The following is a 57,149-nucleotide window of genomic DNA, read 5'->3' as shown; positions in this document are numbered from 1 at the left end:
GCAGCGTCGTGACGCCGGCCGCCTTCGAGCCGAGCAGCCGCACGCAGCCGCCGTGCGAGCTGCCGATGATCTTCACGTCGAAACCGGCTTCGAGCGGCTTCAGCCAGCGATGGATCATCCCGACCGCCGCATCGGCCTTGCCGGTCGCGATCGATTCGAGCAACTGGTCGGTCGAGCCGCTGTAGTTGATCAGTTCGACCTTGAGGCCGTTCTTCTCGAAGAAGCCGCGCTCCTGCGCGACGACGATCGGCGTCAGGCAGAACGCGTTCTGGTTCCACGCGAACGTGAGCTTCTTCAGCGGCGGCGCTGACCAGGCCTTGCGGCCAAGCGTGATCGCGGGCGCGGCGAGCGCGGCGGCGCCGGCCGCGCGCAGCAGCTTGCGGCGTTTGTCGTCGTGCGTGTCGTGTGCATTGGCGGGCGCGGGTGCGGCGGTTCGGGTCATGTGGTCTGGTCTCCGGTCGTGCGGGAAGGCGCTCAGTCGAGCAGGTCGGGTTCGTCGGCGACGACGCGCGCGAACAGGCTGTCGAACGCATGCAGCGCGCCCTCGGGGCCGCCGATCTGGCCATGCGTGTGGCGCGCGGTGGCGTGATCGATCGGTTGCGGCGTGCCGGCCGCCTCGGCCAGCAACTGCGTGTGCGCGGCGTTGTCGAGCGCGATGTACCACCATGCGGCAGCCTCGACCGTCGGGCCGGCGGTCAGGATTCCGTGGTTCTTCAGGATCGCGCCCTTGTGCGTGGTGCCGTCCGGTTTCGCAAGCGCATCGGCGATCCGTGCGCCTTCGCTCGTGTCGACGACCATCCCCGTGAAGTCGTCGAACAGCGCGTGGTCTTCATAGAACACGCACGCGTCCTGCGTGAGCGGATCGAGCGGGCGGCCGAGCGTCGACCACGCCTTGCCGTACGTCGAATGCGTATGCGCGGCGGCGACGATGTGCGGATGCGCGTCGTGGATGGCCGCATGGATCGCGAACGCGGCCTTGTTCAGCGGCCGGGAACCGATCGCGGTTTCGCCGCGCGCGTTGACGAGCAGCAGGTCGGACACCCTGATCTGCGAGAAATGCACGCCGAGCGGATTCACCCAGAAGTGGTCGGGCAGTTCGGGGTCGCGTGCGGTGATGTGGCCGGCGAGCCCCTGTGCGAAGCCGAAGCGAGCGAACAGGCGGAACGCGGCCGCGAGCCGCTCCTGACGGTGACGGCGCTCGGCGGCGACGTCGATGCGCGGCGCGGGCGGATCGAACCAGAAATGCTGGCTCGGCGACGCGGCGAGCGCGAGGCCCGACGCAGTGCGTTCGAGTGTGGACGGAACGGCGGACATCGTAAGGGTCTCCCGGGTTGCGTCAGGCCGCGCGGCGCGCCGCGTCGCGTGCGGCGACGGCGCCGCGCACGCGCGGAATCAGTTCGCGGCCGTAGTCGATCGCGTCTTCCAGCGGATCGAAGCCGCGGATCAGGAACGTCGTGACGCCGAGGTCGTAGTAGTCGAGCAGCGCATCGGCGACCTGTTCGGGCGTGCCGACCAGCGCCGTCGAATTCGAACGCGCGCCGGTGAGGCTGGCGATCTCGGTCCACAGCCGCTTGTCGACGCGCGAGCCGCGTTCGGCCGCGGCCAGCAGGCGGCGCGCGCCTTCGCTTTGCTGCGGGCCGCCGGCGCCGAGCCCGGCCGCTTCGCGCAGCCGGCGTGTTTCGTCGAGGATGCGATGCGCACGCGCCCACGCTTCGTCCTCGGTCGCGGCGAGGATCGGGCGGAACGACACGGAGAAACGCACCTGCCGGCCGTGCTTCGCGGCTTCGGCGCGCACCCGGGTCGTCAGGTCGCGCACCTGGTCGAGCGATTCGCCCCACAGCGCGTAGACGTCCGCGTGCTTGCCGGCCACGGCGAGCGCGGCTTCCGATGCGCCGCCGAAATAGATCGGCACATGCGGCTGCTGGAACGGCTTCACTTCCGAGAATCCCTGTTTGAACCGGTAATGCGCGCCGTCGTGATCGAACGGCTGCGCTTCGGTCCAGATCCGCCGCAGGATGCCGAGGTACTCGTCGGTGCGCGCATAACGCGCGTCATGGTCGAGGAAATCGCCGTCGCGCTGCTGCTCGCTGTCCGAGCCGCCGGAGATGAAGTGCACGGCGAGCCGGCCGCGGCTGAACTGGTCGAGTGTCGCGATCTGCCGCGCGGCGAGCGTCGGCGCGGTGAAGCCGGGGCGATGCGCGAGCATGAAGTGGATGCGCTCGGTCGCGGTCGCCGCGAACGCGATCGTCAGCGTCGCCGACGGGCCGGTCGAGTGATGCGGCACGAGGATCCGGTCGAAGCCGGCCGTCTCGTGGGCGCGGGCAAAGTCGCGCACGTAGCCGGGATCGACCACGGGGCCGGACGGCGGGTGGATTTCCGACTGCTTCTGGCTCTGGATCATGCCGATGAATTCGACGCTCATCTGGGTCTCCGGTGCGGGGATGTCCCGGCGCGCGGCCGGGCAGGAATGGAGCGCAGGTTAACGCCGCGATCATGCGGAATGGAAATAATCAATCCCGATTTGAATATCAGATTTGCATGGTTTGGGCGCGTGTGCGCTGCGCATACGCTGTGGGCTCACGAACGATCGGGCGCGCGGGCGCCGGCGAATCCGGGGGCACGCGTTGCGGATCGCCCGGTTCACGGGATACCGCGCCGCGTGGCGATCGATTGCCGCGGTTGCCGATCTCCGTCGCGCTTGCCGCCTGTCCGTATTACCCAGGGAATCCGTTTCGATGTCCGCCAGCCTTGCCGCTTCCTCGCCGTCGCCGCAGCCGCCCGCGCTGCGCCTCCTGCCCACCGACGATGCCGACGACGCACGCGTCGCCGCGCTGCTCGAGCGCCTCGCGCCGGAACTTGCCGCCGATGCGGCGCGCAACGACGTCGATGGCCGCTTTCCGCACGAGAACTTCGCACGGCTGCATCGCGCGGGGCTGATCGCGCAGGTCGTGCCGCGCGAGCATGGCGGCGCCGGTGCGACGCTCGCGCAGGCGAGCCGGATCGTCGCCGCCGTCGCGCGGGCCGATCCGGCCACCGCGCTGGTGCTGACGATGACGTATCTGCAACATCGCGCGCTCGGCCGGGCCGACAACCGCTGGCCCGCACAGGTGCGGCGCGCGGTGTTCGACAGCGCGGTCACGCACGGTGCGCTGATCAACGCGCTGCGGGTCGAGCCCGCGCTCGGTTCGCCGTCGCGCGGCGGCCTGCCGGAAACCGTTGCCCGGCGCGACGGCGACGGCTGGCGGCTGTCCGGCCACAAGCTGTACAGCACCGGGATTCCGGCGCTGCGCTGGCTGGCCGTGTGGGCGCGCACCGACGAACCGGCGCCGCGCGTCGGCGTGTTTCTCGTGCCGCGCGACCGCGATGCGGATGGCGATCGCATCCGCGTGATCGAAAGCTGGAATCACCTCGGCCTGCGTGCGTCGGGCAGCCACGAGGTCGTGTTCGACGACGTCCGGCTGCCGGCCGATCACGCGGTCGACGTGCGCGCACCGGACGCATGGGCCGTGTCGGCCGCGACCCACGCGGATGCCGACGCGCAGGCCGACCAGCAGGCGTGGATGGTCGCGCTGCTCGGCAGCCTGTACGACGCGGTGGCGCGCGCGTCGCGCGACTGGGTGGTCGAATTCGCGACGACGCGTGCGCCGAGCGGGCTGGGCGCGCGGCTCGCGACGCTGCCGCGCGTGCAGGAAGCGGTCGGCGAAATCGAGGGCTGGCTGCACGCGAACCGCGTGCTGCTCGACGATCACGTCGCGCGCACCGACGCGGGTCATGCGCCGCCGGTCACGACGAGCGGACTGGTCAAGCGCACCGTGACCGAGCACGCGATCCGTGCGGTCGAGCAGGCGCTGAAGCTGTCGGGCAATCACGGGCTGAGCCGCGCCAATCCGCTCGAACGCCACTATCGCGACGTGCTGTGCAGCCGCGTGCATACGCCGCAGGACGACGCGATCGCGGTGGCGGCGGGGCGTGCGGTGCTCGACGCAGCGAGCCGGGTCGAAGCGAAGGGCGAGACGAAGGGCGCAGCGAAGGGCAAAGCGAGCGGCGAGACGGAAACGGGCGGGGCGTCGGTCAACGGGACCGAGCGCGGCCGCAGCGATGCGTGAGCGGAGCAGGGCTGGCGCGAGCATCGACCGGGCGGCGCGATGCTGCCGCCGCCCGATACGGTCATGCAGCCTGGTCGTGCGCCTGCTCGGGCAGCGAGAATGCCACACGCGCATGCGCGGCGACGGCCGCGAGCGGCGCGCCGAAGCGGGCCGCATCGTGCCGGCGCAGCAACCACAGATCGATGTGCGGCTTGAAATCGGCGAGCGGCACGATGTCGAGCGCGTCGCGCAGCGGGCTGCCTTCGACGAGCGGCAGCGGCATCAGCCCGATGCCGAAGCCGTTCGCGACGCTCTGCAGTTGCAGGTCGCGGCCGTAGGCGTCGAGCGTGACCGGCATCGGCAGGCCCTGCGCGTCGAGCGCGCGCCGCAGGCCCGCACGAAAGCCGCAGCCGTCGGGATTGAGCACCCAGCCATGTGCGTGGCAGTCGGCGAGCCGGTAGCTGCGGCGCGGCCAGTCACCCTTGCGGCCGACCGCGACGAGCCGCGTGGCCAGCAGCCGTTCGCCGTCGACCTGTGCCGGCAGCACCATCTCGCGCGCGAGGAACACGAGCGCCGCATCGAGTTCGCGGCGGGCGACGCGCTCGACGAGCATTCCGCCCCACGCGGTCGTGACCTGCGTCGCGAGCGCGGGCCACTGCGCGGCGAGTTCGGCGATCAGCGCGGGGAGCATCAGTTCGCCGAGGCCCTGCGTGAGCCCGATCCGGAACTCGCCGGCGGGCGGCTGCTCGCCGGTCGTCAGCTCGCGCAGCGCATCGACTTCGCGCAGGATCGCGCGACACTGCTCGAAGACCTGCCGGCCGATGTCGGTCGGGCGCGGCGGCTTCGTGTTGCGATCGAGCAGGGTCACGCCGAGCGCTTCCTCGAGATTCTGGACGCGCCGCGTGATCGCGGGCTGCGTCATCCCGAGCTCGGCCGCGGCCTGGCTCAGGGTCTGGCAGCGGACCACCGCTGCAAAAGCGTCGATATCGCTAATTTTCATGTTTGTTCTGCATGGTCTTTCAGGTGCATCATGACGATCCATCATATTCGGCATCATATTCGAGGAGCCAGCCGATGAGTACGCTTTCGTTGCATCAGACGCCGCTGCGTCCGTTCGTCGACGGTCTGGGCGCGCTGCTCGCGTCCGGCGCGGACGAGGCGCGCATCCTCGACGAGGGCGGTGCGCTGCTCGCCGCGCTCGTCGAACACGACGACTGGTTGCCCGACGCGTTCGCGCAGCCCGACCCCGCGCGCTATCGGCAATACCTGCTGCATCTCGACCCGGACGAGCGGTTCTCGGTCGTCAGCTTCGTGTGGGGCCCCGGCCAGACGACGCCGATCCACAATCACACGGTGTGGGGGCTGATCGGGATGCTGCGCGGCGGCGAATTCTCGCAGCCGTACCGGTTCGACGCAGCGGGCCGGCCCGTGCCGTCCGGCGAAGCCGTGCGGCTCGCGCCGGGCGAGATCGAGGCCGTGTCGCCGCGCATCGGCGACGTCCATCGCGTGACCAACGCGTTCGCCGATCAGGTATCGATCAGCATCCACGTGTACGGCGCGAACATCGGCAAGGTCGAGCGCGCGGTGTACCTGGACGACGGCACCGTGAAACCCTTCGTGTCGGGCTATTCGAACGCCTGATGCAACGCCCGCCGATGCGGCCGGCCGCAAGCGACCGGCCGGAAGGCCAGTTGCCCGCACGCGCCGGCGGGCCCAAGATTGATCCGTTCCGCTTTCTTCACCGACTTCAACGCATTCAACACAGAGACATCGTGACGCACTCCGCCGATTCCACTTCCCGTTTTCCCGTCGCGTCGTACCAGGATGTGCGCGCGCGCCTGCTTGCCCGCGACGAGATCGCACTGATCGACGTACGCGAGGAAGATCCGTACGCGCAGGGCCACCCGCTGTGGGCCGCCAACTTTCCGCTGTCGAAACTCGAACTCGACGCGTGGACGCGGATTCCGCGCCGCGACACGCCGATCGTCGTGTTCGGCGAAGCCGGCGGCGAGGATCTCGCGCCGCGCGCGGCCGAGAAGCTCGCGCTACTCGGCTACACCGACGTGCGGCTGCTCGACGGCGGCCTCGCGGGCTGGCTCGCGGCGGGCGGCGAACTGTTCATCGACGTGAACGTGCCGAGCAAGTCGTTCGGCGAATGGGTCGAGGCCGAGCGGCATACGCCGTCGCTGTCCGCGCAGGAGGTGCAGGCGCTGATCGACGCGCAGGCCGATGTCGTGATCGTCGACGCGCGCCGTTTCGACGAATACCAGACGATGAACATCCCGACCTCGACGAGCGTACCCGGCGCGGAACTCGTGCTGCGCGTGCGCGCGCTTGCGCCGAACCCGGCGACGCAGGTCGTCGTCAACTGCGCGGGACGCACGCGCAGCATCATCGGCACGCAGTCGCTCGTCAACGCGGGGCTGCCGAATCCGGTCGCGGCGCTGCGCAACGGCACGATCGGCTGGACGCTCGCGGGCCAGACGCTCGAGCGGGGGGCCGCGCGGCGCTTTCCGGACGACATCGACGCGACGCAGCGCGACGAAGCGCGCCGCGCTGCGCGCGCGGTGGCCGAACGCGCGGGCGTGCCGCGCATCGCGCTCGCCGACGTCGCCGCGCTCGACGAACCGGGCCGCACGCTGTACCGCTTCGACGTGCGCACGCCGGAGGAATACGAAGCCGGCCATCTGCCCGGTTTCCTGAGCACGCCGGGCGGCCAGCTCGTGCAGGAGACCGACCATCACGCAGCCGTGCGCGGCGCGCGGATCGTGCTCGCCGACGACGACGGCGTGCGTGCCGACATGACCGCGTCGTGGCTCGCGCAGATGGGCTGGGACGTGCGTGTCGTCGAGCCGGCCGGCGCGGCCGCTTTCGGCGAGCGCGGCCAGCCGCCGCGCGACGTGCCGGCGACGCCGGCCGTGACGGAGGTATCGCCCGCGACGCTCGCGGGCTGGCTGAAGGAGGCGGCGCCCGGCGAGCTGGCGATCGTCGACGTGACGGCCAGTGCGAACTACGTGAAGCGCCATATCCCGGGCGCGTGGTTCGCCGTGCGTGCGCAGCTGCGCGACGCGCTCGCGGCGATTCCGGCCGCGAAGCGTTATGTGTTCACGTGCGGGTCGAGCCTGCTCGCGCGGTTTGCGGCGGACGACGCGCGTGCGCTGCTGCCGGCTTCGGCCGAGATCCGGGTGCTCACCGGCGGCACGGCCGCGTGGATCGACGCCGGGCTGCCGCTGGAAAGCGGCGAGACGCATCTCGCTTCGCCGCGCGTCGACCGCTACCGGCGCCCGTACGAAGGCACCGACAACGCGGCGGCCGCGATGCAGGCGTATCTCGACTGGGAATACGGGCTGGTCGACCAGTTGAAGCGGGACGGCACGCACCACTTCAACGTGATCTGACCGATGCGATGCAACCGGGCGCAACGCGCGCGTCGCGCGCCGCGCCCGGTCGACGCGCGTGTCAGCGCTTGAACGTATCGACGGCCGTGCGGCCGACGGCAGGATCGTCGGTGAAGAAGCCGTCGATGCCCGCGCGCAGGTACGCCTGGATCTCGCGCACCGAGCCTGCCGTGTTGCGCGCGGCCGGCGTGCCGCCGTCCTTCAGCGACGCGGGCAGGAAGTTGTTCTCCGGGCGGAACGTGTACGGATGCACGACGAGGCCGGCCTCGTGCGCGTAGCGCACGTACTGCGTCGGCTGCTGCAGCGTGCCGTCCGCGGCGACCGCGATGATCGACGTCTTGTACGGGCCGACGCCGTTCGCATAGGTCGCGACCTCGCGCATGCCGTCGCGCGTCGACAGGTCGCCGTAGGTGCGCTTGTCGTTCGCCTTCACGAAGTCGTACGGGCGCTGGCCGGCTTCGTCCATCAGCTGCACGAGCTTCCAGTTCGGCTGGCTCGACTTGATCCGGTTGCGGATCGCCTTCAGGTTCGCGACCTCGAACGACTGGATGTAGACGGTCGCGGTGCGGGCCGTGTACGCATCCTTCAGCAGTGCATCGACGAGGCGGTCCTCGAGCGGCAGGCCGATCGACTGGAAGTAGGTCGGGTGCTTGGTTTCCGGATACAGGTGGATCGTGCGGCCGGTCTGTGCGGACATCTGCTTCGCGAGCGCGACGATTTCGTCGAACGTCGGAATCTCGAACTGATCGTTGTACGCGGTGTTCGCGGGGCGGACCTGCGGAATGCGCTCGCGGGCGCGCAGCGTCTTCAGCTCGGCGAGCGTGAAATCCTCGGTGAACCAGCCCGTCAGCTGCGCGCCGTCGATCGTCTTGGTCGCCTTGCGGCTCGCGAACTGCGGCAGCGCGGACACGTTCGTCGTGCCCGAGATCTCGTTCTCGTGCCGCGCGACGAGCACGCCGTCGCGGGTCGACACGAGATCGGGCTCGATCACGTCCGCGCCGTCCTCGATTGCCTTGCGGTACGACGCCAGCGTGTGTTCGGGGCGCAGCGCGCTCGCGCCGCGATGGCCGACCACCTGGATCTTCGCGGAAATCGGCTGGGTGGGATCGGACGCGACGTCGTCGTCGCCGCCGCACGCGGCGAGCAGGAATGCGGCGGCACAGGCGAACGGGACGTAGCGCAGGGAGGTCGGGCGCTTGAAGAGCATGTCGGTGAACCTTCGAAACGAGAGTCGGAAAGGGGCGGTCGCTCCGGCGGTGCGGCTGTCGCGCCGTGTCGCACGGAGTCGGATGGGACGCGATCGTCGCACCGAATAATTACATATGTATTACTTCGGCCTTTCCGTTTCTTGTTTTCGGGGCGCGATATGCGCGACGGGGCGGTTGACGGCGGCCCGACGGGCGACGCATTCCGGCCGTCCCGGGCAGGCCGTGCGCCGGATGCACTAAACTTGCGGGAATTTTGCATCGCCGTGCCGGGCCGGACGCCCGCCTGGCGCGACGATGCGGCGACTCGCGGGCCGGCGCGGGCGCCCGGCGCCCGTGTGCGTCCGGGGCCCGCGCCGGCCGATTTTTCCCGACCCATGACGACTCGAACCGATTCCGCCTACCTGCTCGGCGACCTGCTGAAGAACGTTTCCCGCTCCTTCTACCTGACGCTGCGCGTGCTGCCCGACGGCATGCGCGACCCGGTCGGCCTCGCGTACCTGCTCGCGCGCGCGGCCGACACGATCGCCGATACGGCGCTCGTCGCGCCCGATCGCCGGGCGGCATTGCTGACCGAGCTGCGCGACGAGGTCGAGCAGCTCGGCGACGGCGTCGCGCTGTCGCGTGCGCTCGAGGACGTGACGCGGATGCAGACCGATTCGCACGAGCACGTGCTGCTCGGCTCGATGGAGCCGATGCTCGCGCTGCTGCGCGCGCAGCCGGACGCCGATCGCGCATCGATCCGCAAGGTCGTCGCGACGCTGACGGCGGGGATGGTATTCGACCTGCGCACGTTCCCCGACGAGCAATCGGGGCGGGTCGCGTCGCTGCGGACGCGCGACGAACTCGACCGCTACACGTATCTCGTCGCCGGCTGCGTGGGCGAGTTCTGGACCGACATGACGGGCATGCACACGCCGGCCGCGCGCGGCTGGAACCTGCCGGACATGGTCGAGAAGGGCATCCGCTTCGGCAAGGCGCTGCAGATGACCAACATCCTGCGCGACTGCGCGAAGGACCTGCGCATCGGCCGCTGCTACCTGCCCGACGATGTGCTGGGCGCGCACGGGCTGAGCGTCGCCGACCTGACGTTGCCCGATGCGTCGGCGCGCGCGCGCGGCGTGCTGGTCGACCTGCTGCGCGTGACGCTGGACCAGTATCGCGACGCGTGCCTGTATACCGTTGCGATCCCGCGCCGATTCGTGCGGCTGCGGCTGGCATGCCTGTGGCCGATCATGATCGGCCTCGAAACGCTCGAACTGCTGGCCGGCCATGACGCGTGGCTCGATCCGGCGAAGCCGGCCAAGGTGCCGAGAAAGCGCGTCTACCGGATCATGGCGTCGTCGCTCGCGCTGGTCGGCTCGAACACGGCGATTCGCGCGCGCATGACCGCGCTCTCCGATGCCGTGAGCGCGCATCTCGCGCAGCCGGTCACACGCTGACACCCACCGAACGATGCCGGCGCGACAGGTGCCGGTATCGCCCCTCGGCCCGCGTTCGCCGGGCCGGTTCTCCCGCATCGTCTAAAAACGTTTTCATCATTTCGTTTCGCGAAACGTGGGTGTCATGAACGTCAGCGATCCTTCGCGGCGGCGTGAATCGCGGCGTCAGCCGCGGTCGCGCATTTGTAAGATGTATTTCGCCGAAGGCATCTGACAACATCCGACGGTCGTGTTGCACCCGTAAAAATGTAAAGCTAGGGTTTTCACCGGGAAATGCCGGAAAAGCCCGCCGCGTAAGCGTTTTCAGGTGTTATGTAACTGCTTGGTGAACCCGTGCGTTGCGTCGATCATACGATGACCGACTGCACATGTTGGGAAATGATTGGTAATCCGTCAGAATCGCGTCGGCATGTACTCGCACATGTGTCAGTCATAAAACCACACCAGAAAAGAAATCATTCTTTGAGGACGGAGAATCAATGAAAAAGCGCGTCGCTTTCGCCATGACGGCAGCGGGCCTTGCAGCCGCTACCGCCGCCCACGCACAGAGCAGCGTGACCCTGTACGGTATCGTCGATAACGGTATCGCATACCAAAACAACTCGTCGGCAGTCGGCGCGACCACGGGTGGTCACTCGAAGGTGCAGATGTCCACCGGCGTGTGGGCAGGCAGCCGCTTCGGCCTGAAGGGCAGCGAAGATCTCGGCGGCGGCACGAAGGCGATTTTCCAGTTGGAAGCCGGCGTCAACACGGCTAACGGTTCGTCGCAATGGACCAACGGCATCTTCACGCGTCAGGCGTGGGTTGGCCTGACCAACAATACGTACGGTACGCTGACGGCCGGCCGCCAGTACACCGCGTACTACACGCTGCTGTCGCCGTACAGCCCGACGACCTGGCTGACCGGTTACTACGGCGCGCACCCGGGCGATATCGATTCGCTGGATACCAGCTACCGCGCGAACAACTCGCTCGTCTACATGTCGCCGAAGTTCTACGGCTTCACGGTCGGCGGTTCGTACTCGTTCGGCGGCGTCGCAGGCGCGACGAACCGCGGCTCGACGTGGAGCGCGGCGATCCAGTACCTGAACGGCCCGGCAGGCATCGCGGTCGGCTACCAGCGAGTCAACAACTCGACGCTCGGCGGCGGCGCGTGGGGCGCGAACTCGACGGTGCAGAACGGCCTGAACGCAGCCGGCACCAACGGTGTCGAGCCGGCAGTTTCGTCGATCAACAATGGCTACCAGTTCGCGCAGTCGCAACAGCGACTGGCCGTCACGGCTGGCTACCAGTTCTCGCCGGCGTGGGACATTTCGGCGTCGTACTCGAATGTTCAATACATTCCGGGCACGGGTTCGGGTTTCAAGAACACGGCGATCTTCAACACGGCTGGCGCCGTGCTGCACTGGAAGCCGGTCGCTCAGTGGGACTTCGCGGCAGGCTACTCGTACACGGCGGCAACGCAGTCGAACGGCATCACGAGCTCGGCCAAGTACCACCAGGTCACGGTGTCGCAGTATTACAGCCTGTCGAAGCGCACGGGCCTGTACGCGGTTGAGGCGTACCAGCACGCGAGCGGCAACACGCTGAACGGCGGCAAGATCATCGCTGCAACGACGTCGATCGGCGACGGCGTGGGCGCAGGTTCGAAGCAGAACCAGATCGGCGTCGGCGTCGGCATGATCCACCGCTTCTGATGTCGCGCGGCGCGCGAGCGCCGCTTGCGGCATGCGGTATGAAAACCGGCCTTCGGGCCGGTTTTTTCATGCCCGCGCGATTCGTGCGAATGTCGCGCCGCGGTCGTTGCGTCGAGCACGCATCCGGTCGCTCCGTTTCTATCGCTGGGTCAAACCCGCGTCGCGCGATCGCTCCGCTTCGATCACCGCATTGAACCTGCACCGCGCACTCACTCCGCCGCGTCGTTCGTCCAGCTTCCCGCGAGCGCCTGAAACAGCGCCGCCGTATCGGCAAGCCGGTCGGCCTGTGCGCGCGTACGGTCGAGCGCCGTCTGCAGTGCCTGCCGCTGTGCATCGAGCAGGTCGAACGTGCTGATCCCGCCCGTCGCGTAACGGTCGCCGGCAATCGTATTGCTGGCCGCCGCTTCTCGTGCCGCGGTGTCCCGAGCCTGCCATGCGGCAGCGTCGTGTTCGACCGCGCGCATCGCGTCGGCCACCTGCTGCAGCGCCTCGAGCACGGTTTCCCGGTAACTCGCGAACGCGGCGTCGTACGCCGCTTCGGCCGCCCGTTTCTTCGCGCGCAGTTCGCCGCCGTGAAAGAGCGGTTGCGTCAGGCCGAGGCCGACGTTCCACACGTTGAGCCCGCTCACGATGTCCGCGATACGTGTGCGCTCCGAGCCGATCCCCGCCGAAACCGAAAAGCGCGGATACAGGTTCGCGGTGGCCACGCCGACGTTCGCGCTCGCCTGGTGCAGCATGGCTTCGGCGGCGCGGATGTCGGGCCGTTCGCGTGCGAGCGTCGACGGCAGCGCGACGGGCAGCGTGCGAGGCAGCGCGAGCGCATCCAGCGTGAGGTCGGGCAGCATCGCGTCGGCGGGCGGCGAGCCGAGCAGGATCGCGAGCCGGTGGCCGGACTGCGCGAGGCGGGTCGCGAGCGGCGGCAGCGACGCCTGCGTCTGCGCGAGCAACGCGCGCTGCGCATGCACATCGGCCTGCGATACGCCACCGGCAGTGAAACGCGCTTCGACGATGCGCAACTGCCGCGTCTGCGCGTCGATCAGCTGCCGCGTGAGCGCGACCTGCTGCGCGAGCGACGCGCGCAGGATCGCGGTGGCGACGACGTTACCCGCGAGCGTCAGGCGCGCGGCGTCGAGCGTATAGGCCTGGTAGTCGACCTGCGCGCGCAGCGCCTCGAGCGCGCGCCGGTTGCCGCCGAACACGTCGAGCACGTACGACACGCTCACCGACGCGTCATAAAGCGTGAACGGCCCCGGGCTCGGCACGCTGGCCGGCAGGCCGAACGCGGTCGTGTCGACCTGCTCGCGCGTCGCGGACAGGCTCGCATCGACTTTCGGCAGCATCGTCGCGCCGGCTTCGGCCGCATGGTTCTGGCGCGCTTCGTCGAGCCGCGCACGGGCTTCGGCAAGCGTCGGGCTGTTGCGCCACGCGGTATCGACGAGCCGGTTCAGCGGTTCGGAGCCGAACTGCGTCCACCAGTGCTGCGGGGTGTGTTCGGCCGATGCGAACGTCTGGCCATCGCCTGCCGGGCCGGCGGCGGCCGTCGTCGCCGGCGGTTCGCCGCGCGTGTAGCGCTGCGTGGCGGGCGCATCCGGCGCGTGGAAATCCGGCCCGACCGCGCATCCGGCGACGAGCAGCGCGGCAGCGGCCAGCGTGCAGCAGCGGGTGGCGTGGAGGGGGCGACGCGAAGCCGGTTTCATCGTGCGGTGCCTAGTCGAGCGTGCGCCGGTAGAAGCGCAACGCGATGCCCATCACAACGACCGTGAACAGCGCGACCGGCCACACGGACGGCCACAGGTCGTTCCAGCCGTTCCCTTTCAGCAGGATGCCGCGCACGAGGCGGTTGAAGTAGGTGAGCGGCAGCAGGTTGCCGATGAACTGCGCCCACTTCGGCATCCCGGCGAACGGGAACATGAAGCCCGACAGCAGGATGTTCGGCAGGAAGTAGAACACCGCGAGCTGCATCGCCTGCAGCTGGTTCTGCGCGAGCGACGACAGCGTGATGCCGACGGTCAGGTTCGCGGCAATGAACAGCAGCGCGGACAGGTAGATCGCGAACGCGCCGCCGACGAACGGCACCTCGAACACGAAGCGGGCGGCCGCGAGAATGATCGACACCTGGATCAGCCCGATCAGCACGTACGGGACGATCTTGCCCGTCATCACCTCGAGCGGCCGCACGGGCGTCGCGAGCAGGTTCTCCATCGTGCCGCGCTCGCGTTCGCGCGTGATCGCGAGGCCCGTCATCATCACCATCGTCATCGTCAGGATCACGCCCATCAGGCCCGGCACGACGTTGTACTGCGTGATGCCCTCGGGGTTGTAGAGCCGGTGCAGCACGACGTCGAAGGCGGCCGGCCGGCCGTTCAGGTGCGCGAGCGGGCCGGTCAGGTCCTTGTCCGCGACCGGCTGCACGAGGCCGGCGAGCGCGCCGATCGCCGACGCGGTCGCGACGGGATCGGTCGCGTCCGCCTCGACGAGCAGCGACGGACGTTCGCCGCGCAGCAGCCGGCGCGAGAAATCGGCCGGCACGTTCAAAACGAACAGCACGTCGCCGCGCGCCAGCGCACGCCGGCCGGCCGCTTCGTCGGGCAGCGTCCCGACGATGTCGAAGTACGCGGAGTTGCGCATCGCGGCGACGAAGCTCCGCGCGAACGGGCTCGCATCGGCGACGATCACCGCGGTCGGCAGATGCTTCGGATCGGTGTTGATCGCGAAGCCGAACAGCGAGAGCTGGATGATCGGCACGCCGACGATCATCGCGAACGTCACGCGGTCGCGGCGCAGCTGCAGGAATTCCTTCAGCACGATGCTCCACCAGCGCGCGACCGAGAACGCATCGCGCAAGCGCGCCCACGCGTTCATGACGACGCTCCGCCGGGCGGCGCGGATGCTCGGCCCATCATGTAGATGAACACGTCCTCGAGGCCGGTGTCGATCGGCGCGACCTGCAGCGCGGCGGGCCCGCCGGCCTGCGCCGCGACCTGCGCGAGCGTCGCGTCGAGCCGCGCGCGATCGCGGCCGCTCACGTGCAGCGCCGAACCGAACACGACCGTCTGGTCGACGCCCGGCATCGTACGCAGTCGCGCGGACAGTTCGGCCAGGTGGCCGCCGGTGATCGCGCGGGTCGCGAGCCCCTGCGACGCGACGATCTCCGCCGACGTGCCCTGCGCGAGCAGCTCGCCGTACGCGATGTACGCGAGCTTGTGGCAGCGTTCGGCTTCGTCCATGTAGTGCGTGCTGACGAGCACCGAAATTCCCTGGGCGGCCAGCCGGTGCAGTTCTTCCCAGAAGTCGCGGCGCGCGGCCGGGTCGACGCCGGCCGTGGGCTCGTCGAGCAGCAGCAGGGCCGGCTCGTGCAGCATGCAGGCGGCCAGCGCGAGGCGCTGCTTCCAGCCGCCCGACAGCGCGCCCGTGAGCTGATCGGCGCGGCTCGCGAGGCCGAGCCCGTCGAGGGCGCGCGCGACGGCCGCCTTGCGGTCGGGCATCCCGTACACGCGCGCGACGAAATCGAGGTTCTCGCGGATCGACAGGTCTTCCCAGTACGAGAAGCGCTGCGTCATGTAGCCGACGCGCCGCTTGATCTGCGCGCTGTCGCGCACGATGTCGTAGCCGAGGCAGGTGCCGCTGCCCGAGTCGGGCGTGAGCAACCCGCACATCATCCGGATCGACGTGGTCTTGCCGCTGCCGTTCGGACCGAGAAAGCCGAAGATCTCGCCGCGCGCGACGCGCAGCGACACGTCCTTCACGACGTGTTTGTCGCCGAAATGCTTGTTCAGGCGAACGACGTCGATCGCGTACGGGGCGGAGGACGCGTTCACGGCACCCTCACGGCGACGGGCTGGCCCGGATGCAGCTTCGGCGCGTCGGCCACGGCCGGGCGCGCCTCGATCATGAACACGAGCTTGGTTCGGCTCTCGTTGCTGTAGATCACGGGCGGCGTGTATTCGGCCTCGCTCGACACGTAGGTGATGTGCGCGGGCACGTCGGCCGCACAGCCGTCGCAGTGGATCGCGACGGTGCGCCCCGGTGCGAGCGATGCGATGGCGGCCTCGGGCACGAAGAAGCGCACCTTCAGGTTTTGCGGCGGCAGCATCTGCACGACCGGATTGCCGGCCTGCACCCATTCGCCGACACGGTACAGCGTGTCGTACACGCGCCCGGCGGCGGGGGCGGCGACGCGCTTCTGGTCGAGCTTCCACTGCGCTTCGGCCACGGCCGCCTGCGCGGCGTCGACCTGCGCAGCTTGCGCGGCGACCTGCTGCGCGCGGCCCGGCAGGCGCGCGACGTCGACCTGTTTCTGCAGTTCGCGCATCTGCGCGGCGGTGGTTTGCGCGGACGTGCGCGAATCGTCGAGCTGCTGCTTCGACAGGCCGCCGGCCGCGTACTGGCGTTCGTCGCGCGCCAGTTGCGCGGCGGCCCGCGCGGCCTGCACGGTGGCCTGGGCGAGCTGCGCCTGCGTGACCGCGATTTCCGGTGGGCGCTTGCCCGTCTGAAGGTCGGCAAGCTGCGCGCGGGCGGCCGCGAGCTGGTGCTGTGCCTGCAACAGCGCAGCGGTTTCGCTGACGGCCTCGAGCGAGAAGGCCGGCGCGCCGGCGGCGAGAGTCTGGCCGCGCGCGACCGGCAGCTGCGTCAGCGTGCCCGATTGCGACGACGACAGGTACACGAATTCGCCTTCGACGTAGCCCTGGTAGGTCGTGCCGTTGTCGGCCGGGCGTCCGCAGCCGGCGAGCACGGCGATTGCGGCGATTGCGGCAACCGTCGCGAGCGGCAGTGCGCGGCGCGGGTTCATGACGGCCACCGTGGCGAGCGGGCCCGTGTGCGACGCGCGGGGGCGGGCGGCTGCATGCCGGAACCGAGCAGCGCGCGGACGTGCCGGTGCAGCACCTCGCGGTCGATCGGCGGCATGCCGCGCGCGCTTTGCCACAGTTTCGCGGTCGCGAGCGGCAGCATCACCAGCGCGACGATCGAATGGAACAGGAACGCGGGTTCGAGCGCGGGGTTCAGCGTGCCGGCCTGCTGCGCGCCGCGGATGCGTTCGGCGAAGCGCCCGACATGATCGAGCGGAATGCGCCGGACCATCCGTTCGCGCAGCAGCCCGCCTTCGTGGACGATCTCGCGCAGCCAGATCGACGGCAGCCACGGCATGCGGTGCGTGACGTCGAAGAAGCGGTCGACGAGTTCGCCGACGAGCGCGAACGGATCGTCGTCGATCCGCGGCTCGGTCGGTCGCCACACGAACGCGATCGCCTGTGCGAGCCGTTCCTCGACGATCGCGTCGAGCAACCGCTCGCGATTCGTGAAGTAGTAGTGGACCATCGCCGACGTGACGCCTGCGGCGGCGGCGATCTGCGCGACGGTCGTCGCGGCGATGCCGCGCTCGGCGAACAGCTGCATCGCGACGTCGAGCATGTGGTCGCGCAGGTCGAAATCGTCGACCGACGGGCGGCGCCCGCGCGGCCTGGCGACGGTGGATTTCGCGTTCATGAAATCGACGCTAATTGATGAGTTAGTTAATTTCAAGGAAGGGTTTTCGACCGGGTTGATCGAGATCAGGCGAGCGTCGAACGGGGGCGCGGGCGGGCCGGGATGTGGCGCGGCGCGGTGCGGCAAGCGGGTAGCGGAGTGTAGGGAGCGGCTAATGCGGAAACGGCGAGGGAGAACCGGCGAGGGAGAACCGGCGGGGAGTGGCGGGGAGCGGCGGGGCCCCGGAAGGGAAACGGCGGCGAACCCGGTCGTGCAGCGGGGGGCACGTGCGTCGACAACGGCACGCGCCCCGGCAAGCGCTTACTGATCGATCGGCGACGTCAGCGGCACGTGTTCGCCGGTCAGCCCGAACACGACGATCTGCGCGGGTTCGGTCGCGCTCGCGTTGCGCGACACCTGGTGGCGCGAGCCGGGCGCCTCGTACCAGCCTTCGCCGGCGCGGTAGCGGTGCAGCGGGCCGCCGTTCACCTGCGACAGCACTTCGCCTTTCGACACGACCGCGAACACCGAGCCGAGGTGCCGGTGGGCTTCCGACGCCTGGCCGGGCGCATAGTCGACGGTCGCGACGACCGCGAGCTTGCCGGGCGCTTCCGGCACGGCCTGCTGCATGATCGTGTGCACGTTGTCGCCGGTGTCGTGCGCATGGGCGGCGGCCGGCAGCAGCGCGGCCGCGGCCGCGAGCCATGCGCCGAGGGCGGCGCGACGGAGCGTGGCGTACGTCATCGTCGTCTCCTTACTCGGGCATCTTGCGGAACGCGATCGCGAAGCGGTTCCACGTGTTGATCGTCGCGATCAGCATCGACAGGTCGAACAGCTCCTCGTCGGTGAAATGCGGCTTCACGGCCTCCCAGACGGCGTCGGGCACGTGGTTGTCGGCCACCAGCGTCAGCGCCTCGGTCCATTCCAGCGCCGCGCGTTCGCGCTCGGTGAAGAACGGCGTTTCGCGCCACACGACGACGGTCGCGAGACGGCGGTCGGTTTCGCCGTCCTTGCGTGCGTCGGTCGTGTGCATGTCGACGCAGAACGCGCAGCCGTTGATCTGCGACGCGCGCAGGCGGACGAGTTCGGCGAGCGGCTTCTCGATCGAGCTTTTCGCGATGAAGTCCTCGGCGTTGCGCATCACCTTGATGGCATTCGGGCTGGCGGTATAGAAGTTCAGGCGCGGTTGCATGGCAGGTCCTTTTTCGGTTGGAGCGCACGGTGGCGCGACAGGACCCACTTTAGGGCGCAAGCTGGCCCGCTTGAATGGCCAATTTCTGGAAAATTCAGGTAACCAGTGCCGGGCCGCCGATGCTGCCCGAACCCAGCAGGCCGGCGAGCTTCGCAAGCGCCGTGTCGATGCGCAGCGCGTCGATCCCGCCATAGCCGAACAGCAGCCCCGCACTGACCGGCACGCCGACGTGGAATGCCGAGATGCCGTACAGGCCGATGTCCTGCGCGCGGGCGGCGCGGACGAGTGCCGCCTCGTCGAGCCCCGGCTTCAGGCGGGCGGCGAGGTGGATGCCGGCGGTCGGCACGATCGCGTCGAACCACGGCGCGAGTTCGCCGCGCAGATGCGCGATCAGCATCTTGCGACGCGCGTCGTAGTGCTTCTGCACGCGCTTCAGGTGCCGTGCGAAGTCGCCTTCGAGCATGAAGCGGGCGAGCGCCGCCTGCGTCAGCGTGCAGGTGTGCCAGTCGACGATCTGCTTCGCCTTGGCCAGCGCGCCGCGCAGCGCGCGCGGCGGAATCGCGTAGCCGATCCGCAGCTCCGGAAAGATCGTCTTCGAGAAGGTGCCGACATACGCGACGAGGCCCGTGCGGTCGAGGCTCTTCAGCGACTCCACCGGGCGGCCCTCGAAGCGGAACTCGCCGTCGTAATCGTCCTCGATGATGACGGCGCGGCGGCGCTGCGCCCATTCGAGCAGCGCGACGCGCCGGTCCAGCGTCATCGGCATCCCGAGCGGGAACTGATGCGACGGCGTCACGTAGACGAGGCGCGCGTCGTCGGGCAACCGTTCCGTGACCAGGCCGTGCGCGTCGACCGGCACGCCGATCACCGTCGCACCGAGCGACGCGAACGCGGCACGCGCGGGCGGATAGCCGGGATCCTCGACCGCGACCACATCGCCGGGCCGCACGACGACGCGGGCGATCAGGTCGAGCGCCTGTTGCGCGCCTTGCGTGACGAGCACGTCGTCCCAGCCGCACGCGACCGCGCGGCTGAACGCGACGTAACGCGCGATCGCCCCGCGCAGCTGCGGATCGCCGGCCGGGTCGTGATACTGGGCGGGGCCGCGCATCTGCTGGCGCAGCGCGTGATGCAGGCAGCGCCGCCACGCGTCGAACGGGAACAGCGTCTTGTCGGTCACGCCGCCGCGGAAGTCGAAGCCGGGCGCATCGTGCTGTATGGGCATCGCGAGCGCGTCGGGCAGGTCGTTCCACAGCGCGCGGGCATCGACCGCGTCGACGCGCGGCGTGCCGTCGACGAGCGACGGCGCCGACATGGACGCGGCGTGCGGCACGCGGGCGAGGCCGTCGGCGACGAACGTGCCGTCGCCCGCGCGGGTATTCAGGTAGCCCTCGGCCACCAGGCGCTCGAACGCGTCGAGCGTCGTCTTGCGCGAGACGCCGAGCTGTTTCGCGAGGTCGCGCGTCGACGGCAGCCGCGCGCCGCCGGCGAGGCGCCCGTCGACGATCGCGGTGCGCAGTTGCCGGAAGATCTGCCCCGTCAGGTCGTGACGGCCTTCGATGCGGATCGCGATGTCCATCGCAGTGGTTACCTCGATTGCCATGATTTCGAGTCGACCAGCATACCGGAAGCCGGTCGCGGCGGCATGGTGCGGGTTGCGTGGCGGCGTGACGGGATGCCTGTACCGGCCGCCGGAGCGCAAGGAATCGCGCGAAGGCCGGCCGAACCGGCCGGGCGGGATACGCGCGTGACCGGCACGATCGGCACGACCGGCCCGCATCGCCCGATTGGACCTAGGCCCGCCGCTGCCTTACGATCCACGACAACCCCACACCGGAGCGATCCCATGCTGTCCGAAGACGAACTTGCGCTGCTCGACGCGATCCGCGCCACCGGCAGCCTGTCGCGGGCGGCCGCGCGGCTCGGCAAGGCGCCGTCGACGGTGTCGCACGCGGCGCGCCAGCTCGAAACGCGCTTCGACGCGCTGCTGTTCGACCGGCGCGGCTACCGGCTGCAGCTCACGCCGGCCGGACAGCTGCTGACCGACGAGGCGGCGCGGCTGGCGCTGGACGTCGCGCGGCTGACGCAGCGTGTGCGGCAGGTCGCGAGCGGCTGGGAGGACCGGCTGTGGATCGTCAGCGACGAGGTGCTGGAGTTCGACACGCTGTTGCCCGTCGTCCACGCGTTCGATGCGCTCGATTCGGGCGTGTCGTTGCGTTTCACGCACGAAGTGCTCGGCGGTACCTGGGAAGCGCTGCGCGACGGCCGTGCGGACCTGGTGGTCGGCGCGACCAACGAGCCGCCGGCGATTCCCGGCTTCAAGTGGTTCGAGCTGGGGGCGATCGAGTGGGTGTTCGCGGTATCGCCGCGCCATCCGCTGGCCGCCGTGAGCGGCGCACTGACGCGAGATGCGATCGGCGCGCACCGGGCGGTCGTCGTCGCCGATTCGTCGCGGCGCGCGGCCGGCCGTGCGTATGGCTTGCTCGGCGGGCAGGCCGTGCTGGCGGTGCCGTCGATGCGCGCGAAGATCCTCGCGCAGCGCGACGGGCTCGGCGTCGGCTGGGTGCCGCGCCGGCGCGTGGCGTCGCTGCTGGCGCGCGGCGAACTCGTGGAAAGACAGACGGCCGATCCGCGCGAGCCGAACCGGCTGTATGTCGCGTGGCACGGCGACCGCGACGGCCGGGCGCTGCAATGGTGGCTCGAGCAATTGCGCGAACCGAGGCTCGCGCAGCGGCTGCTCGACGGGATCGACGTGGCCGGCTGACGCGGCGCGGAACAGCGCGACCGAACCCGCCCGCGCAAACACGTTCGACGATTTCGAATGTGTTCGTCGCGCCCGTCGTACGGCAAGGCCGGGCGCGGCGCGCATCCTGTGTCCACGGTCAACTCACCGGTTCACAGGAGAACATCATGCAACGCTTCGAAGGAAAGACGGTCCTCGTCACGGGCGGCAACAGCGGCATCGGCCTGGCGGCCGCCAGGGCATTCGCGGCAGAAGGCGCGCGGGTCATCATCACCGGGCGCGATGCGCAGACGCTCGAGGCCGCGCGGCAAACGCTCGGCGCGGATGCGCTCGCGATCCGCAACGAGGCCGGCAGCGTCGCGTCGGCCCGCGCGCTGGCCGATGCGATCGCGTCGGCGGGGGCGCGGCTCGACGCCGTGTTCATCAACGCGGGCGTCGCGAAACTCGCGCCGTTCGCCGACAGCGACGAGGCCATGTGGGATCTCGTGTTCAACACCAACGTGAAGGGCGCGTATTTCCAGATCCAGTCGCTGGTGCCGCTGCTGAACCGTGGCGCGTCGATCGTGATCAACGGTTCGATCAACGCGCACATCGGGATGCCCGGCTCGTCGGTGTACGCGGCGAGCAAGGCGGCCGTCAATTCGTTTGCGAAGACGCTGTCGACGGAACTGCTGCCGCACGGCGTGCGCGTGAACGTCGTGAGCCCGGGGCCCGTGCAGACGCCGCTCTACGGCAAGCTCGGGTTCGACGCGGCCACGCTCGACGAGACGGCCGACAAGATCAAGGGCCTCGTTCCGATCGGCCGGTTCGGCACGCCGGACGAGATCGCGTCGACGGTGCTGCACCTCAGCGCGCCGGAATCCGCGTTCATCGTCGGCGCGGAGATCATCGCGTCGGGCGGGATGGGCTTGCTCTGATCGGCGAGGCCCCGGCGGGGGCTGCAACCGCCCGGCGTTGCGCCGGGCGGACAGCCCTCGTTACCGGCGGACGGATTGCATCTATCGCGCCGCACAGGCGCCATGCCTGTCGCCGCCGGCTTCGAGCTGCGTCACCGTGAGCCCGGAGAACGTCGCGCGGCCGTGCTCGGCGAACACGGCGACGCGATCCGCGTCGGGCGGCGGGAAGATCAGGTCGGTGAGCGCCACGCGGCCGCCGTTCGCGAACACTTCGACCGAGCCGCGATCGACGACGATCTCGAGCCGCAGCCGCCCGTGCTCGAGCGGCAGGTCCACGATGTGTTCGCCGCTGAACGTGCCGGCGAAATTCGCTTCGCCGGAGCGGGAGCGGTCGAGCGTCAGCGTGCGCTTCACGGTGTCGTACACGATCCGGGTGCCGACCGAGCCGTCCGCCGAGCGCCGGACGATCAGGCCGGCACGCGCCGCGTGCCGCGGCTCGAGCGTGACCGTGATGCGCTGGACGGCGCCGCGCGTCGCGGGCGACAGCGCGCGTGTCGCGGAGTCGACCGTGAGGTCGCCTTCGTGCACGGCGGGCCGCCCGTCCGCCCATGCGTCGAACGCGGCGGCCGGCGCGACGACGAGCGTCGGTTCGCCGTCGATCGTTTTCAGCGAGAGTTCACGCGGCAGGGTCATCGCGCCGCGCCACGGCGCGGTCGGCACTTTCGCCGCGTAATCCCAGTTGCTCATCCACGCGATCGCGACCGGCCGTGAGCCGGGCGCGCCCGAGAAGGTGCCGGCTGCGTAGAAATCCGCGCCATGGTCGACCCAGTGGAATTGCGCGGGATCGGAACCGGCGGGGGCGACGCGATCCGGCGTAAACGTGCGGCCGTCGAAGTGGCCGACGAAATACATCGCGCCCGAGCCGCCGGCGATCGACCACGGGTTGACGTTGACGATCATGACCCACCGTGTTTGTGCGGAGTCGCCGTCGAGCGGCAGCGGCACGAGGTCGGGCATTTCCCACAGCGCGCCGTCGTGCGGCACGCCCGGCCGCGTGAAATCGCTCAGGAAATTCCAGTGGATCAGGTCGTCCGAGCGATAGAGCTTCACGACGTGCGCATCGGCGACGACCGTCGTCATCAGCCAGTAGCCGCCCGGCGCATACCACGACACTTTCGGATCGCGAAATTGCTTCGATTCCGGGTCGAGCGTCAGCACCGGATTGCGTGCGTAAGGTTGCCACGTCGTGCCGTGATCGAGGCTGTACGCGAGCGACTGCGCTTGAATGCCCGGCGCGTGGCCGGAGCCCGCCTTGTACACGCTCGTATAAAGCGCGACGAGCGGCGGGTGGCCGGGCGTGCCCAGGCCGGACGTATTGAGGGTGTCGGCGACGATCGAGCCGGAGAAGATTTCCTCCGTCGCGTTCGCGCGCATCGCGACCGGCTGCTCGTGCCAGTGGACGAGATCGGTGCTCGTCGCGTGGCCCCACGACATGTTGCCCCAGTCGTTGCCGAGCGGATTGTATTGGTAGAACAGGTGATAGCGTCCGTTGTCGTAGACGAGCCCGTTCGGATCGTTCATCCAGTTGCGCTGCGGCGTGTAATGGAGCGCGGGTCGCCATTGCGGGGTGCCGTCGTCAGCCGGCGCGTGGCAGGGCGCGGCAGCGACCTGGGTACAGGCCACGCAGGCGAGCAGCAACCGGGCGATCCGGGCGGAAAAGCGAAAAGACGTCGATATCATGCGGGGTGTCGTGCTTCGCCGTGCGAGGCGGGAAAGAAGGGCGCCTGCCGCTTTCGACGGCGGTGCGCGCAATGGATGGAAGGAAAAAAGTGGAGGCGCGCACGCGACACGCGCGATATGCGCCTCCCTAACCCCGTGCCTTTATCGATGATCGTTATTGCTGGTTATCCCGGCTTCACGGGTTGTGGCCGTCGCCCGTCGCGGGCAGGTTCGCCGGAATGTCGCCGTAGCCGCCGAGCCCGCCGCGGCCATACGTGCGATCGACCGCCGTCGACGTTCCGTTGATGCCGACCTTCACCGTCGGCGCGAGCGTGCCGCCGCGACGCGGGCCGATCGCATCGATGAACGACTCGACGAGCCCGCCCGGCATCACGTAGTGCGAATACGACTGGAATTCGCGCGGGTTCTGGTTGGGATCCTGCGAATACGGTGCACCGGCCGGCGCGGAGAAGTCGGTCGGGTTGCCGAGCACGAGGCCGCTGCCCCCGTTCAGCGGCAGGAAGTCGCTGCGGATGCCGTTGCCGACGAAACCGTACACGCCGTCCGGGCCGTCGACGCCGGCCGCCATCGTCGTGCGGTGGCTGATCGTGAACAGGTAGTACTTGCCGTCCTTCAGGTAGATCTGCGGGCGCTCGGTCTGGTCGTCGACGCAGTTCGCCGACAGGATCGGCGGCAGGAACTTCCACTCGGTCAATTGCGGGTTCGTCGCGACCGCCAGGCCGACATTGGCCTTTTGATACACTGCGCCCGAATTCATCACCGCGTTGAGATCTTCCTTGTACGGATCGTTCGGCGCGTAGCCGAGATCGGTCTCGGTGCAGGTGCGTGCGCCGCGCTGGCCGCCCGTATTGCCTTCGAACACCATGTAGGTCTTGCCCGGGTGCGCGGGATCGGTGAACACGAACGGATCGCGGAACGAGAAGTAGGTGTTCTGCTGGCCGGTCTGGTAGTAGTTGCCGTCCGGTTGCAGCAGCGCCTTGTGATCGTCGAAGCCGGAGAACCACACATGCTTGTCGTCGGCGTGGATGTGGCCGTCGGCGCGCGTGATGATCGCCTGCGGCGGCGTGATGTCCGCGCCGCCGGGCGCCGAGCGGTTGAACGACGTCGCGGTGTAGTACAGGCTGACGTTGCTGCCGTTCGTGAGGCGCGCGGAGCCGGACCATTCGGCGTTGTTGGTCATCGGTGCGGTGCCGAATACCCTGGCGCTCGCGCCGTCCGGGAACAGGTGGCCGCCCCAGGTCCAGCCGCCGTTGGCGGGGCGCTGCGACGCGGGGATGCCCGCGCGGCGATAGAAGAAGCCGATGCGGGCGTGGACGTGACGGTCGTCGAACGTGTAGCCCGCGTGCGGATCGGCGGTGAGCGAGAAGATCACCTCCCAGCCCTTGTAGCTGAGCTGGTTCGCGCGCAGGTCGGCCAGCGGCCACGTGTCCCATACCCACACGTTCGAGTTGATCAGCGGGAAATCCTGCGGGATGTCCGGCATCGTCAGCGCTTGCGGCAGCGAGTTCTTGTCGGCGCCGGCGGTGTGCGACTGCGCGACGATCTGGCGGATGTCCGCACGCGTCCAGCGCATCGTGAAGTTGCCTTCGGGATCGTAGGCCTGCTGCGTATGGGGCGTGGGCATGGGCGCGCCCGTGCCGCTGGACTGCGCGTGCGCGACGGACGCGAAGGCGGCAAGTGCGCCGCCAGCGAGGAGCAAACGTTTGGTCGTCGTCGGGCGGAAAAGGGGAAAGTATGTCATCTCGTCGTCGTTTCCTGGAAAGGTCAAAGTGAACGGCTGAGTGGGCATCGATGTCCAAACCGGTTTGGATGCTATTTCAAACCGGTTTGGAACGCAAAAGATATTTAATTGACGGTAATCGTTACCAATTGGAAATAATTACCCGGCCGGTGCATCCCTGTGTTCGGGCGGCCGGGCGGATCGGCGAATGCGAGGAGTGACGGTGAAGGTGAATCTGAAGGCGCTGTCGGACGCGCTCGGGCTGTCGCGGACGACGGTCAGCCGTGCGCTGAACGGCTACGACGACGTCAGCGAGGCGACGCGCGAACGCGTGGCGCGAGTTGCACGGGAAATGGGCTATGTGGCGGACCCGACCGCGCGCCGGCTGGCGACCGGTCGGGCCGACATGATCGGGATCGTTTATCCGTTCGGCGCGGGCGATCTCGGCGATCCGCGTTTCGGCGAGGTCGTCGCGGGCATCACCGAGCGGCTCGCGGAACGCAATCTCGATTTCATCATCGCGTCGGCGCGGCCGAACGCGGAACTGGACACCTATCGGCGCATCGTCGAAGGCAAACTCGTCGACGGCCTGATCGTCGCGCGAACGCTGGTCGACGATCCGCGCATCGCGTACCTGCAGGCGAGCGCGTTTCCATACGTGGCGTACGGCCGGACCCGGATGGCCGAGCCGTACGCGTGGTTCGACTTCGACAACGAAGCGGGCGCGCGGGACGCGGTGCGCCGGCTGACGGGTTTCGGGCACCGGCGCATTGCGATGATCAGCGCGCCGCTTGCCCTGAATTTCGCCGCGCAGCGCCGTGCAGGCTATCTGTCGGCCCTGCGCGAAGCCGGCATCGAGCCGGATCCGGCGCTGCTCGTCGAGTGCCCGTTCACGCACGACGGCGGGTTGCAGGCGGTGCGGGCGCTGCTCGCGCGCGCCGAGCGGCCGACGGCGCTGCTGGTCGACAACAATATCGCGGGCGGCGGCGCGTTTCGGGCGCTCGTGGACAGCGGGCTGCGCCTGGGCGAGGACATGTCGCTGATCGTCTACGACGGCGTGCCGCCGGGCCTCGCACACCCGTATCGCGTGACGGCGGTCGTACAGCCGACCGGCCACGCATCGGGGCGCTCGCTCGCGGAACTGATGCTGCGCCTGCTGGGCGACGGCGTGCGCGAGCACCGTCTCGAGGCGCCGGCAATCGAGGCGGGCGACACCGACGGTCCGTTGCGCGACCAGCCGGCGCGGTGAAGGCGAGGGGCGTGAGCACCTGCGGACACCCACGGATCGCGCCCCTCGAGAAAGGCCATGACGTCGGCAGGGATGATTGTCCGACTACTAGACGACCGGTCTAATTCGCGACTATCATCCGTCCTCGTGAATGCGGCGACGTCCGTGGCGCAGGCAAGCAAGGCGCGAAAATGCCATCTCGCGCCGTGGTGCTGGTAGCGCGGCGAGACGCCGTCGTTTTATTTTCGAATATTCTAGACGACTGGTCTAATAGGCGCATGTCGCATTCGGATACGCGGGTCGCACGATGACGCGTCACAGCTGACTAACTGACAGGCGCGGACAGGCGCGCCGCGCCGGCCGGTTTTCTGGATCATGCGGCCCCGTTCCCGTCAACTTTTCGAAGGAGTGTCCGATCATGAAGATTCTGGTTGTCCTGACCTCGCACGACACGCTCGGCGACACCGGCAAGAAGACCGGCTTCTGGCTCGAGGAACTGGCCGCGCCGTACTACGTGTTCAAGGATGCGGGCGTCGAGCTGACGCTCGCGTCGCCGAAGGGCGGCCAGCCGCCGCTCGACCCGAAAAGCAGCGATCCGGCCGCCCAGACCGACGCGACGCGCCGCTTCGAAGCCGATGCAGCGGCCAAGGCCGAACTGGCGTCGACGCGCAAGCTGGCCGACGTGTCCGTTGACGACTACGACGCCGTGTTCTACCCCGGCGGCCACGGCCCGCTGTGGGATCTCGCCGAGGATCTGCATTCGATCGGCCTGATCGAGCGCGCGCTGGCGGCCGGCAAGCCGGTGGCGGCGGTCTGCCACGCGCCGGGCGTGCTGCGTCACGTGAAGAATCCGCAGACCGGCGAATCGGTCGTGCGCGGCAAGCGCGTGACGGGCTTCACCAACAGCGAGGAAGCGGCCGTCGAACTGACGGAAGTCGTGCCGTTCCTCGTCGAGGACATGCTGAAGACCAACGGCGCGCAATTCGAACGCAGCGCCGACTGGGCGCCGCATATCGTCACCGACGGGCTGCTGATCACGGGGCAGAACCCCGCATCGTCGGCGCCCGCCGCCGAGGCGCTGCTCGCGCAACTCGGCCGCCGTTGAGCCGATGGCGCCGGCCGGGCCGGCGCCGCACCGTATCCGTCGCCGGGCGCAAGCCGTCCGGCGACGGCCCGAATCGTTCCGTCGTGCGCACTGCACGGCGCGTTTCCCGTCGTTTTGCAGAACCAAGCAAAGGAGCCGTGGATGTCTGCCCTGTTCGAACCGTTCAAACTCAAGGATGTCACGCTGCGCAACCGCATCGCGGTGCCGCCGATGTGCCAGTACGTCGCCGAGGACGGCGTCGTCAACGACTGGCATCACGTGCATCTGGCCGGCATCGCGCGCGGCGGCGCGGGCCTCGTGATCGCCGAGGCGACGGCCGTGTCGCCGGAAGGGCGCATCACGCCGGGTTGCGCGGGGCTGTGGACCGATGCGCAGGCCGCAGCGTTCGCGCCGTCGGTCGCGGCGATCAAGGCCGCCGGCGCGGTGCCCGGCATCCAGATCGCGCACGCGGGCCGCAAGGCGAGCGCGAACCGTCCGTGGGAAGGCGACGACCATATCGCCGACGGCGATCCGCGCGGCTGGCAGACCATCGCCCCGTCGGCCGTGCCGTTCGGCGCGCACCTGCCGAAAGTGCCGGGTGAAATGACGCACGACGACATCGCCCGCGTGCAGGCCGATTTCGTCGCATCGGCGAAGCGTGCGCGCGATCTCGGCTTCGAATGGCTCGAATTGCACTTTGCGCACGGTTATCTCGGCCAGAGCTTCTTCTCGGTGCATTCGAACCACCGCACCGACGAATATGGCGGCTCGGCCGAGAATCGCGGCCGCTTCCTCGTCGACACGCTCGCGGCCGTGCGCAAGGTCTGGCCCGAGCACCTGCCGCTGACCGCGCGCCTGGGCGTGATCGAATACGACGGCCGCGACGAAGAGACGCTCGCCGAGTCGATCGCGCTCACGCAGCGGATGAAGCGGGAAGGGCTCGACATGCTGAGCGTGTCGGTCGGCTTCTCGACGCCCGCCGCGCAGATTCCGTGGGGTCCGGCGTTCCTCGCGCCGATCGCCGAGCGCGTGCGCCGCGAGGCCGGGCTGCCGGTGTCGTCCGCATGGGGGATCGACACGCCGCAACTGGCGAACCGCGTGGTGGCCGAAGCGCAGCTCGATCTCGTGATGGTCGGTCGCGCGCACCTGGCCGATCCGCACTGGCCGTACTACGCGGCCAGGCAGCTCGGCGTCGAGCGTCCGTCGTGGACGCTGCCCGCGCCGTACGCGCACTGGCTCGAGCGCTACCGGATCGCCGACAAGGCGGCCTGAGCCGCCTTGACGACACGGCGCGCGCATCTTGCGCGTCGCCGATCCGGCGCCGATGGATAGAATGGCGGTTCATGCAGGCCGGTTGCCTGCGCGAACCGCCATTTTTCATTTCGACAGAGGTGCCATGGGCGCACACGTCCCGTCGTCTCACGACCCCGCCGCACGGCCGCGCGCGCAGCAGGTTGCCCGCGTCGTGCTGTATGCGGCGCTGCTGGTGCTCGCGCTGTGGATCATCCGCGACTTCATTCCCGCCATCGCATGGGCCTGCGTGATCGCCATCGCGATGTGGCCGCTGCTCAAATGCTTCGAATCGCACCGGCTGTTCCGTGACCGGCCGACGCTGATCGCGACCGTCATCACGGCCGCGATCTCGCTGCTCGTCGTGCTGCCGATCGCGGTCGCGGCCGTCCAGGCGATCGGGCAGGCGCACGACCTGCGCGAGTGGCTGAAGTCGGTCCAGGACAGCGGCATTCCGTTGCCGGACGTCGTCAGCCGGCTGCCTTACGGTTCGGCTCAGATCACCGAATGGTGGCAGGCCAATCTCGGCCATCCGCTGCATCCGGCCAGTGCGATGCACGGCGTCAACAGCGAGAAATTCCTCGCGTTCGGGCGGCAGTTCGGCACGAAGCTCGCGCATGTGCTGCTCGAATTCGGCTTCATGCTCGTCACGCTGTTCGTGATCCTGCGCGCGGGCCACAAGCTGTCGGGCGCATTGCTGCAGGGCGCGCGGCGCGCGTTCGGGCACAACGGCGCGGAACTTATCGACCGGATGGTCAAGGCCGTGTACGGCACGGTGACGGGGCTCGTCGTCGTCGGGCTCGGCGAGGGTGCGCTGCTCGGCATCGCGTATGCGCTGGCCGGCGTCCCGCATGCGGCGCTGCTCGGCCTCGTCACGGCGATCGCCGCGATGCTGCCGTTCTGCGCGCCGATCGTGTTTTGCGGCGCGGCGCTCTGGCTGTTCGTGCAGGGTGCGACGGTGTGGGCCGTCGTAGTGGCCGTGCTCGGTTTCGTCGTCGTGTTCGTCGCCGAGCATTTCGTGCGGCCGGTGCTGATCGGCAGCTCGGCGCGGCTGCCGTTCCTGCTGGTGCTGTTCGGCATCCTCGGCGGCGCCGAGACGTTCGGCCTGATCGGGCTGTTCGTCGGCCCCGCGCTGATGACGGTGCTGACGATGCTGTGGGCCGAGTGGATCGCGTGACGATGCGCGACGTTATGCCGATTTGACGCATCGGCGCGGCGGGTTCGATGCGCGTGCAAGCATGTGGGGGCTGCAACGACCGGGCTTGCGCGCGGGCATGACATGCAGGGATTCGTATAAAGATCTCTACATTTCTTTTCGATCCGGACCCAAAGGTCGAGTAGCATGGGGCTTTCGATCACGCCGGCATGGCGCAGCAGATTTTCCCAAGCATGCGATTGATTTCGATGGCCCGTCCCGCAGCGACGCTGTCCCTGGCCGCCAGCTGCCTGATGTTGCACGGCTGCGCGTGGTTCGACTCGTGGCTGCCATTTTCGTATTCACGCACGCCGCTCGCGCGGGCCGCCTCGCGGCACGGCGCGACGCGCGCCGACGTCGTCCGCGCGGCCGGCAACCCGCGCAGCGTCTGGATGGTCCGCAACGGCAGCGGCGTCTGCTACAACTACTTCATCGAGCACGGCAACGATCACCGCGAATATTTCGTCGTGTTCGACAGGGCCGGCATCGTCACGCAACACGGCTTCGATTCGTGCATGAACGCCGACCGCAAGGGCACGCTCCAGCCGGGCAAGGCCGCTTCGCGCTAGCGCGGCGGCCGTGCCCGGCCCGCCGTCACGCGATCGTGTCGACCACGCCGCCGTCCACCCGCAACGCGGCGCCCGTCGTCGCCGAAGCCTGCGGCGAGCACACGTAGACCACCAGGTTCGCGACTTCCTCGGGCGTCGCCGGCCGCTGGATGATCGAGCTCGAACGGTGGTTGCGCACGAATTCCACGGCCACGTCTTCCACGCTGCGGCCGGTTTCGTCGGCCGTTTCCTTCAGCAGCGCCCGCACGCCGTCCGACATCGTCGGCCCCGGCAGCACCGAGTTGACGGTCACGTTGGTGCCGGCCGCGAGCTTCGCGAGGCCGCGTGCGATCGACAGCTGCGCGGTTTTCGTGAATCCGTAATGAATCATGTCGACCGGGATGTTCAGGCCCGATTCCGACGAAATGAACACGATGCGGCCGGCATTGCGTTCGATCATCCCCTTCAGGTAATGCCGCGCGAGCCGCACGCCGGACATCACGTTCATCTGGAAGTAATGTTCCCACTCGGCGTCGTCGATCTCGAAGAACGCCTTCAGGCCGTAGATGCCCGCATTGTTGACGAGGATGTCGGCCGCGGGCGTGTGCTGCGTGATGCGGGCGACACCCGCGGCATCGGAGAGATCGGCCGCGATGCCGTCGAAGCCCGCGTCGGGGACGGCCGCGCGCAGGTGCGCGAGCGCGGACTGCACCGACGCATCGCTGCGGCCGTTGACGACGACGCGCGCACCGGCGCGCGCGAGCCCTTCGGCAATCGCGAGCCCGATGCCGGCGGTGGAGGCGGTGACGACCGCGGTCTTGCCTTTCAGATCGATATGCATGAGCGTGACGGAAGAGGAGTGAACGAAAACCGCCGCGGGCGCCGCGGCGGACGGAATTCAAAGCTTAGGCGAAACGGCGCAATCCCGTATCGAAGCGTGGCGTTCCGGTTGCGCCGCGCCGCACAGTCTTGTACGGTGGGCGGTCGCCGTCCGAACCGGGAGCCCGCCGCGTGAGCCGTACCGCCAACCGATCCGTCGTACCGTCGCCGTTCTGGCGCGATGCCGCGCTGCCGTTCATCGAGGCGCGCACCGTCGACGACGGCCGCGCGATCTGCTACGCGAAGCACACGCACGACACGTTTTCGGTGGGCGCGATCGTCGGCGGCACGAGCACCTACGTGAACGGCGCGACGCACGAGCACGTCGGGCGCGGCGTGCTGGTGATCATCGATCCGGAACAGGTGCATGCGTGCAATCCGTACGGCCCGGACGCGTGGGCGTACCGGATGGTCTATGTCGACGTGCCGTGGCTCGCGCGGCTGCAGCATTCGCTGGGCCGCGATCCGAACCGCGATTTTCACGGCTTTTCGCCGAAGTTGACGGAACGGCGCGACCTGTTCGCGCAATTTGGCGGCTTCTACCGGACGCTCGTCGCGCCCGGCATCGATCCGCTCGGCAAGGAGAGCGCGGCGGTCGAATTCTTCACGGCGCTGCACGGCGCGCTCGACCGCGAGCTGCCCGGCCCGCGCGCCGGGGACGACAACGCCAAGCTCGCGCGCGCGGCCGACTACATCGCCGCGCATTGCCGCGAGGGCGTGACGCTCGATGCGATCTGCGCGGCCGCCGATTTGTCGCCGTCGTACCTGATCCGCGCGTTCAACGCGCGCTACGGCATGACGCCGCATGCATTCCTGATCGACCGCCGCGTGCAGTACGGCCGCACGGAGCTGCGCCGCGGCCGGCCGATCGCCGACGTCGCGCTCGACGCGGGCTTTGCTGACCAGGCACATTTCCAGCGCGCGTTCCGGCGGATCGCGGCCGCGACGCCCGGCCAGTACCGCAGCGCGACGAGCTGAACGGCAGCGCGCAGAGCGCGGAGTGCGCTCGCGCCGTCGATACGCCGAAGCGCCTGACCCGCGAGCCGGCCGGCTAGACGTCCAGCAGAAACAGCGCGCTGCCCGCGAGCAGCAGCGCCATCAGCCGGTTGAACACGCGCATCCTCCGCGCGTTCGCGAGCCGGTGCCGCAGCGATGCGCCGGCATATCCCCAGCAAGCGATTGACGCGAAACAGATCACGAGATACAGCGCGGCGAACTGCCAGACCTGCGCGCGGTCGCCGTCGGCCGCGTACGCGCCCATCGCGGCCACGCACGCGAGCCACGCCTTCGGATTCAGCCACTGCATCGCGGCGCCGGACGCCGCCGACGGGCCGGCCACGTCCGGGTCGGCCGACAGTCGGCCGTCGTCGAGGGCGAGCCGCAGCGCCATGTACAGCAGAAACGCGATTCCCGACCACTGCGTGGCGGTCGTCAGCACGGGCCAGCGCGCGAGCGCCGCGTGCAGCCCGAGGCCGATCAGCAGGAACAGCGCGACGAAGCCGAGCGTCGCGCCGGCCGCATACCGCAGGCTTGCGCCGAGACCGTGGCGCGCGCCCGCACTGAGCGCGACGATGTTGACGGGACCGGGTGTGATCGACGACGCCAGCGCGAACGCGGCCATCGAAACCAGCATGCTCATTGAGTGCCTCCATGCGAATGTCAAAGTCGCATCGAGACTAAAGAAGCCGCGCGTGCCGGTATTGAAGAAAACTGCCCTCGGCGACGCTGTCTGGATTCAGGCAACGCCGAACCGAGCACGGCGCTCACCGGTGCTCGACAGTCGTTGGACGCAGGCGTTGCAACCGAAGGCATCGAGTCTCACGTCACGGACGAGCGGCCGCCGCGAGCGCGTCGAACGCGTCGGCTTCCGGAAGCCGCAGCCACGACTCCGGGCCCGCGTCGATTTCCTCGACCGTCAGCAGGCACGCATCGAGTTCGCGACGCAGTCGGTCGTGATCGACCGACTGCCCGATGAACACGATTTCCTGCCGACAATCCCCTGCAGGCTCCTCCCATTTTTTCAGCACGCCATCGCGGCGATAGTCGTCGTGCGGCCAGTCCGACTGCGGGATGAATCGCCACCATCGCCCAACGTAACCCCACTGGAACGCGCCGCCCGTCTGCACGAGCATGGCGATCTCGGGATAGCGGTGCGCAGCCCAGACATAACCCTTGCAGCGAAGCAGCCGGCCGTTGTCCCACGGACGACGCAGCCATGCGAGCAGGCGTGCCGGATGAAACGGCGCACGTTCGCGATAGGTCCACGACGCGATTCCGTACGCATCCGATTCCGAGGGACGTTCGTCGATCTGCATGTGCTGCATCCATCCCGGCGATTCGACGAGCGCCGGCAGATCGAAGCGCCGGGTATCGAGCACGTCTGACGGATCGACCTTGCCGTGCTGCATCGGCAGGATTCGCGCAGATGGATTCAGCGACGCAAGAAGCGCGCGCAGCCGGTCGAAACCCGCGTGGCCGATCCGGTCGAGACGGCTCACGAGGATCACGTTCGCGTATTCGACTTGCTCGAGCAGCAGGTCCGACAGCTTGCGCGGCGGACCGGAATTGCCGTCGTTCGCGAGCGCCGCGTCGTGCGCGACCGGTTCGGCCGACGCGATCATGTCCTCGAACGTCTCGCCGTCGACCACCGTGACGAGCGTGTCCAGCCGTGCCAGCTCGCTCAGGCTGAAACCGTCTCGATCGAGAAACGCAAACGTCTCCGCGACCGGCATCGGCTCCGAGATGCCGGTCGATTCGATCAGCAGATAATCGAAGCGGCGCTGCCGCGCGAGCGTGCTGATCTGCTCCAGCAGATCGGCGCGCAGCGTGCAGCAGATGCAGCCGTTGCTCATCTCGACCAGTTCGTCCTCGCCTCGATGCAGCTCGACGTTGCGCCGCACATCGTCGGCGTCGATGTTCACTTCGCTCATGTCGTTGACGATCACGGCGACCTTCAGTCCCGCGCGATTGCGCAGGATGTGGTTCAGCAACGTCGTCTTCCCGGCGCCGAGAAAGCCGGACAGCACGGTGACCGGAATCCTCGGGCCAGGGGCGGCCGGCGCGCCTTGCTTCCCCGGCGTCGTCATGCGCTCTGCCCGGACGCGCGATCCAGGTAGCCTTCGAACAGGTCGACCACGACGTAGCCGTCGTCGGCGGCGTCGCCCCACAGATCCTTCACGCGGAACTCGACATGGTAGGTCGGCTGACGGGCGGCGCCGGTGTCGCCGTGGCCGATCGCGTCCGGGAAGGGCCACGATTCGGTCGCCCGGTGCAGCACGACGCCTTCTTTGCCGCGAACGTAGCCCGGCGCGCGGATGTGCCCGCTGACGTATTCGTCGCGAACGACGACACGCTCGCCGACCTCGAACCGCGTCGAGTCGGGCGGTGCCGCCCGGCCGCCGGATGTCGGCGGGTTCGCGAGCCGGAAATGCGAACCGAGCGCGCGGTCGAGTTCATCCTGCGTGAGCACGCCGGTTTCGACGAGCAATGTCGCCGTCGCGATCACGTAGCGCTCGTAGTAGCGCGTGCCGACATGCTGGCGTACGTCGATGCGTTCGACCGCGTGACGTACCTCGTCGACGCTGAATTTTTTCAGTTGGTCCACGCCGACGAACATCAGGCTGTACGCGAGATGTTCCCAGTCTTCCTTGAAGACCGGCTTGTAGCCGAGACTGTTGATCGTGTGCGGCACCGGGCCGAAACCCTGGAATCCGCCGAGGTCGTGAAAGCCGTCCATATGTGATCTCCGAGATGAAGGTCGAGAGCGAAACGGGGGGAGTCAGCGCGCGCGCGGCAGCGCCACGCCGATCAGCACGTCCTTCGTGACGAGCGTGCGCAGTTGATCCTCGGTCATGTGCTCGCTGCCGGCCGGCCGCACGGGCAGCACGAGATAGCGGCTTTCGGCGGTCGTATCCCAGACCTTCACGACGACGTCGTCGGGCAGGTCGGTGCCGAGCTCGCGCAGCACCGTGCGGCCCTCGCGGACGAGCCGCGCACGATATTCGAAGCCCTTGTACCACTCGGGCGGCAGCCCGAGCACCGGCCAGTTCGTGCATGAGCACAGGCTGCAGACGATCACGTTCTTCAGCGTGGGCGTGTCTTCGAGCGCGACGATGTACTCGCCCTGCGGGCCGGTGTAGCCGAACTGCGCGCACGCGGCCGTGCCGTCCTTCAGCAGCAGTTCGCGAAACGCCGGGTCGACCCACGCACGCGCGACGATGCGCGCGCCGTTGGCCGGATCCCAGGTCGTGGACATCAGCTCGGTCAGGCCTTCGATATAGCCGTCGGGGATCAGGTTCTTCTCTTTCATCACGCGAAACAGCGCCCAGGCACGTTCGCCGGGCGTCGAGGCTGTTTCCGCGGAAGGGGTCGCGCTCATCGTGGGGTTCCTTGTCGTGGTTCGGGTTGACCGCCGCCATCGCGGTGGTATTGCCGTGGCGGGGCGTGGACGCGTGGTGTCGGTCACGCTCGACGAGCAGGGTAAGAAGAGAAAAAGCGCGGTTCTTTGCCGGCACGGATCGGAAACTGTGCTGAGACGGCCCCGTGGCGCGGCATGGGGCCGATGCGCGCGGATGCACGGAGATGGGCGGCAATCGGCGGGGCGCCCGGGACGAAAACAGCGGCAGCGGCGCACGTTTTGCGACCGCTGCATGACATCGGAGGCGCAGGCCCGCCACAGCCAATTTCTTGTTCCGCCGGAAAACAGAACTGCGGATTTTGCCTTCCTATTCTCATCCTCAAGCGACGGCCGTTCGATGTCGCGAATCGCCGGCATCCCCGATGTAACGGCGGAACAACAGTCGGCCAGCATCCCGCGATTCCACCATCCGGCGACGGTTCCCGTTCGTCGTGCGTCGAGCGTGGCGGTGTCTGCGCAACCAGGTGAGGAGCATGATGGACAACGTCAACAGAATGAAACTGAAGCGAATCGCGCGCTGGATCGGTTTGTCGCTGATCGCCGTCGCATCGCATTACGCGGGCGCGGTCGAGGTCGATCCCGGCGACTATGAGCAGTATCCGGTCGGCGCGACGATCGGCGTGCTGTACTACAACTATTCCGCGACGAACGCCTACTACGCGAACGGCCACCGGACGTCGGATTTCGACCTGCAGTCGAATGTCGGCATCGCCCGCCTGCTGCATGTGTTCCAGCTCACCGACAGGCTCACGATCGATCCGCAGGTGTTGCTGCCGTTCGGTCATATCAGCAGCTTCGGCAGCGCCGGCGCGCTTGGCAGTACGAACGGTGTCGGCGACGTGATCCTGACCGCACCGTTGAAATTCCGCCTGAACGAAGCGAAGGACGTCGTCGCCGCGACGGTCTACGTCTACGCGCCGACCGGGAGCTACGACCAGAACCGCGGTCTCAATCTCGGCGCCAACCGCTGGTCGCTCGATTTCCAGGCAGCCTACGTCAAGCACTTTTCGCCGCAGTGGGCACTCGATCTCGTCGGCGATGCGATCTGGTACGGCAATAACACGTCGTACGGCGCGAGCGGTGCGACGCTGCATCAGCGGATGAGCTACAGCGCACAGGCGATGGTGCGTTACATGCCCGATCCGGGCACGTCGCTCGGGATCGGCGTCACGCAGCTCTGGGGCGGTGAAACGAGCGTCGACGGCACGGACAACAACGACGCGCTGCGCACGACGCGCCTGCGGATCACCGCGGCGAAGTTCGTGACGAAGGCCGACCAGGTGCAAATCCAGCTCGGCACCGACCTGAGCGTGCGCAACGGTCCGAAGAACAGTGTGCTCGCCGGCCTGCGTTACGCGCACATCTTCTGACCACCCGCATGCGCCGGAATAAGGCCGGTGCATGTCGCTCCTTCCCCACGTCGATACCCCGACACCCGATTCCCTTTCCAGAGAGGTCATGCATGGAATCCGCCATCGACAAACACCTGGTCTGCCCGCGGACGCTGTCGCGCCGCGTCGCCGATGACTACCAGCCGCCGTTCCCGATGTACGTCGCCCGGGCCGCCGAAGACCTGAGCCAGGTCGTGATGGGCTATTTCGGCGTGCAATACGGCGGCGCCGACAAGCGTGCGGCGGCACTGGCCGCTTTGCGCGGGATCGTCGCCGATTTCGGTGCGCAGGACGGCCCGAACAACTTCGATCTGACGCAACACACCGACGACCAGGGTTACGAGAACCTGATCGCCGTCGGCTACTGGCGCGATCCGGCCGCGTATGCGCGCTGGATTGCGTCGCCTGCACTCGTCGAATGGTGGGCCTCCGACGCACGCCTCGCGGACGGCATCGGCTACTTCCGGGAAATCGTCGCGCCGCGCGCCGAGCAGTTCGAGACGCTCTACGCGTTCACGAACGATTTCCCCGGCGTCGGCGCGATCATGGACGGCGTCAGCGGCGAGATCGAGGAGCACGGCTACTGGGGATCGATGCGCGACCGGTTCCCGATCTCGCAGACGGACTGGATGCGGGCGGACGGCGAGTTGCGCATCGTCGAGGGCGATCCGGCCCGCGGCGGCCGCGTGGTCGTGCTGGCGCACGACAACATCGCGCTGATTCGCTCCGGCCAGGACTGGCGCGCGGCCGAGCACGACGAGCGCCGACTGTATCTCGAGGAGATCGAGCCGACGCTGCGCAGCGGAATGGACTTCCTGCGCGACAACGGCACGGAGGTCGGCTGCTACAGCAACCGCTACGTGCGCTCGATCGATCTCGACGGCAACGTGCTCGACGAGAGCTACAACATCGGCCACTGGCGCTCGCTCGACCGCCTCGAACGATGGGCCGAATCCCATCCGACGCACCTGCGGATCTTCGTCACGTTCTTCCGCGTCGTCACCGGGCTGTCGAAACTGCGGCTGTATCACGAGGTTTCCGTCTTCGACGCGAAGCATCAGGTCTACGAATACGTGAACTGCCATCCGCGCACCGGGATGATGCGCGACGCCGTCGCCATCGCCCGCTGAATCCCGCCGGCACCGCCGGGGCCGGCGGTGCCGCTTACCGAACTGGAGAACGTCGATGGCCATCAAACGCCCGACCCGCGAACAACTGTCCGATATGGCAGCCGGCTTCGGCTTTCATCTCGATTCCCGGCAACTCGCCGAATACGACGATGCCTTGCAGGCGAACTTCGACGCCTACGATGCGATCGACGCGCTGCCCGACTATCTGCCCGTCGTCGCGTATCCGCGCACGCCCGGCTACCGCCCGGAAGGCGACGAGAACCGTTACGGCGCGTGGGCGCGCAAGAGCACGATCCACGGCGCCGCCGACGGCAAGCTGCGCGGCAAGACGGTGGTCGTGAAAGACAACATCTGCGTCGCCGGCGTACCGATGCGCAATGGCTCGACCACGTTCGAGGGCTACGTGCCCGATGTCGATGCGACCGTCGTCACGCGGGTGCTCGACGCCGGCGGCACGATCGCCGGCAAGTCGACCTGCGAGTACTACTGCTTTTCCGGCGGCTCGCACACGAGCGCGTCGGGGCCGGTGCACAATCCGCGCAAGGCAGGGTACTCGTCCGGCGGCTCGTCGTCGGGCAGCGGCGCGCTGGTCGCGAGCGGCGAGGTCGACATGGCGCTCGGCGGCGACCAGGGCGGCTCGGTGCGGATCCCGTCCGCCTATTGCGGCATCTACGGGATGAAGCCGACGCACGGGCTCGTGCCGTACACCGGCGCGATGCCGATCGAGGCAACCGTCGATCATCTGGGGCCGATGACGGGCAACGTGCTCGACAACGCGCTGCTGCTCGACGTGATCGCGGGCGACGACGGGCTCGATCCGCGCCAACGGACGTTGCCGCCGCGCGCCGACTATCTCGGCGCGATCCGCGACGGCATCGCGGGATTGCGGATCGGCATCCTGCGCGAGGCGTTCGGGCTCGCCAATTCGGAGAAAGTGGTCGACGAGGCCGTGCGGGCCGCCGCGCTCCGGTTGCGCAAGCTGGGCGCGCGCGTCGACGAAGTGTCGGTGCCGCTGCATGCGGCCGGCACCGCGATCTGGCTGCCGATTGCGGCCGAGGGCGCGACGCAGCAGATGATGAAGGGCAACAGCCATGGTTTCAACTGGGGCGGCCTGTACGTGACCGGCATGATCGATCATCACGCGGGCTGGCGCGAGCGCGCCGACGAGTTGCCGGATACCGTGAAGGTGACGATGCTGCTGGGCGAATACTTCACGAGCCGGTATCGCGGGCGTTACTACGCGAAGTGCCAGAACCTCGCGCGACGCTTGCGATCGGCTTACGACGCGGCGCTGCAGTCGTATGACGTATTGCTGATGCCGACCGTACCGATGCGCGCGTCGAAGCTGCCGGAGCCCGGTTGCGCGATGTCCGAGTCGCTGACGCGGGCGTTCGAGATGCTCGCGAATACCGCGCCGTTCGACGTGTCCGGGCATCCGGCAATGTCGCTGCCGTGCGGGGTAGCCGACGATCTGCCGATCGGGCTGCAACTGGTCGGGCGCCGTTTCGACGAGGCGACGCTCTACCGCGTTGCGTATGCGTATGAACAGTCGTCCGACTGGCGTCGGACGACGTGCGCATGACATGCCCGGAGCGGTAGCATGCCGCCGCCGCGCCGCGTGCCGGTTCGACCGGCCACGCGGCGTACGCGGTCATCGATTGGACAATGCGCTTTTGAACGGGCACGCTGTCGGCTGCGTGTTTGCTAACCCATGTGGGGCACGACCATGACGATGCGTCCTTTCCCGCGCGCCGCACGCGGCGACGCGCCCGGTCCGGCGTCCGGCAGCCCGCTGGACGAACGGACGAACGCGGCCATCGAGGTGCCGATCGACGGCTCGGTCAGCCAGCGTATCGAATTCTGGCGCGAGACGATTCTGCGCCTGTTCGCGGACGTGCAGATCGCGGCCGTGCAGAAAGTCGATTTCTTCGGCCGGGTGCGGCAGCGCAAGTGCGAAAAGATGCGAATCTCGGAAATCCACGCGAGCGAGCAGGCCGTGATACGGCGTTATCGCCAGGCGCGCAGCGAGTACGAGGACAAGTATTTCGGGGTCTTGATGCTCGAGGGCAGCCAGTCGGTCGAACAGGACGGCAAGATCGTCACGCTGCATCCCGGGGATTTCGCGATCTACGACGCGACACGGCCTCACCACCTGCAGTTCGGCCAGTCGTGGCGCGAGATCGTCGTCAGCATTCCCCGCGCGACGCTGAACCAGCTCGTCGTCGGGATGGAGCACCGCACGGCGTGCCCGACGCAAACCGGAGACGGCGTCGGCAGCGTCATGCGTGCGTTTCTCGAGCAGATGTCGTCGCAGATCCGCAGTGTGACCGAGGACGAGATGCGGCAGTTGTCGGATACCGCGATCACGCTGATCGCGATGACGCTCGGGGGCATGCAACGCAACGACCTCGCGCAATCGAGGATGAAGGCGTTGACTCTGACGCGTGTGAAGCGGCATGTGCTCGAGCACCTGCACGATCCGGAGCTGAACCCGATGATGATCGAGCGCTCGATCGGGATTTCGTCGCGGTACATCAACAAGCTCTTCGAGGCCGAGGAGACGTCGCTGATGCGTCACGTGTGGAACCTGCGGCTCGAACGGTGCGCGCAGGATCTCGCGAATCCGCAATGCGCGTCGCTGCGCGTATCGGACGTCGCATTGCGCTGGGGATTCAACGACATGTCGCATTTCAGTCGCGTGTTTCGCGAGCGGTTTGCGATGTCGCCGCGGGCGTGGCGCGAGCAGGGCGGCAAGCCGCGCGCGTAATGCGTCCCGGGCCGCGTTCGTGGCCGGCTAGCGCCGATCGGAGGCGGCCGGACGTCGACAGGCGCAGCCGCCTTCAGTGCAGCGCCCGCGGCGCGTGCGCCGGCCGCGAATCGGTGGAGTCGACCACGCCGGTTGCATCGGTTGCATCGGTTGCGTCTCCCGCGCGCAGCGGTCCGCCCGCGCAGGGTTCCGTCGACACCGAGAAGCCGAACGTGTTGACGCCGCCCGAACACGCGACGAATACGCTGCCGCCGTGCATCTCGGCGACGGCCTTGACGATCGACAGCCCGAGCCCGTGGTTCTCCTTGCTGTTCGCGCGGGCTTCCTCGAGCCGGTAGAAGCGTTCGAACACGTGCGAGCGCTGCACCGGATCGATCGGCTCGCCGGGGTTCGACACGGCCATCTCGACGAGCGTGTCGCGGCGCGTGATCGTCACGTGCAACGTCGCGCCGGGCGCGGAATGCTGGATCGCATTGATCAGCAGGTTCGTCATCGCACGACGGAACAGCGACGGATCGACGGCCGCGCGCGCGTCGCCGTGCAGTTCGGCGTGCAACTGCGCCTCGTCGAGCGGGATCTCGAGGAAATCGAGCATGCGCCGCACCTCGTCGGCGAGCGACACGTCCTTCAGGTCGGTCGCCCGTTCGCCGCGGTCGCTGCGCGACAGGAACAGCATGTCGTTGATGATCACGCGCAGCCGCTCGAATTCCTCGAGGTTCGACTGCAGCGTCTGCCGCATCCGCTCGACCGTGCGGTCGCGGCTGGTCAGCGCGACCTGGGTCTGGCCGATCAGGATGCTGATCGGCGTGCGCAGTTCGTGCGCGACGTCCGCGTTGAACGCCTCGAGCCGCGCGTAGGTCTGCTGGATGCGATCGAGCGCGCCGTTGAACGACGTGGCGAGGTCGCGCAGCTCGGCCGGCAGCGCGTCGGTGTGCAGCCGCTGGCGGCGGTTCGCGAGGCTGATGGCCGATGCATCCTGCGACAGCCGGTCGAGCGGCGCGAGCCCGAAGCGGGCCACCGCGCGGCTCAGCAGCAGCGTGATGATCGTCGCGATCGCGATCAGCCCGGCGAGCGTCCAGCCGAAGCGGCGCAGCATCCGCTGCGTGCGCTCGCACGAGCTGGCGACGATCAGCCTCAGTGTCGGCCGCTCGCCGTTGCCGGCCACCGTGACGGTCTTGGTCATCACGTCGTAGCTGCTGTCGTTCAGCGCGTAGCGCTGGAATGCGCCGAACGGCGCGCCGACGGGCACGCCGTCGACGGGCTTGCCGAACCGGAAATCCGGATTCGTGCTGTCGACCTGGTAACGCGTCGAGCCGTCGGGCGGTTCGAGATCGGCGAGCTTTTCCTGCATGAGGCGCCCGCGTTCGGACGTGAGCGCGTGCGACACGATCATCTCGGCGACCTTGGTGCGCGTATCGAGCGTCGCGCGCAGCTCGGCGAACAGCTGGCGCTCCATCATCACGAACAGCCCGCAGCCCACCAGCGTGAACACGAGCAGCGACACGATGCCGAACATCGCTGACAGCCGCAGGACGATCGAGCGTTTCATGCCGGCCTCTCGGTATCGCCGTCCTCGCGCGCCTCGAGCACGTAGCCCATGCCGCGGATCGTATGCAGCAGCTTGTCCGCGAACGGGCCGTCGAGTTTCGCGCGCAACCGCTTGATCGCCGTTTCGACGACGTTCGCGTTGCTGTCGAAGTTCACGTCCCACACGAGTTCGGCGATGGTCGTCTTCGACAGCACCTCGCCGCTGCGCCGCGCGAGCACGCCGAGCAGCTGGAATTCCTGTGCGGTCAGGTCGAGCCGCGTGCCGTCGCGGGTCGCGCGGCGGCCGATCAGGTCGACCCGCAGGTCGCCGATCGAGATCAGCGTCGATTCCTGCACGCGCGCGCGGCGCGTCAGCGCGCGCAGCCGTTCGATCAGTTCGAGGAACGAGAACGGCTTGGTCAGGTAGTCGTCGGCGCCGCCGCGCAAGCCCCGCACGCGGTCGTCGACGCGGTCGCGCGCGGTCAGCATGATGACGGGCGTCTGCTTCTGCGCGCGCAACGCGCGCAGCACGCCGAAGCCGTCGAGCTTCGGCAGCATCACGTCGAGCACGACCACGTCGTAGTCGAATTCGACGGCTTTCCACGCGCCGTCCTCGCCGTCGAGCGCGGTATCGACGACCCAGCCTTCCTCGGTCAGGCCGCTCTTCAGGTACTCGACGACTTTCGGTTCGTCTTCGACGATCAGGACTTTCATGTTCGAATCCGTTGTCCGCGTAATCCGGTTAAGGGCCCGGGGGCGCTGGCGCCGGTGCCGGGGCGGCGGCGACCTCGGCCGGCGCCGGGCCGCTTGCCGCCTGGCCGTCCCAGCCGCCGCCGAGCGCCTTGGCGAGAAACACGACGAGCGCCGCGCGCTGGCCCTGGATCTGCACGGCCTGCCGTTCGCTCGTCAGCAACTGCTGCTCGGCCGTCAGCACGTCGATGAACGGCGTCAGGCCGCCCGCGTAGCGATCCTGCGCGAGCGACACGAGCTTGCGCGCGTCGTCGACGGCCGCGGAGGCCTGCTGCGCGGCCTCCGCGAGCACCGACAACCCGGTGACCGCATTCTGCACCTCCTGGAACGCGGTGAGCACGGTCTGCCGGTAATTGGCCTGCGCGGCGACATAGCCGGCCTGCGCGAAATCGACGCCGGCCTTCAGCTTGCCGCCTTCGAACAGCGGCTGGCTGAGCGACCCGCCGACCGACCACAGCAACGCCGGGACGGTGAACAGGCCGGCGAAGCGCGTCGCGTCCCAGCCGATGTCGGGCGACAGCGTGATGCGCGGGAAATACGCGGCGCGCGCGACGCCGATCTGCGCATTCGCGGCGGCCATCGCGCGCTCGGCCGACGCGACGTCGGGGCGCCGCTGCAGCACGTCGCTCGGCAGGCCGGTCGGCAGCGCGGGCGCATTGATCGGCACGACGCGCGGCGCGATCGAGAAGGTGGGGGCCGGCGTGCCGACCAGTGTCGCGATCGCGGCTTCGACCTGCACGCGCTGCTGGAGCAGCAGCTGCGCCTGGGTGCGCGTCGCGTCGAGCTGCGCGCGCTGCTGCAGCAGGTCGAGGCCCGACACCGCGCCGAGGTCGTGCCGCGCGCTCACGTAGTCGAGCGCCTTCTGCTGCAGGTCGATCGAGCGCTTGACGACGTCGATCTCGGTGTCGAATTCGCGCAGTGCGAAATAGCTCGACGCGAGATCGGCGGTCAGCACCAGGCGCGCGTTCGCGAAATCGTCGCGCGCCTGTTCGGTGGTGGCCTGCGCCGATTCGACGCTGCGCCGCACGCGGCCGAACAGGTCGAGCTCGTAGCTGACGCTCGCGCCGACCTGGACGTCGTTCTGCACGGTCGACGCGCTCTGCGTCGCGTAGTTGGTCTGCGGCCGGTCGGCCGAGATCTTGAAGCGCTGGCCGCTCGCGTTCAGGCCGACGGCCGGATACTGCGCCGAGGCGACCGACGCGAGCGTCGCCTTCGCCTGGTCGTAGCGCGCGGCGACGGCCTTCAGGTTCTGGTTGTTGCGCAGCGCCTCCACTTCCAGCGCATCGAGCTGCGGATCGCCGAACGCGGTCCACCATGCCGGGTCGAGCGGCGCGCGGGCCGGCGCGGCCGGGTGCCAGTACGCATCGGCCGGATCGAGCCGCCACGCGGCCGGCGTGGCGACTTCGGGCCGCCGGTAGTCGGGGCCGACCGTGCAGCCGGCGAGGGCGGCGGCGAGCGCAACGGCGGTGGCGGAGACGGCGGCGGGCCGCCGGCGGATGCGCATCGCGATCACGACTTCGCCTCCGCGGCGCTCGATGCCGGCTTCGCGGCCGGCGCCGAGACGATCGCCTGATCGCCGTTGGCGAGCGCGTCGCTCGGGTTCGTGACGAGACGGTCGTTCGGCGTGAGCGGGCCGTCGACTTCGAGCGTCTGCCCGATCGTGCGTACGACCGTCACCTGTTTCAGGCGCACCTGGCCGTTCGCATCGACCGTCGCGACCGTCGGGCCTTCGGCGCGGAACAGCAACGTATTGGCCGGCACCTGCAGGCGGCCGACCGGCGTCATCGGCAACGTGGCCTGCACATAGGCGCCGGGCAGCAGCCGCCCGTCCGGGTTCGGCAGCGTGATCTCGATCTGCAGCGAGCGCGTCGCGACGTCGATCGCCTCGGACGTGCGCGTGATCGTCCCGTCGAACGTCCGGCCCGGCAGCTCGGCCTGCGCGACGCTCACGTGCTGGCCGACCTTCACCTGCTGCGCGTACGCCTGCGGCACCTGCACGTAGAGGCGCAGCCGGTCGGCCTGCACGACCGTGAACAGCGAACGGCCCGCGTTGCCGGAGCTGACGAGATCGCCGACGTCGACGTTGCGCTGCGTGACGATCCCGTCGATCGGCGCGACGATCCGCTGGAAGCCTTTCAGCTCGGTGAGGCGGCGCATGTTCGCGTCGGCCGCGGCGAGGTTCGCGGTGCCCTGGTTGAACGCGCCTTGCCGGTCGTCGAGTTCCTGCTGCGAGACGGCATCGCGCTGGCGCAACTGCTGCGCGCGGTCGAACGACGTCTTCGCGAGCGCGAGCGCGGCTTGCGCCTGCTGGCGCTGCGCGGTGGCCTGCGCGAGTTCCTGGTTCAGCTCGGGCGTGTCGAGTTCGGCGAGCACCTGGCCCTGCTTCACGTGCGCGCCGATGTCGGCCTGCCAGCGCAGCACGTAGCCGCTCGCGCGTGCATAGATCGGCGCCTCGACGAAGCCGCGCAGCGTGCCGGGCAGCGACAGCTTGCCGCCGGTGGCCGCATCGACCGGATGCGCGATGGTCACGTACTGGCGCGTGTTCTGCTCGGCGACCGTGTCGAGCCGGTTGCGGTTCAGCACGTTGACGACGATCGTGCGCGCGGCGCCGGCGGCCAGCAGCACGCCGATCACGATCAGGACGATGCGTCCGCGTCGCGACACCGACGTGCGTGTCGGCAGGTGCATGCCGTGTTCGTCCACCTGGATGCCGACGGCGCTGTGATGTTTCTCTTCCATGAATTCAACCAATTCAACCGGGTAGTGGGACGAAAGGGGACGAAACGGGACGAAAGTCAGTGTCCGGCCTGGCGCGCGCGCCGGCGGGCCAGCCGCGCATGCACGCCGCCGAACACGAGCGGCACGAACAGCAGCGTCGAAACGGTCGCGAACAGCAGCCCGCCGATCACCGCGCGGCCCAGCGGCGCGTTCTGCTCGGCGCCTTCGCCGAGACCGAGCGCCATCGGCACCATCCCGATGATCATCGCGAGCGCTGTCATCAGCACCGGCCGGATCCGCGTCGCGCCGGCCTCCAGCGCGGCCGTGAGCGGCGGCGCGCCGGCTTCGAGACGCTGGCGCGCGAACGACACGACCAGGATGCTGTTCGCGGTCGCGACGCCCACGGTCATGATCGCGCCCGTCAGCGCGGGCACGCTCAGGTGCGTGCCGGTGATGAACAGCATCCACACGATGCCGGCGAGCGCGGCCGGCATCGCGCTGATGATGATCAGCGGGTCGAGCCACGACTGGAAATTGACGACGATCAGCAGGTAGACGAGCACGATCGCCATCGCGACGCCCGCGCCGAGGCCGAGGTACGACGTGCGCATCGTCTCGATCTGGCCGCGCATGGTCAGCTCGGTGCCGCGCGGCAGCGTCGCGCGCGCGTCCGACACGATGCGGTCGATCTCGCCCGCGACCGCGCCGAGGTCGCGGCCCTCGACGCTCACGTACACGTCGATCGCCGGGCGGATGTTGTAGTGCGTGATCACGGCCGGGTTCGCGGTGCTGCGCACCTGCACGAGGTTGCCGAGCAGTTGCAGCGGCATGCCCGTGCGGCCGCTCGCCGAGATCGGCGTGCCGAGCAGGTCGTCGACCGACGAGATGTTGTATTGCGGGGTCTGGATCTGCAGCGGGTACTGGACGCCGGTGCGCGGGTTGATCCAGAACGACGGCGTCGTCTGCGAGCTGCCGGACAGGGAGATCAGCATGTTCTGCGCGACGTTCTGCGCGGAGAGATTGAGCTGCTGCATGCGCGTACGGTCCATGTCGGCCAGCAGGGTCGGCTCGTCGTTGCGTTGCAGCACGTGCACGTCGACGGCGCCGGGGATTTGCCTGAACTTTTTCATCAGGCTGCTCGCGATAGTCATGTTACTCGCGAGATCGTTGCCGAGCACCTGCAGGTCGATCGCGGCCGGTTGGCCGAAGTTGAGGATCTGCGTGATGATGTCCGACGGCTGGAAGAAGAACTCGACGCCCGGGAAGCGCTCGGGCAGCACCGTGCGCAGTGCCTGCACGTAATGCTGGGTCGCGCGGTGGCCGGGCTTCAGCGCGATCAGCAGCTCGCCGTCGAGCGTGCCGATCGTGCCGGCGTTGCTGTACGACAGGTTGATGCCGCTCACTGGGAGGCCGAGGTTGTCGACGATCGCGCCGAGCTCGTCGGGCGGCACGGTTTCGCGGATCACGCGCTCGACCTGGTCGGCGAGGCGCGCGGTTTCCTCGATCCGGTAGCCGGTCGGCGCGCGCATGTGCAGGCGGATGTTGCCCGAATCGGCGTTCGGGAAGAAGTCGCGGCCGAGCACGAACACGAGGCCGGTCGACAGCACGCAGAAGCCGAGGAAGCACGTCGCGTAGAAGCGGCGGCGCACCAGCAGGATGCTGAGCAGCACGATGTACCACGCGCGCAGCCGCTCGAACGCTTCGTTGAACGCGTGATGGATGCGTGCGAAGCGCGACGTCGAACGATCCGGGCCGGCGCTCGCCTGCTGCGGGCGGAACAGCAGCATCGCGAGCGTCGGCACCAGCGTGCGCGACAGCACGTACGACGCGAGCATCGCGAACACGACGGCTTCCGCGAGCGGCACGAACAGGAAACGCGCGACGCCCGTGAGGAAGAACATCGGCACGAACACGATGCAGATGCACAGCGTCGACACGAACGCGGGCACCGCGATCTCGCCGGCGCCTTCGAGGATCGCGTCATGCAGGTTCGTACCGAGATGCAGGTGCCGCTCGATGTTCTCGATCGTCACCGTCGCATCGTCGACCAGGATCCCGACCGCGAGCGCGAGCCCGCCGAGCGTCATGATGTTGATGGTCTCGCCGAGCGCGGACAGCGCGATCAGCGACGTGAAGATCGACAGCGGAATCGAGATCGCAATGATCAGCGTGCTGCGCCAGTTGCCGAGGAACAGCAGGATCATCATCGCGGTCAGCACGGCGGCGATCAGCGCTTCGTGGATCACGCCCTGGACGGCCGCGTCGACGAACACCGACTGGTCGAACAGCGGCGTGATCGTGAGCCCTTCGGGTAGTGTCGGGATCACCTTCGGCAGCAGCGCCTTCAGGTCCGACACGACCTTGAGCGTCGACGCGTCGCCGCTTTTCAGGATCGAGATGAGCACGCCGCGCTGGCCGTTCTGGCGCACGACGTTGGTCTGCGGCGCGAAGCCGTCGCGTACCGATGCGACCTCGCGCAGATAGGTCGTCGCGCCGTTGACGGTCTGGACCGGCAGGTTGTTGATGTCGGCGACCGTATCGGCCGACGCGTTGGTGTCGATCCGGTATTCGGTCTGGCCCATCTTCGCGGTGCCGGTCGGCAGCACGAGGTTCTGCGCGTTGACCGCGTTGACGATGTCGGCGGGGGTGAGCCCCTTCGCGAGCAGCGCCTGCGGATCGAGGTCGATCGCGACCACGCGCGTGCGGCCGCCGTACGGGAACGGGATCTGCACGCCCGGCACCGTGATCAGCTGCGGGCGCAGGAAGTTGAGCGCGATGTCGGCGAGCGACTGTTCGCTGAGCGTCTTGCTCGACAGCCCGAGCTGGATCACCGGGATGCTCGAGGCCGAATAGGTGATCACGAGCGGCGGCGTCGCGCCCTGCGGCATCTGCCGCACGATCGCCTGCGCGGACGAGACCGTCTGCGCGATTGCCGTCTGCACGTTCGCGCCCGGCTGCAGGAACACCTTCACGACCGCGATGCCGGGCAGCGACGTCGATTCGACGTGCTGGATGTTGTTGACGGTCGTCGTCAGGATCCGCTCATGCACGGACGTGATGCGGTTCGTCATCTCCGTCGCGGAGAAGCCGCTGTAATTCCAGATGACGCTGATCACGGGGATGTTGATCGCGGGCAGCACGTCGACCGGCGTGCGCATCAGCGCAAGCGGGGTGGCCAGCACGATCATGATGGCCATGACGATGAACGTGTAGGGGCGCCTGAGCGCAAGATTGACGATCCACATGGAGGCAGCGGGACAGGCGGTGATCAGGCGTCGGTGAAGGGAACCCGCATGATAGGCGTCGGCGTGGAACGGGTTACTGTCGCGAAACTGGCGGAATTGTCAGGTTGCGGCGGGGCGGCCCGGCGCCGATTCGGCAGAGGAAACGCCGCAGGCGCAGCCGGCCACAAAACGGCCGCGATACCGGACGGGCCGGCTGCACCTGCGGCGGTTCCGCTCATGGGCCCGCGCTCAGATCTGCTCCATCCCGACACGCGCGAGCGCCCCCAGATCGACGACGTCGATCTGGTTGTACGCGAGCCGCAGCACGCCGAGTTTCTCGAGCTGCTGCAGCGCCTGGTTGATCCGCTGCCGCGACACGCCGACGAGCATCCCCAGTTCCTCCTGCGAGATCGACAGCGACGGGCCGGTGTCCGGGTACAGGTCGGGATTGAACAGCTGCGCGAGCGACTGCGCGACGCGTGCGTCGACGTCCAGCAGCCGGCTGTTCTGGATCGACGCGATGAATTCGCCCATCCGGTTGTTCAACTGATGAATCACGAAGCGCGTGAACGGCAGGCTCGTGTCGAGCAGCGCGTGGAACGTGTCGACCGGCACGAACAGCACGGTCGAGCGCTGGATCGCGACGACCTCGTACTTGCGCAGTTCGCGCTTGATCACGCTGCCTTCACCGAACCAGCCGCCCGACGGCACGCCGGAGAACGTGCAGCCGCGCCCGGACGCGTTGAAGATCGCGAGCTTCAGCAGCCCGCGATGCACGCCGATCCAGTATTCGGACGGCGCGAGCCGATGGGCGATCACGTCGCCGGCCTCGCACTGCTCGACGCGCGATTGCGCGAGCACGAGCGCCTGGTGTTCGGGCGCGAGCGTGCGGAACCACGCGCACTGGCCGAACAGCGTGGACAGCGCCGGCAGCGGGCCCGGTGCGGAAAGGGCGTCGGCCGGGTGGGCGGGCGCGTCGGGCGGGGCGGCGAGAGGGTCGTGCATGGGTGCGGGTTTGCGAGGATAGGGATAACGCGCAGCGCGGGAAAGGCACTCTGTCGTTTCGATGACAGACGGCTCACAATAGCGCCCGTTAGGCTGTCGGCAATTGAACCACATCAAAACGATCCGGGGTGGAAGCGCCCCGGTCGACAGAACACGGGAGACAGGATCATGACGCAGATGTTCGAGGCCGGACTCGGCCGCCGCGACGCCAATTACGTGCCGCTCACCCCGATCGACTTCCTGGTCAGGACGGCCGAAGTCTACGGCGAGCGCCTCGCGATCGTGCACGGCGACGTGCGGCGCACCTGGGGCGAGACCTACACGCGCGCGAAGCAGCTGGCGAGCGCGCTCGCGCGGCTCGGCGTCGGCCGCGGCGACACGGTCGCGGCGATGCTGCCGAACATCCCGGCGATGGTCGAGGCGCACTTCGGCGTGCCGATGGCCGGCGCCGTGCTGAACACGATCAACACGCGGCTCGACGTGTCGTCGGTGCTGTTCATGCTGCGCCACGGCGAGGCGAAGGTGCTGATCGTCGACACCGAGTATGCGGAATTCGCGCATCGCGCGGCGCTCGAGGTGCCGGGCCTGAAGATCGTCAGCGTGGCCGATGCGATGCCGGCGGACCCCGCCCGCTTCGCGGGCGCGACCGACTACGAGGCGCTCGTGGCAAGCGGCGACGCCGACTACGCGTGGACTCCGCCCGCCGACGAATGGGACGCGATCGCGCTGAACTACACGTCCGGCACGACCGGCGATCCGAAGGGCGTCGTCTACCACCATCGCGGCGCGTATCTCGCGGCGATCAGCAACATCCTCGAATGGGACATGCCGAAGCATGCCGTCTACCTGTGGACGCTGCCGATGTTCCACTGCAACGGCTGGTGCTTCCCGTGGGCCGTCGCGGCACGCGCGGGCGTGAACGTCTGCCTGCGCAAGTTCGACGCGAAGACGGTGTTCGACCTGATTCGCCGCGAACGCATCACGCACTACTGCGGCGCGCCGATCGTGCAGAGCGCGATCGCGAACGCGCCGGCCGAATTCCGCGCCGGCATCGACCACACGGTGCACGCGATGGTGGCGGGCGCGGCGCCCGCGCCGGCCGTGATCGCGAAGATGAAGGAGATCGGCTTCGACCTGCTGCACGTGTACGGGCTGACCGAGGTCTACGGCCCGGCGACCGTGTGCGCGAAGCAGGCGCATTGGGAGGAACTGCCGGATGAGGAGCGTGCGCGGCTCAATGCGCGCCAGGGCGTGCGCTACCACCTGGAAGCGGGCGCGACGGTGCTCGATCCCGACACGATGGCGCCGGTGCCGGCCGACGGCGAGACGCTCGGCGAGATCATGTTCCGCGGCAACATCTGCATGAAGGGCTACCTGAAGAACCCGAAGGCGACCGACGACGCGTTCCACGGCGGCTGGTTCCATACCGGCGATCTCGCGGTGCTGACGCAGGACGGCTATATCCGGATCAAGGACCGCAAGAAGGACATCATCATCTCGGGCGGCGAGAACATCTCGAGCATCGAGGTCGAGGATGCGCTGTACCGGCATCCGGCCGTGGCGGTCGCCGCCGTCGTCGCGATGCCCGACCCGAAATGGGGCGAGGTGCCGTGCGCGTTCGTCGAGCTGCGCGAAGGCGCGAGCGCGACCGAAGCGGAGATCGTCGCGCATTGCCGGCAGTTGCTCGCGGGCTTCAAGGTGCCGAAGGTCGTGCGGTTCGGCGAGCTGCCGAAGACGTCGACCGGCAAGATCCAGAAATTCCAGCTGCGCAATGCGGTCGGCTCGGACAAGGCGATCGACCTGGCGGGCGACAAGAAGTAGGCGAGCCGCCCGGCCGCGGCCGATCGTCCGTCGTCCGTCTCCGGTCACGCGTCCCGCTCGAGGCGGAACACGCTGACCGCATCGGCCAGCTGCGCGGCCTGGTCGCGCAGCGCGACGGCCGCGCGTTCGGCGTCCGAGATCAGCGAGGCATTCCGCTGCGTCGCGTCGCCGATCTGCGTGACGGCCAGGTTCACCTGTTCGATGCCGGTCGATTGTTCGCGCGACGCGGCGCTGATCTCGCCGATCAGCGTGCTGACCTGGTCGACGCGCGCAACGATGTCACGCATCGTGCCGCGCGCGGCGTCCGCGATCCGGTAACCCTGTTCGACGGTCGTCGACGATTCGGCGCTCAACGCGTCGATCTCCTTCACGGCAGCCGCGCTGCGCTGCGCGAGCGTGCGCACCTCGGCCGCGACCACCGCGAAGCCCTTGCCGTGTTCGCCCGCGCGCGCGGCCTCGACGGCCGCGTTCAGCGCCAGGATGTTGGTCTGGAACGCGATGCCCTCGATCGTGCCCGTGATCTCGGCGATCCGGCGTGTTGCGCGGCCGATGTCGTCCATCGTCGCGACCACGCGCTGCACCGCGGCGTCGCCGTTCGTCGCGGCGGCCGACGCGTGGGCGACCAGCGCGTTGGCCTGCGCCGCGTGCTCGGCGCTCTGCTGCACGGCGGCGGTGATCTGCTCCATGCTGGCGGCTGTCTGTTCGACGCTGCTCGCCTGCGTCGCGATCCGCGCGGCCATGTCGCCGCTGCCGGCCGCGATGTCGACGGTGCCGCGCGCGATGTCGGCCGAGCTGTTGCGCACCTGCTCGACGATCCGGGCGAGGCCGTCGCCGATCCCGTCGACGGCCTGCACGAGCCGGCCGATCTCGTCGTTGCCGGCGTGGCCCGCGTGGCCGCGCATGGCTGCGTCGTCGCGGATGCGCACGCTGAGATCGCCCGCCGCATAACGCTCGGAGGCGCGTGCCGCCGCATCGAGCGGCCGGCTCACGACACGGCGGACCACGATGACGAACAGCGTCGCGAACGCCGCGACGAGCAACGCGCCGATCATCAGGAAGCGGTTGCGGGTGGCGCGCATGCCGGCGAGCAGTTCGTCGTCGAGCGCGATGCCGCCGACGAGCCATTGCCACTGCGGAATCGTCGTGAACGACACGAATTTCGCGGTGGGCCCGCTGTCGTGCGCGGCCGGGTCGGTCGACGTGTATGCGAGCTGTCCCGCGCCGGCCGCGAGCATCTGCGCGTACGGCGCGCGCGTGTCGTCGGCAGGCGCGCCGGCCGCATCGGGATGCACGACGAAGGTGCCGCGCGACGGGCCCTGCGATGCGTCGAGCACGAAGTAGTAGCCGTTGCTGCCGATCTTCAGCGAGCGGATGCCGTCCTCGACGAGCTTGAGCTCGGCGCCGATGTCCAGGCCGACGAACAGCGCGCCGATCACGCGGCCGGTCGCATCGGTCACCGGCTTGTATTGCGTGACGTACGGCCGCCCGAACAGCTTCGCGAGGCCCGTGTACACGCGTCCGGCGACGAGCGGGGCGTACGCGGGGCCCGCACGGTCGAGCTTCGTGCCGACGGCACGCGCGCCGTCCTGCTTCTTCAGCGATGTCGTGATGCGCACGAAATCGTCGCCGTCGCGCGCGAAGATCGTCGCGATCGCGCCGCTTTTCTTCAGGAACTGGTCGGGAATCGAATAGTCGAGGTCGAGCGGCTGGCCGCCCGCGAGGAGCGTCGGCGCGGCGACGCCGCCGATGTCGACGGTGCGCGCCGGGTCGATCGAGAACTCGGCCGGCAGGAAGCTCGCGAACAGCGACATCGAGCGATCGGCTTCGGCGGTCAGCGCCTTGTCGAACAGGTCGACCATCGCGCGGATCGACTGCTCGTTGTCGGCGATCCGCAGGTGCGCTTCTTCGGCGAGTTGCCGGCCGGCGAAATGGGCGAGCGTCCATGCGAACACGGTAAACAGCAGGGCGACGAGCGCGCACGCCAGCGCGGCAAGACGCGCGCCGACGCTCACCCGGCCCAATTGGGTCAATCTCATGAAACTTCCTGAGTGGGGAGGGAGAGGGGCGGAACGCACGCGTCACCGCTGATCGACCTTAATACGGCAGCAGCGGCGAATTCTTTAGCGGCGCGTCGTCGATGGCGACGCCGGCAGGTGCGGCGGGAACGCGGCTGTCAGTGCGTGACGAGCCACGCGACGGCCAGGTAACGGCCGACCTTCGCGATCGTCACGATCGCGAGAAAGCTCGGCAGCGGCTCGCGCAGCACGCCGGCGATCATCGTCAGCGGATCGCCGATCACGGGCGCCCAGCTGAGCAGCAGCGACCAGCGGCCATAACGCGCATACCAGCGCTCGGCGCGCGCGAGCGCGGCGGGCTTGACGGGAAACCAGCGGCGCTCGCGGAAGTGCTCGATGCCGCGCCCGAGCGCCCAGTTGATCGTGGAGCCGGCGACGTTGCCGACGCTCGCGACGAGCACCAGCGCCCATACGGGTTCGCGCCCGGCGAGCAGCAGGCCGGCGAGCACGGCTTCGGACTGGAGCGGGAACAGGGTCGCGGCGACCATCGACACGGCGAACAGGCCGCCGTAAGTGAGCAATTCGGACATCGCGCGATTGTACCGGGCGCATGCCGGCCGCCGCGGGTCACGCGGTCACGAGGCCATGCGGTCACGGGCCCGACAGGTCATGCGGCATCGGCCGTGCCGAACAGCAGGTGCGAGATCATCGACTTGTCGACCGGTTCGTCGTTGAGCGTGCTCGCGAGCAGTTCGCCCGCGAGCTGCTGCGGCGAAAACACCATGTCGGGCTTCAGCAGGCGCAGCCGTTCGAGGTTGCGCTGCTGGTTCACGAGCGCGACCGTGCGGACCGACGGCGCGATCTCACGGATCGCGAGGATGATGAACGCGTTCTCGGCGTCGTCGGAGCGCAGCGCGAGCACCGCGCGCGCGGTCGCCGCGCCGGCGCTTTCGAGCACCGCATGGTCGGTCGCGTCGCCGACGATCAGGTCGGTCGCCGCCGCGTAGTTGTGCTCGACGCCGGCCGGCACGACGACGGTCACCGCGTAGCCGCGCTTGCGCAGCCCGTCGTGTACCGCATGCGCGACGGGCGTCGCGCCGACGATCAGGAAATGATGCTTGCGGATCACGTTCGAAATGCCTCCCTTGACGATCCGTTTCAGATTGCCGCCGATCACGGGGCCGACGACCGCGCTGATCGACGTCGCGAACACCGTGATGCCGAGCACGATCACCGAGGCGGTGAACAGGCGCGCGGTCGGCGCGTGCGGAACGATGTCGCCGTAGCCGACCGTCGACATCGACACGATCGAGAAATAGACGGCGGTGGCGAGGTCGTGGACGGGCGGCGTGAATTCGTCGCCGAGATACAGCACGCCGAAGGTGGCGTAGATTAGCAGCGACACGATGCTGAGCAACGCGAACAGGCTGCTCGCGGCGATGCTCGCGCGGTCGAAATGCCGCCAGTAATAGAGCAGCGCGACGACCAGCACGGCCGTGTAGGCGAACACGCCGTGGCTCGGATAGCCGCCGAGCGCGCTGAGCGCGGCGGCCGCGACCAGCAGCAGGATCGACAGCACCCACGCGACGCGCGCACGCAGCAAGATGCCGATGGCCATGGTCGCGAGGCCGGCCGCGATCACGACCTGCGGCAGCACGACGAGCCCCGCGTTGTCGACGAGGTTCAGCGCATCGGCGAGCCACGCACCGTGGCGGCCGAGCTTCGCGTTGTCGACGACCGGGCGCAGCACCATCAGTGCATCGAGCGCGAGGAGAAGGGCGAGATACCAATGCAGGCCGATCGGCGCGAACAGGCGCCGCAGGCGGGTAGTGACGTGCTTCATTCAGTCGCCCGGCAGGCCGGGCATGTCCAACGAACCAGGCGCTACCCTAAAGCATTCCGCGATTGGCTGCTTTTTCGCGGGGCCCGGCGGCGGTGGCGACGACGTGCGCAGCGGCGGCCGTTCAGTTCCAGCCGGCCATGATCGCGCCCATCCCGACGAGCAGCCCGCCCGTGACGCGGTTCATCGCGCGCATCCGCGCGGGCCGCTGCAGTGCGCGGCTCAGCCGGTGCGAGAACAGCGCCATCGACGCGACGCCGCCCGCGAACAGCACCGCGAAGGTCGCCGAGAGCAGCAGGAACTGCTGGTTCAGGCTCCAGTCGGCGTCCGGGACGATGAACTGCGGGAAGAACGACGGGAAGAACAGCAGCGTTTTCGGATTCAGCCCCGAGGTCGCGAGGCCGCGCCAGAACAGCGCGCGATGCGAGTCGGTCTCCGGCGTTGCCGTCCCGGCGGGCCCGGCCGCGGTCGCGGGCGCACCGGCCGGCGTGCGGCTGAGCCATTGCTTGCAGCCGAGCCAGACGAGGTAGGCTGCGCCGGCCCAGCGCAGCACGGTCAGCGCGTGCTCGTCGAGATGCACGAGCGAATTCAGGCACAGCGCGGTCAGCGCGAGTTGCAGCAGCACGGCGAGCGTGCCGCCCCAGACGCACGGCAGCGCGCGGCGCCATCCGGCGCGCAGCGCGTGGTTCATGGTGAGGAGGTTGACGGGGCCGGGAGCGTAGACGAGAACGGCGGAAGC

General features: G+C 68.7%; 48 protein-coding genes (2 of these 48 running past the window's edge). 18 read left to right on the top strand and 30 right to left on the bottom strand.

Features of this window, described 5'->3' with window-relative positions; all coding sequences use genetic code 11:
• The 3 genes in view from ABIC51_RS07250 to ABIC51_RS07240 are tightly spaced (at most 32 nt apart) and all read right to left on the bottom strand, a layout consistent with a single transcriptional unit that may run on beyond the window.
• Window positions 1-442: the 5' end (the start) of an ABC transporter substrate-binding protein gene (locus tag ABIC51_RS07250; protein ID WP_060207467.1), read on the bottom strand. 602 nt of this gene lie to the left of the window's left edge; only the first 442 of its 1,044 coding nucleotides appear in the window; it begins with the start codon at window positions 440-442; the stop codon falls past the left edge of the window.
• Between the two features lie 32 nt (window positions 443-474).
• Window positions 475-1,314: a class II aldolase/adducin family protein gene (locus ABIC51_RS07245; RefSeq protein WP_175853590.1), complete on the bottom strand. Its 840-nt coding sequence runs from the start codon at window positions 1,312-1,314 to the stop codon at window positions 475-477.
• Window positions 1,315-1,336: 22 nt separating this feature from the next.
• Window positions 1,337-2,422, bottom strand: a complete 1,086-nt coding sequence (locus ABIC51_RS07240; RefSeq protein ID WP_175898003.1) for an LLM class flavin-dependent oxidoreductase — start codon at window positions 2,420-2,422, stop codon at window positions 1,337-1,339.
• Between the two features lie 313 nt (window positions 2,423-2,735).
• Between ABIC51_RS07240 and ABIC51_RS07235 the strand changes: the two genes are divergently transcribed.
• A complete protein-coding gene (locus tag ABIC51_RS07235) occupies window positions 2,736-4,106 on the top strand; it encodes an acyl-CoA dehydrogenase family protein (RefSeq protein WP_175898002.1) in 1,371 nt (456 codons plus the stop codon).
• A gap of 61 nt (window positions 4,107-4,167) precedes the next feature.
• Here the strand turns inward: ABIC51_RS07235 and ABIC51_RS07230 are convergent, their stop codons facing one another.
• The gene (locus ABIC51_RS07230; protein ID WP_175898001.1) at window positions 4,168-5,142 is read right to left on the bottom strand and encodes a LysR family transcriptional regulator; all 975 of its coding nucleotides are present in this window, start codon (window positions 5,140-5,142) and stop codon (window positions 4,168-4,170) included.
• A 17-nt stretch (window positions 5,143-5,159) separates the two neighbouring features.
• Between ABIC51_RS07230 and ABIC51_RS07225 the strand changes: the two genes are divergently transcribed.
• Window positions 5,160-5,726, top strand: coding sequence for a cysteine dioxygenase family protein (locus tag ABIC51_RS07225; protein ID WP_027791458.1), 567 nt, complete (start codon window positions 5,160-5,162; stop codon window positions 5,724-5,726).
• 131 nt (window positions 5,727-5,857) lie between these two features.
• Window positions 5,858-7,483 (top strand): rhodanese-related sulfurtransferase, encoded by a 1,626-nt coding sequence (locus ABIC51_RS07220; protein ID WP_175898000.1) that lies wholly within the window; start codon window positions 5,858-5,860, stop codon window positions 7,481-7,483.
• 61 nt (window positions 7,484-7,544) lie between these two features.
• Here the strand turns inward: ABIC51_RS07220 and ABIC51_RS07215 are convergent, their stop codons facing one another.
• Entirely contained in the window at window positions 7,545-8,690 is a 1,146-nt protein-coding gene (locus ABIC51_RS07215; RefSeq protein ID WP_146253235.1) for a glycerophosphodiester phosphodiesterase, read from the bottom strand.
• Window positions 8,691-9,065: 375 nt separating this feature from the next.
• On the opposite strand from ABIC51_RS07215, the gene ABIC51_RS07210 reads away from it, so the two are divergent.
• A complete protein-coding gene (locus ABIC51_RS07210) occupies window positions 9,066-10,130 on the top strand; it encodes a phytoene/squalene synthase family protein (RefSeq protein WP_119339016.1) in 1,065 nt (354 codons plus the stop codon).
• A 479-nt stretch (window positions 10,131-10,609) separates the two neighbouring features.
• On the top strand, window positions 10,610-11,827 hold the full coding sequence (locus ABIC51_RS07205) for a porin (protein WP_027791462.1): 1,218 nt from the start codon (window positions 10,610-10,612) through the stop codon (window positions 11,825-11,827).
• Between the two features lie 209 nt (window positions 11,828-12,036).
• On the opposite strand, the gene ABIC51_RS07200 is transcribed toward ABIC51_RS07205, so the two are convergent.
• From ABIC51_RS07200 to pdxR, 8 genes are all read right to left on the bottom strand, one after another.
• Entirely contained in the window at window positions 12,037-13,524 is a 1,488-nt protein-coding gene (locus ABIC51_RS07200; RefSeq protein WP_175897999.1) for an efflux transporter outer membrane subunit, read from the bottom strand.
• 10 nt (window positions 13,525-13,534) lie between these two features.
• Entirely contained in the window at window positions 13,535-14,689 is a 1,155-nt protein-coding gene (locus tag ABIC51_RS07195) for an ABC transporter permease (RefSeq protein WP_146253232.1), read from the bottom strand.
• Window positions 14,686-15,645, bottom strand: a complete 960-nt coding sequence (locus ABIC51_RS07190) for an ABC transporter ATP-binding protein (RefSeq protein WP_175897998.1) — start codon at window positions 15,643-15,645, stop codon at window positions 14,686-14,688. The genes ABIC51_RS07195 and ABIC51_RS07190 overlap by 4 nt, the downstream gene beginning before the upstream one ends.
• Complete coding sequence (locus ABIC51_RS07185) at window positions 15,642-16,616, bottom strand: HlyD family secretion protein (protein WP_146253231.1); 975 nt, start codon at window positions 16,614-16,616, stop codon at window positions 15,642-15,644. Before ABIC51_RS07185 ends, ABIC51_RS07190 begins: the two co-directional genes overlap by 4 nt.
• On the bottom strand, window positions 16,613-17,311 hold the full coding sequence (locus ABIC51_RS07180) for a TetR/AcrR family transcriptional regulator (RefSeq protein WP_175898121.1): 699 nt from the start codon (window positions 17,309-17,311) through the stop codon (window positions 16,613-16,615). The genes ABIC51_RS07185 and ABIC51_RS07180 overlap by 4 nt, the downstream gene beginning before the upstream one ends.
• Window positions 17,312-17,611: 300 nt before the next feature.
• Window positions 17,612-18,034: a cupin domain-containing protein gene (locus ABIC51_RS07175; protein ID WP_060314948.1), complete on the bottom strand. Its 423-nt coding sequence runs from the start codon at window positions 18,032-18,034 to the stop codon at window positions 17,612-17,614.
• Window positions 18,035-18,044: 10 nt separating this feature from the next.
• Complete coding sequence (locus ABIC51_RS07170; protein ID WP_021159255.1) at window positions 18,045-18,482, bottom strand: carboxymuconolactone decarboxylase family protein; 438 nt, start codon at window positions 18,480-18,482, stop codon at window positions 18,045-18,047.
• 94 nt (window positions 18,483-18,576) lie between these two features.
• A complete protein-coding gene (gene pdxR / locus ABIC51_RS07165) occupies window positions 18,577-20,061 on the bottom strand; it encodes a MocR-like pyridoxine biosynthesis transcription factor PdxR (RefSeq protein WP_060085195.1) in 1,485 nt (494 codons plus the stop codon).
• 267 nt (window positions 20,062-20,328) lie between these two features.
• Between pdxR and ABIC51_RS07160 the strand changes: the two genes are divergently transcribed.
• Both ABIC51_RS07160 and ABIC51_RS07155 read left to right on the top strand, forming a co-directional pair.
• Window positions 20,329-21,246, top strand: a complete 918-nt coding sequence (locus ABIC51_RS07160; protein ID WP_027791471.1) for a LysR family transcriptional regulator — start codon at window positions 20,329-20,331, stop codon at window positions 21,244-21,246.
• A gap of 146 nt (window positions 21,247-21,392) precedes the next feature.
• A complete protein-coding gene (locus ABIC51_RS07155) occupies window positions 21,393-22,142 on the top strand; it encodes an SDR family oxidoreductase (protein ID WP_027791472.1) in 750 nt (249 codons plus the stop codon).
• Between the two features lie 81 nt (window positions 22,143-22,223).
• Here ABIC51_RS07155 and ABIC51_RS07150 read toward each other — a convergent pair whose 3' ends face one another.
• Both ABIC51_RS07150 and ABIC51_RS07145 read right to left on the bottom strand, forming a co-directional pair.
• Window positions 22,224-23,861 (bottom strand): glycoside hydrolase family 32 protein, encoded by a 1,638-nt coding sequence (locus ABIC51_RS07150; protein ID WP_175897997.1) that lies wholly within the window; start codon window positions 23,859-23,861, stop codon window positions 22,224-22,226.
• Window positions 23,862-24,036: 175 nt separating this feature from the next.
• Window positions 24,037-25,602, bottom strand: a complete 1,566-nt coding sequence (locus tag ABIC51_RS07145) for a glycoside hydrolase family 68 protein (protein WP_175897996.1) — start codon at window positions 25,600-25,602, stop codon at window positions 24,037-24,039.
• Between the two features lie 187 nt (window positions 25,603-25,789).
• On the opposite strand from ABIC51_RS07145, the gene ABIC51_RS07140 reads away from it, so the two are divergent.
• From ABIC51_RS07140 to ABIC51_RS07120, 5 genes are all read left to right on the top strand, one after another.
• Complete coding sequence (locus ABIC51_RS07140; protein ID WP_027791475.1) at window positions 25,790-26,830, top strand: substrate-binding domain-containing protein; 1,041 nt, start codon at window positions 25,790-25,792, stop codon at window positions 26,828-26,830.
• Between the two features lie 397 nt (window positions 26,831-27,227).
• Complete coding sequence (locus tag ABIC51_RS07135; RefSeq protein ID WP_059683383.1) at window positions 27,228-27,914, top strand: type 1 glutamine amidotransferase domain-containing protein; 687 nt, start codon at window positions 27,228-27,230, stop codon at window positions 27,912-27,914.
• 141 nt (window positions 27,915-28,055) lie between these two features.
• Window positions 28,056-29,165, top strand: a complete 1,110-nt coding sequence (locus ABIC51_RS07130) for an NADH:flavin oxidoreductase/NADH oxidase (protein ID WP_175897995.1) — start codon at window positions 28,056-28,058, stop codon at window positions 29,163-29,165.
• 124 nt (window positions 29,166-29,289) lie between these two features.
• Complete coding sequence (locus ABIC51_RS07125) at window positions 29,290-30,360, top strand: AI-2E family transporter (protein WP_134255763.1); 1,071 nt, start codon at window positions 29,290-29,292, stop codon at window positions 30,358-30,360.
• Window positions 30,361-30,572: 212 nt separating this feature from the next.
• A complete protein-coding gene (locus ABIC51_RS07120) occupies window positions 30,573-30,947 on the top strand; it encodes a hypothetical protein (protein WP_049097651.1) in 375 nt (124 codons plus the stop codon).
• 25 nt (window positions 30,948-30,972) lie between these two features.
• Here the strand turns inward: ABIC51_RS07120 and ABIC51_RS07115 are convergent, their stop codons facing one another.
• The gene (locus ABIC51_RS07115) at window positions 30,973-31,767 is read right to left on the bottom strand and encodes an SDR family NAD(P)-dependent oxidoreductase (protein WP_059696233.1); all 795 of its coding nucleotides are present in this window, start codon (window positions 31,765-31,767) and stop codon (window positions 30,973-30,975) included.
• 170 nt (window positions 31,768-31,937) lie between these two features.
• Here ABIC51_RS07115 and ABIC51_RS07110 point away from each other — a divergent pair, with 170 nt between their 5' ends.
• Window positions 31,938-32,783 carry a helix-turn-helix transcriptional regulator gene (locus ABIC51_RS07110; RefSeq protein ID WP_027791481.1) on the top strand — a complete coding sequence of 282 codons (846 nt, stop codon included), beginning with the start codon at window positions 31,938-31,940 and terminating at the stop codon, window positions 32,781-32,783.
• Between the two features lie 73 nt (window positions 32,784-32,856).
• On the opposite strand, the gene ABIC51_RS07105 is transcribed toward ABIC51_RS07110, so the two are convergent.
• From ABIC51_RS07105 to nthA, 4 genes are all read right to left on the bottom strand, one after another.
• Entirely contained in the window at window positions 32,857-33,444 is a 588-nt protein-coding gene (locus tag ABIC51_RS07105) for a LysE family translocator (protein WP_012338243.1), read from the bottom strand.
• A 184-nt stretch (window positions 33,445-33,628) separates the two neighbouring features.
• Window positions 33,629-34,891 carry a GTP-binding protein gene (locus ABIC51_RS07100; RefSeq protein WP_175897994.1) on the bottom strand — a complete coding sequence of 421 codons (1,263 nt, stop codon included), beginning with the start codon at window positions 34,889-34,891 and terminating at the stop codon, window positions 33,629-33,631.
• Window positions 34,888-35,541 (bottom strand): nitrile hydratase subunit beta, encoded by a 654-nt coding sequence (gene nthB, locus ABIC51_RS07095; protein ID WP_354006393.1) that lies wholly within the window; start codon window positions 35,539-35,541, stop codon window positions 34,888-34,890. The genes ABIC51_RS07100 and nthB overlap by 4 nt, the downstream gene beginning before the upstream one ends.
• Window positions 35,542-35,583: 42 nt before the next feature.
• Window positions 35,584-36,183 carry a nitrile hydratase subunit alpha gene (gene nthA, locus ABIC51_RS07090; RefSeq protein ID WP_027791484.1) on the bottom strand — a complete coding sequence of 200 codons (600 nt, stop codon included), beginning with the start codon at window positions 36,181-36,183 and terminating at the stop codon, window positions 35,584-35,586.
• Between the two features lie 512 nt (window positions 36,184-36,695).
• Here nthA and ABIC51_RS07085 point away from each other — a divergent pair.
• The 4 genes from ABIC51_RS07085 (at window position 36,696) to ABIC51_RS07070 (ending at window position 41,510) form a co-directional block, all read left to right on the top strand.
• Window positions 36,696-37,592 (top strand): transporter, encoded by an 897-nt coding sequence (locus ABIC51_RS07085; protein WP_319000308.1) that lies wholly within the window; start codon window positions 36,696-36,698, stop codon window positions 37,590-37,592.
• Between the two features lie 92 nt (window positions 37,593-37,684).
• The gene (gene oxdA, locus ABIC51_RS07080; RefSeq protein ID WP_060195900.1) at window positions 37,685-38,743 is read left to right on the top strand and encodes an aliphatic aldoxime dehydratase; all 1,059 of its coding nucleotides are present in this window, start codon (window positions 37,685-37,687) and stop codon (window positions 38,741-38,743) included.
• A 55-nt stretch (window positions 38,744-38,798) separates the two neighbouring features.
• Window positions 38,799-40,325, top strand: a complete 1,527-nt coding sequence (locus tag ABIC51_RS07075) for an amidase (protein WP_146253224.1) — start codon at window positions 38,799-38,801, stop codon at window positions 40,323-40,325.
• A gap of 144 nt (window positions 40,326-40,469) precedes the next feature.
• A complete protein-coding gene (locus tag ABIC51_RS07070) occupies window positions 40,470-41,510 on the top strand; it encodes an AraC-like ligand-binding domain-containing protein (protein ID WP_226128341.1) in 1,041 nt (346 codons plus the stop codon).
• Between the two features lie 73 nt (window positions 41,511-41,583).
• Here the strand turns inward: ABIC51_RS07070 and ABIC51_RS07065 are convergent, their stop codons facing one another.
• The 6 genes from ABIC51_RS07065 to ABIC51_RS07040 form a co-directional block, all read right to left on the bottom strand.
• Window positions 41,584-43,059: a heavy metal sensor histidine kinase gene (locus ABIC51_RS07065; RefSeq protein ID WP_060171021.1), complete on the bottom strand. Its 1,476-nt coding sequence runs from the start codon at window positions 43,057-43,059 to the stop codon at window positions 41,584-41,586.
• Window positions 43,056-43,751 carry a heavy metal response regulator transcription factor gene (locus ABIC51_RS07060; protein ID WP_021159240.1) on the bottom strand — a complete coding sequence of 232 codons (696 nt, stop codon included), beginning with the start codon at window positions 43,749-43,751 and terminating at the stop codon, window positions 43,056-43,058. Before ABIC51_RS07060 ends, ABIC51_RS07065 begins: the two co-directional genes overlap by 4 nt.
• A 28-nt stretch (window positions 43,752-43,779) precedes the next feature.
• The gene (locus ABIC51_RS07055; protein WP_354006408.1) at window positions 43,780-45,291 is read right to left on the bottom strand and encodes an efflux transporter outer membrane subunit; all 1,512 of its coding nucleotides are present in this window, start codon (window positions 45,289-45,291) and stop codon (window positions 43,780-43,782) included.
• Between the two features lie 5 nt (window positions 45,292-45,296).
• Window positions 45,297-46,526 carry an efflux RND transporter periplasmic adaptor subunit gene (locus ABIC51_RS07050; RefSeq protein WP_226128343.1) on the bottom strand — a complete coding sequence of 410 codons (1,230 nt, stop codon included), beginning with the start codon at window positions 46,524-46,526 and terminating at the stop codon, window positions 45,297-45,299.
• 56 nt (window positions 46,527-46,582) lie between these two features.
• Window positions 46,583-49,750, bottom strand: a complete 3,168-nt coding sequence (locus ABIC51_RS07045) for an efflux RND transporter permease subunit (RefSeq protein ID WP_119338612.1) — start codon at window positions 49,748-49,750, stop codon at window positions 46,583-46,585.
• A 228-nt stretch (window positions 49,751-49,978) separates the two neighbouring features.
• On the bottom strand, window positions 49,979-50,734 hold the full coding sequence (locus ABIC51_RS07040; RefSeq protein WP_059814227.1) for a Crp/Fnr family transcriptional regulator: 756 nt from the start codon (window positions 50,732-50,734) through the stop codon (window positions 49,979-49,981).
• A gap of 168 nt (window positions 50,735-50,902) precedes the next feature.
• Here ABIC51_RS07040 and ABIC51_RS07035 point away from each other — a divergent pair, with 168 nt between their 5' ends.
• Complete coding sequence (locus tag ABIC51_RS07035; RefSeq protein ID WP_226128347.1) at window positions 50,903-52,555, top strand: acyl-CoA synthetase; 1,653 nt, start codon at window positions 50,903-50,905, stop codon at window positions 52,553-52,555.
• Between the two features lie 44 nt (window positions 52,556-52,599).
• Here the strand turns inward: ABIC51_RS07035 and ABIC51_RS07030 are convergent, their stop codons facing one another.
• From ABIC51_RS07030 to ABIC51_RS07015, 4 genes are all read right to left on the bottom strand, one after another.
• Window positions 52,600-54,591, bottom strand: coding sequence for a methyl-accepting chemotaxis protein (locus ABIC51_RS07030; protein WP_027791495.1), 1,992 nt, complete (start codon window positions 54,589-54,591; stop codon window positions 52,600-52,602).
• Between the two features lie 137 nt (window positions 54,592-54,728).
• On the bottom strand, window positions 54,729-55,160 hold the full coding sequence (locus tag ABIC51_RS07025) for a YqaA family protein (protein WP_226128349.1): 432 nt from the start codon (window positions 55,158-55,160) through the stop codon (window positions 54,729-54,731).
• Between the two features lie 77 nt (window positions 55,161-55,237).
• On the bottom strand, window positions 55,238-56,413 hold the full coding sequence (gene kch, locus ABIC51_RS07020) for a voltage-gated potassium channel protein (protein ID WP_059694969.1): 1,176 nt from the start codon (window positions 56,411-56,413) through the stop codon (window positions 55,238-55,240).
• Window positions 56,414-56,534: 121 nt separating this feature from the next.
• Window positions 56,535-57,149 carry the 3' portion of a LysE family translocator gene (locus tag ABIC51_RS07015; RefSeq protein ID WP_226128351.1) on the bottom strand. The gene runs 33 nt beyond the window's last position, so only the last 615 of its 648 coding nucleotides appear in the window; its start codon lies beyond the right edge, outside the window — the gene reads right to left on this strand; the stop codon is at window positions 56,535-56,537.

The organism is Burkholderia sp. 572 (assembly GCF_040545135.1).
Classification (GTDB): domain Bacteria; phylum Pseudomonadota; class Gammaproteobacteria; order Burkholderiales; family Burkholderiaceae; genus Burkholderia; species Burkholderia cepacia.
The sequence above is the reverse complement of the archived record's forward strand: the minus strand, read 5'-3'. Positions and strand labels throughout refer to the sequence as shown.

Bases quoted from the DNA above. Each gene is read 5' to 3' on its own strand.
- nthB (WP_354006393.1), bottom strand. From the start codon at position 35,541: ATGGACGGCTTTCACGACCTCGGCGGATTCCAGGGTTTCGGCCCGGTG.
- ABIC51_RS07105 (WP_012338243.1), bottom strand. From the start codon at position 33,444: ATGAGCATGCTGGTTTCGATGGCCGCGTTCGCGCTGGCGTCGTCGATC.
- ABIC51_RS07230 (WP_175898001.1), bottom strand. From the start codon at position 5,142: ATGATGCCGAATATGATGGATCGTCATGATGCACCTGAAAGACCATGC.
- pdxR (WP_060085195.1), bottom strand. From the start codon at position 20,061: ATGGACATCGCGATCCGCATCGAAGGCCGTCACGACCTGACGGGGCAG.
- ABIC51_RS07175 (WP_060314948.1), bottom strand. From the start codon at position 18,034: ATGACGTACGCCACGCTCCGTCGCGCCGCCCTCGGCGCATGGCTCGCG.
- ABIC51_RS07140 (WP_027791475.1), top strand. From the start codon at position 25,790: ATGCGAGGAGTGACGGTGAAGGTGAATCTGAAGGCGCTGTCGGACGCG.
- ABIC51_RS07100 (WP_175897994.1), bottom strand. From the start codon at position 34,891: ATGACGACGCCGGGGAAGCAAGGCGCGCCGGCCGCCCCTGGCCCGAGG.
- ABIC51_RS07025 (WP_226128349.1), bottom strand. From the start codon at position 55,160: ATGTCCGAATTGCTCACTTACGGCGGCCTGTTCGCCGTGTCGATGGTC.
- ABIC51_RS07130 (WP_175897995.1), top strand. From the start codon at position 28,056: ATGTCTGCCCTGTTCGAACCGTTCAAACTCAAGGATGTCACGCTGCGC.
- ABIC51_RS07170 (WP_021159255.1), bottom strand. From the start codon at position 18,482: ATGCAACCGCGCCTGAACTTCTATACCGCCAGCCCGAATGCCATCAAG.
- ABIC51_RS07035 (WP_226128347.1), top strand. From the start codon at position 50,903: ATGACGCAGATGTTCGAGGCCGGACTCGGCCGCCGCGACGCCAATTAC.
- oxdA (WP_060195900.1), top strand. From the start codon at position 37,685: ATGGAATCCGCCATCGACAAACACCTGGTCTGCCCGCGGACGCTGTCG.
- ABIC51_RS07060 (WP_021159240.1), bottom strand. From the start codon at position 43,751: ATGAAAGTCCTGATCGTCGAAGACGAACCGAAAGTCGTCGAGTACCTG.
- ABIC51_RS07120 (WP_049097651.1), top strand. From the start codon at position 30,573: ATGCGATTGATTTCGATGGCCCGTCCCGCAGCGACGCTGTCCCTGGCC.
- ABIC51_RS07070 (WP_226128341.1), top strand. From the start codon at position 40,470: ATGACGATGCGTCCTTTCCCGCGCGCCGCACGCGGCGACGCGCCCGGT.
- ABIC51_RS07135 (WP_059683383.1), top strand. From the start codon at position 27,228: ATGAAGATTCTGGTTGTCCTGACCTCGCACGACACGCTCGGCGACACC.
- ABIC51_RS07050 (WP_226128343.1), bottom strand. From the start codon at position 46,526: ATGGAAGAGAAACATCACAGCGCCGTCGGCATCCAGGTGGACGAACAC.
- ABIC51_RS07245 (WP_175853590.1), bottom strand. From the start codon at position 1,314: ATGTCCGCCGTTCCGTCCACACTCGAACGCACTGCGTCGGGCCTCGCG.
- ABIC51_RS07240 (WP_175898003.1), bottom strand. From the start codon at position 2,422: ATGAGCGTCGAATTCATCGGCATGATCCAGAGCCAGAAGCAGTCGGAA.
- ABIC51_RS07075 (WP_146253224.1), top strand. From the start codon at position 38,799: ATGGCCATCAAACGCCCGACCCGCGAACAACTGTCCGATATGGCAGCC.
- ABIC51_RS07205 (WP_027791462.1), top strand. From the start codon at position 10,610: ATGAAAAAGCGCGTCGCTTTCGCCATGACGGCAGCGGGCCTTGCAGCC.
- ABIC51_RS07155 (WP_027791472.1), top strand. From the start codon at position 21,393: ATGCAACGCTTCGAAGGAAAGACGGTCCTCGTCACGGGCGGCAACAGC.
- ABIC51_RS07200 (WP_175897999.1), bottom strand. From the start codon at position 13,524: ATGAAACCGGCTTCGCGTCGCCCCCTCCACGCCACCCGCTGCTGCACG.
- ABIC51_RS07195 (WP_146253232.1), bottom strand. From the start codon at position 14,689: ATGAACGCGTGGGCGCGCTTGCGCGATGCGTTCTCGGTCGCGCGCTGG.
- ABIC51_RS07125 (WP_134255763.1), top strand. From the start codon at position 29,290: ATGGGCGCACACGTCCCGTCGTCTCACGACCCCGCCGCACGGCCGCGC.
- ABIC51_RS07045 (WP_119338612.1), bottom strand. From the start codon at position 49,750: ATGTGGATCGTCAATCTTGCGCTCAGGCGCCCCTACACGTTCATCGTC.
- ABIC51_RS07085 (WP_319000308.1), top strand. From the start codon at position 36,696: ATGATGGACAACGTCAACAGAATGAAACTGAAGCGAATCGCGCGCTGG.
- ABIC51_RS07055 (WP_354006408.1), bottom strand. From the start codon at position 45,291: ATGCGCATCCGCCGGCGGCCCGCCGCCGTCTCCGCCACCGCCGTTGCG.
- ABIC51_RS07040 (WP_059814227.1), bottom strand. From the start codon at position 50,734: ATGCACGACCCTCTCGCCGCCCCGCCCGACGCGCCCGCCCACCCGGCC.
- ABIC51_RS07160 (WP_027791471.1), top strand. From the start codon at position 20,329: ATGCTGTCCGAAGACGAACTTGCGCTGCTCGACGCGATCCGCGCCACC.
- ABIC51_RS07145 (WP_175897996.1), bottom strand. From the start codon at position 25,602: ATGACATACTTTCCCCTTTTCCGCCCGACGACGACCAAACGTTTGCTC.
- ABIC51_RS07065 (WP_060171021.1), bottom strand. From the start codon at position 43,059: ATGAAACGCTCGATCGTCCTGCGGCTGTCAGCGATGTTCGGCATCGTG.
- ABIC51_RS07150 (WP_175897997.1), bottom strand. From the start codon at position 23,861: ATGATATCGACGTCTTTTCGCTTTTCCGCCCGGATCGCCCGGTTGCTG.
- ABIC51_RS07225 (WP_027791458.1), top strand. From the start codon at position 5,160: ATGAGTACGCTTTCGTTGCATCAGACGCCGCTGCGTCCGTTCGTCGAC.
- ABIC51_RS07115 (WP_059696233.1), bottom strand. From the start codon at position 31,767: ATGCATATCGATCTGAAAGGCAAGACCGCGGTCGTCACCGCCTCCACC.
- ABIC51_RS07215 (WP_146253235.1), bottom strand. From the start codon at position 8,690: ATGCTCTTCAAGCGCCCGACCTCCCTGCGCTACGTCCCGTTCGCCTGT.
- kch (WP_059694969.1), bottom strand. From the start codon at position 56,413: ATGAAGCACGTCACTACCCGCCTGCGGCGCCTGTTCGCGCCGATCGGC.
- ABIC51_RS07030 (WP_027791495.1), bottom strand. From the start codon at position 54,591: ATGAGATTGACCCAATTGGGCCGGGTGAGCGTCGGCGCGCGTCTTGCC.
- ABIC51_RS07180 (WP_175898121.1), bottom strand. From the start codon at position 17,311: ATGAACGCGAAATCCACCGTCGCCAGGCCGCGCGGGCGCCGCCCGTCG.
- ABIC51_RS07185 (WP_146253231.1), bottom strand. From the start codon at position 16,616: ATGAACCCGCGCCGCGCACTGCCGCTCGCGACGGTTGCCGCAATCGCC.
- nthA (WP_027791484.1), bottom strand. From the start codon at position 36,183: ATGAGCGCGACCCCTTCCGCGGAAACAGCCTCGACGCCCGGCGAACGT.
- ABIC51_RS07210 (WP_119339016.1), top strand. From the start codon at position 9,066: ATGACGACTCGAACCGATTCCGCCTACCTGCTCGGCGACCTGCTGAAG.
- ABIC51_RS07235 (WP_175898002.1), top strand. From the start codon at position 2,736: ATGTCCGCCAGCCTTGCCGCTTCCTCGCCGTCGCCGCAGCCGCCCGCG.